We start from the raw sequence: 55,202 nt of genomic DNA on the forward strand, positions 1-55,202 counted from the left end.
AGGGAGTCAGTAAAAAATTACAGCTCCGGCGAGTTGATGCTGAGGCTTTTCATGCGGTGATAAAGAGTGCGCCGGGGAATCCCCAGTTCGCTGATCACCGACTCGATGCTCTTGGGGTGACGCGACAGGCAATCCTGGATAAGCGCCTTTTCAAACTGACGCAAATAACCCTTGAGGTGAATACTGCGCTCCAGGTGCGGGGGCTCGTCGCCACCCAGCGGCGGCATGCCTAGTACGAAGCGCTCCGCCGCACACTTGAGTTCGCGGATGTTGCCGGGCCAACGGTGGCTGAGCAGGCGGTTGAGCAGTGCAGGATCTCGCTGAGGCAACGGCTGATGGTGCTTGCCCGCCGCCTCCATGACGAAACGCTCGAACAGCAAGGGCAGATGATCCAAGCGTGAGCGCAGGGTAGGCAACTGGATCTTGATAACATTCAGGCGAAAAAAAAGGTCGCGGCGAAACTTCCCTTCTTCTACCAGTTTTTCCAGCGGCGTTTGTGTGGCGACTATCACACGCAGGTTCAGCGCAACGAAGCGCGTCGACCCCAAGCGCTCTATTCCGCGCATTTCCAGCACACGCAACAGCTTGGCCTGCAGCAGGAGCGGCATGCTGTCAATTTCATCCAGGTATAAAGTCCCGTTATGGGATGCCTCGATATAACCGGCCCGCGATTTGGATGCGCCGGTATAGGCGCCCGCCATCACCCCAAAAAGCTCACTCTCGGCCAGTTGCTCCGGCACGGCAGCACAGTTGAGTGCAACCAGCGGCCCTTCGCGGCCCGATAACTGATGAATACGCCGCGCCAGTGTATCTTTGCCAGTGCCTGTCTCCCCCTCCAGCACCATGTCAACGTTGAGTGGAGCCGCCTTGCGGATAAAAGACTGCAGTGTGCCAAAAATATCGAGGACCTCATGCTCCATCTGCGAACAGTCATTATTCATAGACCCCTCATCCATCCAATCCCTTTGCGATGATAAACACTTCCGCTGAATATCAGGAATACCCTCATAACCAATGTCATCAACGTAAGAAAGTTATCTATAAATATCATACGATTAGCGCTTATTTAAGCGCATAGGGGCAGCCGCTGTGAGCGCTCCGGGCAGCGCTACTGACAGCACCCTGCAACCCCTGTCTTGAAAGCTTTACAAAATAGCCGACGCCTTCTACAGCCCATCTTCAACAACGTTCGCGGCGCCGATGACTTTACCTGCCAATGCCCGCGAACGCTCAAGAACATCATCTGGCACATCGTCTTATCAGGGCACACTCGCTCTATCGCGGGCTCAATCAGACCGCCGCCGTGACGTGCTGTTCACTGCCGGCCAGCGCACGAATGCTGTCACACCACCCACCCCAACTATCACTCGATACAGTTGCCACCCACGCTCGCCACAACGGGTGCAGGGCGCTTTTATACCGGGCATAAAAAACCGCGACCTGTCGAAAATCTCTCCTCGCCAGGTCGCGGTGTGGGTAAAGCCTGAAAGCTTATGTCAGGTCGAAGCGGTCCAGGTTCATCACCTTGGTCCAGGCCGCGACGAAGTCGTTGACGAACACGGCTTCGGCATCGCTGCTGGCATAGACCTCAGCCAGGGCACGCAGCTGGGAGTTGGAGCCGAACACCAGGTCAACCACGGTGGCAGTCCACTTCACGGCACCGCTGCTGCGGTCGCGGCCTTCCAGTACGCCCGCATCGGTCGCGGACTTCTGCCATTTGGTGCTCATGTCCAGCAGATTGACGAAGAAGTCGTTGCTCAGGGTGCCCGGACGTGTGGTGAACACGCCGTGGGCAGCCTGACCGACGTTGGCGTTCAGGGCGCGCAGGCCACCGACCAGCACGGTCATTTCCGGTGCGGTCAGGGTCAGCAGGTTGGAGCGGTCGACCAGCAATTCCGCCGCTGAACCTTCCAGCCCTTTGCGCAGGTAGTTGCGGAAGCCATCGGCTGCCGGCTCCAGTGGCGCGAAGGAGTCAACATCGGTCTGCTCCTGCGACGCATCGGTACGGCCCGGTGCGAACGGCACGCTGACACTGTGACCAGCTTTGTGCGCAGCAGCTTCGACCGCTGCCGAGCCAGCCAGGACGATCAGGTCAGCCAGGGAGATCTGCTTGCCCGACTGGGCCGCATTGAACTCACGCTGAATGCCTTCGAGTACCTGCAGCACCTTTGCCAATTCAGCCGGCTGATTGGCGTCCCAGTCTTTCTGCGGAGCCAAACGAATTCGCGCACCGTTGGCACCGCCACGCTTGTCACTGCCGCGGAAGGTCGAGGCCGACGCCCAGGCAGTATTGACCAGCTGGCTGATGGACAGCCCGGAAGCCAGGACCTTGGCCTTGAGTGCGGCGATATCTGCTGCATCGACCAGGGCGTGATCGACTGCCGGCACCGGGTCTTGCCAAATCAGCTCTTCCTGGGGCACCAGCGGGCCGAGGTAGCGCGACAGCGGGCCCATGTCACGGTGAGTCAGCTTGTACCAGGCACGGGCGAAGGCATCGGCGAACACCTGCGGATTCTGGTGGTAGAAACGCGAGATCTTCTCGTAGGCCGGGTCCATACGCAGCGACATGTCCGCGGTGGTCATCATCGGCGGGTGGCTGAGCGACGGATCATGAGCGTCGGGGATCATGTGCTCCGGCTTGCAGTTTATCGGCGTCCACTGGTGGGCACCGGCCGGGCTCTTGGTCAGTTGCCACTCGTAACCGAAGAGCATGTCGAAATAGCCCATGTCCCAGGTGGTGGGGTTGGGTTTCCAGGCGCCTTCAATCCCGCTGGTCGTAGTGTGCACGCCCTTACCGCTGCCGAACGAGTTGATCCAACCAAAGCCCTGTTCTTCAATACCAGCGCCCTCAGGCTCTGCACCAACCAGCGTCGGATCACCAGCGCCGTGGGCTTTGCCGAAGGTGTGACCACCGGCCACCAGGGCCACGGTCTCTTCGTCGTTCATGGCCATGCGGGCAAAGGTTTCGCGCACATCGCGGCCCGAGGCGACCGGATCAGGGTTGCCGTCCGGGCCTTCAGGGTTCACGTAGATCAGACCCATCTGCACGGCGGCCAGGGGGTTGGCCAGGTCGCGATCGCCCGAGTAACGGCTGCCGGGCTTGTCGCTGGTGGCCAGCCATTCTTTTTCCGAACCCCAGTAGATGTCTTCTTCCGGCTCCCACACATCGACGCGGCCACCGGCAAAGCCGAAGGTCTTCAAACCCATGGAGTCGAGGGCCACATTACCGGCCAGAACCATCAGGTCGGCCCAGGACAGCTTGTTGCCGTACTTCTGTTTGATCGGCCACAGCAGGCGGCGCGCCTTGTCCAGGTTGCCGTTATCCGGCCAGCTGTTGAGCGGCGCGAAACGCTGGGTGCCAGAGCCGGCGCCACCACGGCCATCGGCGATGCGGTAGGTGCCGGCGCTGTGCCAGGCCATGCGGATAAACAGGCCACCGTAGTGGCCCCAGTCGGCGGGCCACCAGTCCTGGGAATCGGTCATCAGGGCGTGCAGATCCTTGACCACGACATCCAGATCAAGGCTTTTGAAAGCTTCGGCGTAATCGAAGTCGCGGCCCATAGGATTGGGCAGCGGAGAATTCTGGTTGAGGATTTTCAGGTTCAGCTGGTTGGGCCACCAATCAGCGTTGGAGGGTGCGCCGGCAACGGTATGTTTACGCTCACCACCCGAAAATGGGCATTTGGCTTCGGTCGTCATTGTTATCTCCTACGGTTGTTTCTAATTAACTGAGGGCACTGAAATGCTGTGCAATCAGCTTGGCGTTTCACGGTGGGTCCAGCAAATAGCATTTGAATATGGTGGTTATAGTAGCCGCGGAATGTGACGCGGATGGCTCCACGGTTAAATGCCGAAACAGAGTGGTTGGCGCGCAGCAGCAGGCCTGCAGCGACCCCTGCAGGAATTTTCAGGAAATGTGAACGGTTCTTGTGGCCGCAGTTCGCGCAGCGATCCGGGGCCGATACCCCGTGTGTCGCTGCGCTCGACCCAGGCTACAAAGCTTGGACTACTGCAGGGGTGGGAGGGGCTTTAGCCGCGACAAGCGCCACAAACGCTCGCCGCTTCTTGTGGTCTGCGGTATTTGCTAACGCCAATGGCGGCGCTCGGCGGCGCGGGTACGGGTAGCGCTGGCACCGCCGAGCAACCAGGCGATGCCCAGCACCAGAGCCTCCAGCAGCCAGGCCAGCAGCAGCGCACAGGCAATGCCCCAGGCGATGGCGTCGGGGGCCAGCAGCACCTGGTAGCGATAGGCCGCGTAGGTTTCTTCGAGCAGGGCCGGGTCGGCGGCGGTCGTCAGGTGCCAGACCTGACGGTACCAGGGCCCCTGCATGGCGCGGTATTCGTCATCGAGCAGCGCGGCGCGGTCAACGAGAAAAGCGACACTCTGCGCATCGCTCTGCATCACCGCATCGTTGCTGGCGCGGTAATGACTGACCAGAGCATCCAGATCGCCCGAGAAGAAGCGCTTGGCCGTTTCTCGAAAGCCCTGCAAGCCCTGCTCGGACTCGCTGCGGTGCGCGTCGACGCGCTGGCTGTAATCCTCGATAAACCCTGGGACCTGCACCCCGACCAGCAGGCCCAGAGCAAACAGGGCCAAACGCGCATAACTCCTGAACATCCTTCCTCCATGGTCCGGCTTGTGCCGGGTTGCTGTGTCAGTCGAGTTGGCCGTGAGCCACGCACTCACCGGCGCGCCACAGGCGCCATTCGCCTGGTTGGTAGAGCGCCCAACATTCATTGTCGGTCAGCGGTTCAGTGGCCAGCACGGTGACCACATCATTAGGGGTGGTCTCGGCCTGGAAGTCTACCTTGAGATCGGCGTCCTTGAGCTGCGCCGGGCCAAAGGGTGCACGCCGGGTGATATGCGCCAGCTTGGTGGAACAGAAGCTGAATAGCCAGTCACCATCGCTGAGCAGCGCATTGAACACGCCCTGTTTGCGATAGGCCGTACAGGCGTCAACCAGGACAGGCAACAGGGTTTCGATCATCTGTGGCGTGTCGAAGGCCGTGCGGACCCGGTTGAGCAGATCGCAGAACGCCGCCTCGCTGTCGGTATCGCCGACCGGGCAGTAAAACCCTGGCGCCGGGTTGAAGTCGGCCAACTGGCCGTTGTGCGCGAAGCACCAGTTGCGCCCCCAAAGCTCACGTACGAAAGGATGGGTATTGGCCAGGCACACGCGACCGACGTTGGCCTGGCGAATATGCCCAATCACCACTTCGCTCTTGATCGGGTAGCGCTGCACCAGCTGCGCCACCTCCGACTCACTGCTCGCCCGGGGGTCCTGGAACAGGCGCAAGCCACGCCCTTCGTAAAAGCCGATCCCCCAGCCGTCGCGGTGCGGGCCGGTGCGGCCGCCACGCTGCATCAGGCCAGTAAAGCTGAAGACGATATCCGTCGGCACATTGGCGCTCATGCCTAGCAATTCACACATGGGAAAACTCCAGAGGCGCGAGCGAGCGCAAGGCCGAGTTCAGAGCCGCGGTTCCAGACGCTCGCGGCCACTGCGCATCGACGACGGACGAACAGAATCGAAGGCCTCGTCGGGAAAGTCTTCGCTGTCCTCAGCCATGCGCTCGCGCAGCGTCCGGCTGTCGCTGACAGACTCACGCTCCACGCGGCGCTCACGCCAGGCGCGCTCGATGGGCCAGCGAATGGCCACGAATATCAGGTACAGGCCCAGGGCGATCAACCCGTAAAGCGCCAGATCGGCCACCGCCCGCCAGGCGTTGTTGCCGACCTTGAACAACAGGTCCAGAGCCGTCACCGCAATCGCCGGGGCGAACAGCTCCTTGTTCGGATCGACGATGGTCGGGCTGAACAGCAACACCGCAACGATCACTCCCAGCGGCTCCCGCAGGTAGCGCCAGGTCCAACGGGTCATGCGCCACCACACCAACAGGCAGCCGAGGGCCGCGACGGCGTAGGCGCCCCAGGCGAGGAGGTAGTCGTTCTCGGTCATAACGCGCAATCTCTGACAAAACCAGCAAACGGGCCCTGGTATACGAACCCGGAGCAACGGGCCGGCATTGGGCGTTTCCGCCACCGGCAATAGGCGGCTTATGATAACGGCTTTTGCCCGGCCCGGCTTCCCGGTCCGTTGCACTGCCAACTGCCGCCCTGCCAACTGGAGTTTCACCATGCCTCACGCCCCCATCGCCCGCGCCGACGCAGGTGCCGATCCCTACCACTGGCTGGAGCAGCGCGATCAACCTGACGTAATGGCCTACCTGGAGGCGGAAAATGCCTACCTCGAGGCCAGCCTGGCCGACCAGACCGACCTGCGCGAAACCCTGTTCCAGGAGATCAGGGGGCGCATTCGCGAGACCGATCTGTCGCTGCCGTCACCCTGGGGGCCTTACCTGTATTACCAACGCACCACCGCCGGCGACGAATACCCACGCCACTACCGCTGCCCGCGCCCGGCCGATGGCAGCCTTAGCCTCAACCCCGAGGGCGAACAACTGCTGCTCGACCCCAACGAACTGGCGGCGGGCGGCTTCCTCTCCCTAGGAGCAATGAGCATCAGCCCGGACCACCAGCGCCTGGCCTACAGCCTGGATACCCGCGGCGACGAGATCTATGAGTTGTTCGTCAAACACCTGGATGGCACAGGCGCCGTCGATGCCCTGCCCTTCGACGACTGCGACGGCAGCCTGACCTGGGCCAATGACAGCCAGACGCTGTTCTTCGCCACCCTCGACGAGACCCACCGCCCGCACCGCCTGTACCGCCATCGCCTGGGCCAGCTCGGCGCCGAACAGGTATTCGAGGAAAGCGACGGGCGTTTCTTCCTGCATTGCTACCGCAGCAGCTCGGAGCGCCAGTTGATCCTGCAACTGGGCAGCAAAACCACCAGCGAAGTTTGGGTACTGGACGCCGAGAGCCCTTCAGACCCGTTCCAATGCCTGGCCCCGCGCGAAGAGGATCACGAGTACGAGGTTGACCACGGCTGGCTCGATGGCCAGTGGAGCTGGGTCATTCGCAGCAACCAGGCCGGCATCAACTTCGCGCTCTACAGCGCGCCGCAGCGCAGCCCCAGCTGTGCCCTGCCCGGCCGCAGCGACTGGCAACTGCGTCGCCCCCACGATGCCGCGTGCATGCTCGAAAGCGTCACCCTCAACCAGCACGCTCTGCTGCTGGGGCTGCGCGAAGGTGGCTTGCCGATCATCGAAGTGCAGCCCGCCGGCGCGCCCAGCTACCGCGTAGAGCTGCCCGACGCGGCTTACAGCCTCTATGTGCAAGACAGCCTGGAATTCACCAGCGACAGCGTGCGCCTGCGCTACGAGGCACTCAACCGACCGGCGCAGATTCGCCAGTTGCGCCTGCTCGATGGCCAGCAACAAGTGCTCAAGCAAACCCCAGTGGAAGGTCCGTTCGATGCCGATGCCTACGTCAGCCAGCGCTGCTGGGCAACGTCGGCCGATGGCACCCAGGTGCCGATCAGCCTGGTCGCCCGCCGCGAAGTGCTTGGCCAGCCAGCTCCGCTGTACCTGTATGGTTATGGCGCCTACGGCGAAAGCCTCGACCCCTGGTTCTCCCACGCCCGGTTGAGCCTGCTCGATCGCGGTTTCGTCTTCGCCATCGCCCATGTGCGCGGCGGCGGCGAACTGGGCGAAGCCTGGTACCGCGGCGGCAAGCTGGAGCACAAGCGCAATAGCTTCGCCGACTTTATCGCCTGCGCCGAGCACCTGATCGCCGAGGGTTATACCCAGCCGAAGCAACTGGCGATCAGTGGCGGCAGCGCCGGCGGCCTGCTGATCGGCGCGGTACTCAACCAGCGTCCCGAGCTGTTCGCCGCCGCCGTGGCGGAAGTGCCCTTCGTCGACGTGCTCAACACCATGCTCAACCCCGACCTGCCGCTCACCGTCACCGAATACGACGAATGGGGTGATCCGAACCAGGCCGAGGTGTTCGAACGCATCAAGGCCTACGCGCCCTACGAGAATGTCAGCGCCCAGGCCTACCCGGCCATGCTGGTGGTGGCCGGCTACAACGACAGCCGCGTGCAGTACTGGGAAGCCGCGAAATGGGTCGCCAAGCTGCGCCGCGACAAGACCGACGCCAACCTGCTGCTGCTGAAAACCGAACTGGGCGCCGGCCACGGGGGCATGAGCGGCCGCTACCAGGCCCTGCGCGATGTTGCCCTGGAATATGCCTTTCTGCTCAAGGTGCTGACGCCGGCCAGCTGATCAACAGCCCCGTCAACCTGCTCGCGGCCTGCCAACAGGCCGCGAATTGGTCCGCGCATCAAAACAGCGAGCGGAGAAAGCCTAGGGCGACGATCGCATAGAACGCCCCGCAAATCAGGCCGAAGGACTTACGCGTTCGTGCGAAAAACGGCTCCGCCGAATGGGCGGAAAAAGCCAGCGCATAGCTACAGAAAATCAGCAAACCCAATAACGCGCAGCCCGCCACCAGCACAAAACTGGTCCAGACCGGGGCATTGGCACTGAGCCCGACCGTGGTCACGGTGAACCAGGTCAAAGCTGCCTTGGGATTGGTCAGGTGAATGCCCAACCCTTGCAAATAGAACCCCAGGGTGCGGCTCTGCCGCTCACTTGCCCGCGCCACCATAGTGGCGTTGTTGGCCAGCGCCCCACGAATCGACTTCCAGGCCAGGAAGAACAGGTAGCAGGCGCCAAATACCTTCAGCCACACCAGTACCTGGGTGTTGGACATCAGCAATGCCGACACCCCGGCAGCCGTCATCGCCCCCCAGCACAACGACCCGGAAATGACCCCTGCGGCCAAGGCCAGGCCCGGTGTACGTCCGTAGTTCAGGGAGGTGTTGGCAATCGCCAGGTTACCGGGCCCTGGGGTGGCGGTGCCGATCACGTAAACCCCCAGTGCTGCAGCGAAACTCGAAAATTCAAACATAGAACGCTCTCATCCCTGTCACGCCCACGGGCGCCTCTTGGGCATGATCCCAAGACAGCGACGGGTATTGCATATACAGAGCGCAGGTATCTTTTCAATACAGATGCGCCATCTGCCAAGCGCAGGCGTTGTGCGTTCGAAGGACGAAGCAGATACCGATTGAATAATGCGTGCAGAACAAGCCCGCGATGCCCACAACCGAAAATAACCTGCGAAAGCCGCCCTGCTTATGGCTGATCTTGCCGACGTTCCAGCGGCTGGTAGTTGCGTTCGCGCTGCTGCTCGAGCAAAGGCAGGTCCGAGTCAGGCTTTGGCTGGGTCAGTGGACGCGGGTTGCGTGTACTGCCGGGGGCGTTGTCGCGGCCATGATCAAGCAACGGCGGGCTGCCAGGTGCGGGCTTGGGCAGGCTTTGCGGTTGCGGTACCTCGAAGGGTTGCGGGGTGGGTGTGCCGGGCCGCACATCAGTGGCGTGCGCAGTGGCGTGTGCAGTGGCGTGCGCGCCTACGGCCAGCAGTAGACCAGTCAGGACCAGCGTGAGTCTGTTCATTGTCAGTGCCTCGGCGGTGGGTGAACCTACAGGTTTGGCCCCAGGCGCTGCCGAGAGTGCCACCAACGGCAGTTCTCGCCGACCGCCGGCGCCGCTACACTAGGGTCTGTTCCCGTTTCGTTCGCGGCCGCGCCGGAGCCCGTTTTAGCGCGAGGCAAGGCACGAGATGCGAAGTTTAGCGGGCTAAATGAGCCATCGAGAAACGCAGCATCGCGCTAAAACGGGCCCGGCCCTTCGGGTGGGGCCGCCTAGGTTGCGCGCAAAATCTCGCCATGCGTTGTTGGAGGACTTGGCAAGGGAACAACCATTCCCTGCGTCCTCCGCCTAGCGGAACGCCGCCCGGCCTGGCGAGATTTTTCGCGGCAACGCGGCTCGCGACGAAACGGGAACAGACCCTAGCACCCTGCTGACCTATGAGAACGCCGCCATGAGCACGGACACCACGCCCACCGCCAAACTCGACCGCATCCTCGCCGAGGCCCAGCGCTCGCGTGAAGAAGGCTACCGCGCCAAGGCGCTGAAAATGTACCCGCACGTCTGCGGCCGCTGCGCCAGGGAGTTTTCCGGCAAACGCCTGAGCGAGCTGACCGTGCACCACCGCGACCACAACCACGACAACAACCCCCAGGACGGTTCCAACTGGGAGCTGCTGTGCCTGTACTGCCACGATAACGAGCATTCGCGTTACACCGACCAGCAGTACTTCAGCGAAGGTTCGCTGAGCACACCGAAAACCACCCAGGCCACCCACAACCCCTTCGCCGCCCTCGCCGGCTTGATGAAAAAGGGCGATGACGCCTGATCAGCGCCCTACTGCGCAGCTAAGCGAGCTGCGGCCAATCGCCGTATACTCGCGCTTTTGCCGAGGGCGCAGTGAGTCGTGGCCAATAGACGCTTCAGTTGCATAGGTTTGTTCAACCCCAAGTCACCGGAGAATGTCGGCGCGGTGATGCGCGCCGCCGGCTGTTATGGGGTCAACTCAGTGTTCTACACCGGCAAGCGCTACGAATACGCCCGCGAGTTCGTCACCGACACCAAGAAGATCCACCAGAGCATCCCGCTGATTGGCGTGGAAGACCTGCGCCAGATCATCCCCCTGGGCTGTACGCCGGTGGCCGTGGAGCTGGTCGAAGGCGCCCGCCCCCTGCCTGAATACACCCACCCGGACCGGGCAATCTATATCTTCGGCCCCGAAGACGGCTCACTCAACGCCGAGATTCGCGCCTGGTGCGAGGATGTGGTGTACATCCCCACCGAGGGTTGCATGAACCTCGCGGCCACGGTCAATGTGGTGCTTTATGACCGCATGGCCAAAGGCATCAACACCAAATCCGGGCCGCTGTTCAAATAGCCTTCAGCGCTTGAGCAGGTCAGTGTCCAATGCCTTGGGCGAGCGCCCGCCCATCACGTTTTCGACGATCTCGACGAAGTCGCGCGTGGTGACTTTATCCAGGCGCATCAGGCCGCGGGTGACGTCATCCAGCGAACGTTGATGCTCGCCTTTGGTGGTTTGGCGTATCTCGCGGTCCAGTTCCTGCAACAGCAGTACCGCACGGGCAGTCACCGGGCCGCTGGAGCGTTTGGTGCGCAGCGACTTGACCGGCTTGCTCCAACGCACCAGATGCTCGCGGATCTTCTGGTAGCGGTCCTCACTGAGGCCGCCGGCGCGGCGCATCAGCTCAATAGCGTAATACTCGGCCAGACCCTCGGTGATCCAGTCGCTGTCATCGCTGGCGCTGATGCGGGTGAATACGTGTACCAGTTCGTGGACCAGTGAGCTGGTGCCGTTTTCACTGACCAACGGCCGATCACTGTGCATGTAATAGGAGTTGGGTGCCGACAGGCCACCGCGCCACATAGGATCGCCCGCGCCGACGATCAACAGCTTGGCCGGATCACGCGGAAACACCGCCTGCGCCTCCGGCCAGATGAAAGTCAGCAGCGTCAGCACGTCCATGCGGCGCATACCTTCGCCAATAGGCGCGGCGATGGTCACGTCGGTCTCACCCAGCGTGGCACGGCGGGTGCCGATCTTGCCGGCGAGAATCCAGCCGGTCGGGCGATCGAACTTACGCTGCGGGTTGTCGATGCGGAACGTGTTCTTGCCAATGCGCGGCCAACCGGTCTCCACCCCGCCCCAGCCCTTGGGCAGCTCGAACTGCAGGCGGGCGACCAGTTCGGTCTTGTCCTGTTGATCGAGCCGTGCGCTGGGGATCAGGTCATCGCCGCGCATCAGCGCCCAATCCGGCGTCATCCGCGCATCGTAACGCTCGCCCCGGGGGTGGCTGACCTTGACCCGATAGCTGAGCGTCGAGGCGCCCTTGCCAGGCTGCCAGATACCGCGGCTTGCGCCCTCCTGGCGCCATTGGCCATCGGCCTTGAAATCACTGTAGGCGCCCTCGTCACCCAGGTTGAAATCCAGGCTGTTGATCCGCTCGCCCTTGGCCACCGTGACACGCACCTCGGCCTGGTCGCTCTCGGGCAGGAAGGTCACGTGGTAGTCCAGGTCGACCCGAGTGGCCGACCAGGCGGGGGCAGCCAACGACATCAGCACGGCGGATAGCAGGGTATGGCGAATCGACATGCGGCAACTCCTTGGCAAAACAGCTCAAGTTCAGCGCTGGCCGGCACAGCGCCGGGGCGGGTGTGCAGCCTTAGCCGGCACGAAAAATCAGGTGTTCTTCCCAATCGTCTTCGGCCACGCTGTTCTCGCTGAGCATGCGCCCGGACTGGGAAATACGTTCGATATGCACCGCCTGTGGGTCACCACAGACCAGGTGGTGCCACAGCGGCAGGTCCTTGCCTTCACTGACCAGACGATAGCCGCAGGTGGGCGGCAGCCAGCGAAACTGGTCAGCTTGATCCGGGGTGAGCTGGATGCAGTCGGGCACATGCTGCACGCGGTTACTGTAATCGCTGCACTGGCAGCTCTTCAGGTCCAGCAACTTGCAGGCGATGCGCGTGTAATAGACCGCGCCGTCGTCCTCGTCTTCAAGTTTTTGCAGGCAGCACAGGCCGCAGCCGTCACACAACGACTCCCACTCCTCCTGATCAAGCTGAGCGAGGGTTTTGCGTTTCCAGAAGGGTTCGACTTTGGCGGCCATGGCGGGGTACGGATCAGGTGCGTAAAGGCCGGCAGTCTAGCGGCTGGCCGGGTGACGGCCAAGGCCCGGACGTCTTATTGACGGCCAATATTGAACCGTAGGGCGCGCCGTGCGCACCGGGCATCGGCATAAGACGCCGGTGCGCACAGCGCACCCTACTGGCTTCAGGGAATCAGCCTCGCAGCGCGCAGGTGTTCAAACACGGCGAAGAAGGCGTCGTCGCTGGCCTGGTAGTCGAGGAAACCCAGCTTGCGGCTTTTCGACATGTCGGTGACCACCTCGATGGGGCGCCCCAGGTCGGCGTCGGTGTGCCAGGGCGAGATCAGGCGCGTGATATCCGCTTCGGCAAGGCCATGCTCGGCGGCCAGCTTGAGCCAGACCTCGGCGTCATCGGCCATCTGCTGTTCCAGCGGTGCAGGCTGGCCGTCGAAATCAGCGGCTTCGAGGCCAAACCAGTTGGCGATGCGCTGCCACATCCAGCTCCAGCGGAATACATCGCCGTTGACCACGTTAAAGGCCTGATTGGCAGCAGCCGGCGTGGTCGAGGCCCAGAGCAGTTGCTTGGCCAACTGACAGGCGTCGGTCATGTCGGTGAGGCTGTTCCACTGCACGGCCGAGCCGGGGAAGCGGAACGGACGACCGGTTTCGCGACAGACCGAGGCGTAGACGGCGAGCGTGGTCGCCATGTTCATGGCATTGCCGACGGCAACACCGGTAATGGTGTGCGGGCGGTGTACGCTCCAGGTAAAGCCATCGCGCTTGGCGGCGGCAAACACTTCGTCTTCCTGGGCGTAGTAGAAGTTTTCCACGTCCAGACGGCCCTGTTCCTCACGGAACGGAGTCTGCGGCAGGCTGCCTTTACCGTAGGCCTCGAACGGGCCAAGGTAGTGCTTGAGCCCGGTGACCAGGGCGACATGCTTGACGCTGCCGGCGGCGCGCAGGGCGTCGAGCAGGTTACGGATCATCGCCGCGTTGACGCGAATATTTTCCGTTTCAGTGGCCTGGCGTGCCCAGGTGGTCAGGTAGACATGGCTGGGCTTCAGCCCTTCGAGGGCGCTTGCCAAGGAGGCAGGGTCGAGCAGATCGGCGGCCAGCGGCGTAATATTTTCGCCGGCCTTGGGGTTACGGGCTAGGCCTGTGACCTGCCAACCCTGATCAGCCAGCAGACGGGAAGTCGCGCTGCCGACGATACCGCTCGCGCCAACGACCAGTGCGTGATGTGTCATTAGATATTCCTTCAGAGATAGAGCGTTGGCACCATAGCGATGCCGCGACCTCAAACCAAGACGGCACCAAAAGGTAACCACCCCGATGCAAACCGGAACATCCGAGGAACAATGGCGCGAAGACTGCGCGCCGCGACGTGTGCTGGAGCTGTTTGCCACCAAGTGGACCAGCATGATCCTGCACACCTTGCACGCACGCCACGGCGGTTGCGCCCGCGCAGGTGTGCTGCACCGCAGCCTGCCGGGCATCTCGAAGAAAATGCTGGTGCAGACCCTGCGTGAGCTGGAGACCAGCGGGCTGGTGAAACGGCAGGTGTACGACAGCGTGCCACCGGCTGTCGATTACTCGCTGACCGAACTGGGACAGCGGCTGGTGGAGCCCATCGAGCTGATCTACGACTGGGCCCGCCTGAACGCCCCGGCGCTCGATGCCTTGCAACCGCGACAGACATCGCGCAGGCGTTAACGCTGGGTGTAGGAGCGAATTTATTCGCGATAAGTTTTGAATGCGCTGGAGGCATCGCGAATAAAGGCTAGGCGCCCCCTTCGCGCCTACAGAAAGCAACAGATGATTCGTGTTGCGACACTAGGGTCTGTTCCCGTTTCGTCGTGAGCCGCGTTGCGAACGAAACGGGAACAGACCCTAGTAACCACGGGCGAAATCGACCTCACCACGCAGTGGTTTGTCTGCTTGCCACGCCGCCAGGTTTTCCAGAAACACCGCCACCAACCGCCGCGGATCCGTCGGCGCGGCGGTGTGCCCGGTCAGCAATAAACGCGGCGCCTGCCAGAAGGGATGATCAGGCGCTGGCGGTTCCTCGCGGCAGACATCGATGACCGCGCCGCCAAGCCGACCGGCCTCAAGCGCCTGCACCAGGTCGGCATCGACCACCGCACTGCCCCGCCCGGCGTTGATAAACAGCGCGCCAGGCTTGCAGCAAGCGAACAGCTGGGCATCGTAAAGATCGCGGGTGGCCGGTGTATCAGGCAACAGATTGATCAGGTAGTCAGCCTTACTAGCCAACTGTGGCAGCGCATCCAGGCCACCGACCTCAACGAACGGCGCCTGGCTGCGCGCTGAACTGGCCACGCCGAGCACCCGCATGCCCAGGCTATTGAGCACAGCTGCCAGGTGCTGGCCGATATCGCCGGTGCCGACGATCAAGGCGCACTGGCCATTCAGGCTGGTAACCGCTGGGCCTTGCCAATGGCCGCGCTGATGGGCCAACTGGCGCGCCTGCAACTGCTGGGTGTGGGCCAACAGGTGGCAGAGCACGAATTCACTCATCACCGGACCGAAGATGCCGACCGCCCGACTAAGCCGGTAATCGCGCGGCAAGTCAGCCGCCAGCAAGGGCGTGATGCCGGCCCAGGTCGATTGCAGCCAGCGTGGCGCGATGCCACGGCGCAGCAGCGTGGCGACATGATCAGGCTGGCCCAGCCACACCGGGCAGGCTACGGCGTCGGCAGCCAAGGTGTCGGCACAGTTGCCAGGCAACACACGCAAGTCGGGTGCCTGCTCGGCGAGCAGGGCCTGGTAACGCGCGTGGTCGGCGTCAATCACCAGCACCTGCAACGGTGCGGCCGCCTGCGCCGTCATACCGGATCGTTACGCCGTAGCAGTTCTTCGGGCAGGTGCTCGATGTAGTCGTCTTCCGGCGGCGGCATCTGCAGGTGGTAGCCCTGGCTGTCGAGATTGGCCAAGACTTTGTGAATGTCTTCGCGGGCCAGGCTGCGCTCGGGCGTCAGGACCATGCTAAAGGCCAGAGCCGGTGGGCCGAAGGCCGCCAGCAATTGTTCAGGCACGCGGCTGAGTTCCTCGCCCTTGAGCACGTAGAGGTACATCTCGTTCTTGCGCGGGCTATTGTAGATCGAACAGATGCGTTTCACGCCGTGTCTCCATCGGTGGCCAGGCAGTCCAGCAGCGCCTGGCCCATGCGCTCACGGCGCCAGCCGCGCAGCGAGTCGGGCAGTTGGTAAGGACCATCGGGATAGCCACTCTTGAGCAGCGCCTCAAGAGTCTTCTTGCGCAGCATTAGTTCGGGCGCGATTTCCAGCTTCTGCCCTTCTTGCTGGCCCACGGCGCGCAGCTTCTTCAACAGGCTGGCGGCCTCCAGCGGCAGCGGCTCGGGCAGAGCCTCGGGCCATTCAGCTGGCGGCGTAGCAGCAGCCTGGCGGATCAGTTCAAGCAGGAACTCACCATCCTGACGCACCGTCTTGGGGTGCATGTCCTCGATCCGCGCCAGGCTCACCAGATTATCTGGCTGAGTACGCGCCAGGGGCCATAACGAGTGCTCACGCAGAATGCGGTTGCGCGGCTGGTTACGCGCGCGGGCCTCGCGCTCGCGCCAGGCACAGAGCGCACGCAGCACGGCGAGCTGGGCGCGGGAGAGTTTCCAGGCCAGCTTGGCATCGCGGTAGGCGTCTTCCGGCGCCACTTCACGGCCCAGCCCGGCGACCAGCTCGGCACCGTCCTCCAGAATCCAGGCGGTTTTCTCTTCGCTCAGGCGTGCCTGCAAAGCCCGGTAGACGGCTGCCAGATGCACCACATCTTCGGCAGCGTAGCTGACCTGGGTGGGCGACAAGGGCCGCTGCAGCCAGTCCGAGCGCGTTTCGCCCTTGGGCAGCTCAATCCCCAGCACGGCCTGCACCAGGCGCGAATAACCCATGGAGAAACCCAGGTTGAGGTAGCCGGCAGCCAGTTGCGTGTCGAACAACGGCGCCGGCAGGCTGCCGGTCAGGCGCAGCAGCACTTCCAGGTCCTCGCTACAGGCGTGCACCACCTTGACCACGGCGCTGTCCTGCAACAGCGCGGCGAAGGGTTGCCAATCGCCAATCTGCAACGGGTCGATCAGGTAGGCACGCTCGCCCTCGCTGACCTGCAACAACCCGGCAATCGGGTAAAAGGTGTCGACCCGCATAAACTCGGTATCCAACGCCACGAACGGCCGGCTGCGCCATTGCGCGCACTGCTCGGCCAGGTCGGCGTCATCTACGATCAACTGAATATCGATAGCCACACGGCTCTCCCTTGAACACTGCCGCGCAGTATATACCGATGCGCCGGGCATCCTCGCCTTGCCGAACAGGCCTGTGTAATCTGGCGCCGCTCGTTCGCACTGCCATTAGGACTCAGCATAATGAAAATCGTCTTCGGCCTGTTCGCCGCCCTCCTCGCTGTATTGGCGCTGTATCTGGTCATCACGCCCAGCCCAATCGACCCACTGGCCTGGGAGGCGCCCAAGGCTCCAGCCATGACCGGCGTGCTGGAACCCAACGACACCCTGATGAAGGCCGAGCTGTTGGGCCGTGGCCAGGTGCATGGCCCCGAAGACACCGCCGTCGATGCCCAGGGCCGGGTCTACGCAGGCCTGCATGACGGGCGCATCGTGCGCATCAGTGCCGATGGCGCAGTCGACACCTTCGCCAACACCGGCGGCCGACCGCTGGGCATGGACTTCGACGCCAGCGGCAACCTGATCGTCGCCGACGCCTACAAGGGCCTGTTGAGCCTGGACCCGCAGGGCGCGATCAAGGTGCTGACTACTGAGGCCGACGGTTTGCCGTTTGCCTTCACCGATGACCTGGACATCGCCCGCGACGGCACCATCTATTTCAGCGACGCCTCCTCGCGCTTCCAGCAGCCCGACTACCTGCTCGACCTGCTCGAAGCCCGCCCCCACGGCCGCTTGCTGGCCTACGACCCAGCCACTGGGCAGACCCGCGTACTGCTCAAGGACCTGTACTTCGCCAACGGCGTGGCCCTGTCGGCCAAGCAGGATTTCGTGCTGGTCAACGAAACCTACCGCTACCGCATCACCCGCTACTGGCTCACGGGCGACAAGGCCGGCAGCCATGACGTGTTTATCGACAACCTGCCGGGCCTGCCGGACAACCTGCAGGGCGATGGCAAAGGTACCTTCTGGGTCGCGTTGCCGACCCCGCGCAAGGCTGATGCCGACTTCCTCCATCGCCACCCCTGGCTCAAGACTCAACTGGCCAAGCTGCCGCGTGCACTCTGGCCGAAAGCCGTGCCCTACGGCTTTGCCATCGCCCTCAACGAGCAGGGGCAGATCGTACGCAGCCTGCATGACACCAGCGGCACCCACCTGCGCATGATCACCTCGGTCAAACCCGTCGGCGACATGCTGTATTTCGGCAGCCTGGACAACGATCGCATCGGTCGCCTGCCACAGCCCTAAGGTGTTCATGGAGATGGGCCGGCGCCTCTGCACAGGCGCCTGGCGGTGTCCAGGCGAATGCCATGAGCGAAACCTTGAAGGTCAGAAATAGCTGCTATGTTTGCTTAAGTGTCTTGGCATTTTGCGGTCGCTGACGCACCCATACCGGCTTACCTTCAAGGACCACTCGATGGATATCAGCACCCTGTTCAACCAGGTCCACAGCCTGCCCAGCATCCCCAAGATCGCCCAGGACCTGATTCGCCAGTTCGACAATCCGCACACCAGCCTCGACGCCGTGGCACGCAACATCGCCATGGACCCAGTGATTGCCGCCAAAGTCCTGCGCCTGGCCAACTCGGCGCGCTTTCGCGGTAATCGCGAGTCAGCCAGCGTGGAAGACGCGGCCATGCGCCTGGGCTTCAACACGCTGCGTACCCTGGTGCTGGCTTCGGCGGTCACAGGCGCGTTCAAGGCACCAGCCGGTTTCGACCTCAAGGGGTTCTGGACCCACAGCTTTCAGGTCGCCAGCATCAGCCGTGTGCTGGCCAAACAGCGTGGCGTGGCGATGGAGACCGCCTTTACCTGCGGCATGATGCACAACATCGGCGAACTGCTGATCCAGACCGGCGCGCCGGAACTGGCCGAGCGCCTGAACGCCTGCAACCAGGGCAATGCGGCGCAGCGTACAGCCCTGGAAACCCTGCAGTTAGGCTTCGGCTTCCCGGAAGTAGGTGCCGAATTGGCCAAACGCTGGCAACTGCCCGAGCTGATTCAACAGGCCATTGCCTACCAGGCCCGCCCCCTGCAGGCTCCGGCCGATTTGCCGCTGCCACGCCTGCTCGCCCAGGCGGTGTTGATCGCCGAGGCCTTGCGCCTGCACGGCGGAGCGAATGCCGCCGCGTTCGATAGCCTGCAAGGGCCGCTGTTCGATGGCCTGGATGTGGGTGCATTGCAGGATGAACTGCTCACCAATCTGGAGGCGGACAAAGCCTTCGCCGCGCTTCTCGACTAGACCTCAGGCGCCTCAGGGTTTCGCGGCACCCACCCAGATGGTATGCCGCGTACCCCGGTTGCCATGGGCATAAACCTGGTGCTGCTCGACGCTGAAACCAGCCTTGCCCATGCGCTCGGCAAAGCGTGCATCGGCGCTCGCCGACCACACAGCCAGTAATCCCTTGGGGCGCAACGCGCGGCGGCAGTTCTGCAAACCACCCGCGCTATACAGCCAATTGTTACCCCGCTGGGTCAGGCCCTCGGGGCCGTTATCCACATCCAGCATGATGGCGTCATAGTCACCCCGCGCGGCCTTTAACAGGTTGGCCACATCATCCTGAACGATGCGCGTGCGCGGGTCGCTCAGCGGGTTGCCAGCCTTGGCACCCAGCGCGCCCTGGTTCCAGGCGATCACCCCAGGCACCAGCTCAGCCACTGTGACCTCGGCATCTCGCCCCAGATGCTGCAGCGCTGCCGCCAGGGTGAAGCCCATGCCCAGGCCGCCGATCAGCACCCGTGCTTCGCGGCGCCCGGCAACCTTCTGGCAAGGCAGCGCCGCCAGGGCGTCCTCAGAGCCGTGCATGCGCGTGTTCATCAACTGGCCACCGTCGCCCCCAGCGATCTTGATGACAAAATCCTCGCCGTACTCGAACAGGCACAAAGCGCTGTCCGTACCGGGAATGGGGGCGGTATCGAGCAGAACGAAGCGTTTCATCAGGACCTCGGGCAATGGCCATCAACGGCGGGCGGCGCATGGTGGCGCAAGCCGCGCCGAATGCAAAGCCTGCATGTTGGCGCCACTGTAGGCCGCGCTATGATGCGTCATCACGCCCAACAGGATGCCCACATGCCTCTCGCCCAGCTGATGACCGCCCCGGAACTGCACGCACGCCTGGGCAGCGCCGATCTGGTGCTGCTCGATTGCCGCTTCGCCCTCGACGACCCCGCCTACGGCCAGCGGGTCTACAGCGCAGGCCATATCCCCGGCGCCTGCTTTGCCGATCTTGAGCAGGACCTCTCCGGCCCCATTCACAGCGGCATCACCGGGCGCCACCCGCTGCCCGACCCAGCCGCGCTGAATCAGCGCCTGCGCCATTGGGGCATCAATGCTGACAGCCAGGTGGTGCTGTATGACGACGGCCCCGGTGCCTTCGCCGCCCGTGCCTGGTGGTTGCTGGCCTGGCTTGGCAAGCGCGAAGGGGTTTACCTGCTCGACGGCGGTCTACGCGCCTGGCAGGCCGCAGGGCTTTCCCTGGATGGGCAACCCACGCAACCGGCACCCGGCACCTTCAACGGCCAACCGGACGCACAGCTGCTGCTCAGTGCAGAACAGCTGCAGCAACGCCTGCAGGACCCACAGCTGACCCTGCTCGATGCCCGCGCATTGCCGCGTTTTCGTGGCGAGGTCGAGCCTCTCGATCCGATAGCCGGGCATATCCCCGGCGCACAGTGCGCGGTGTTCACCGACAACCTGGACGCTGACGGCTGCTTCCTGCCCGCCGCTCAATTGCGCGAACGCTTCGACGCCCTCCGCGGCGCTCGCCCCGCCAATGCCCTGGTCGCCTACTGCGGCTCAGGAGTGACCGCCTGCCACAACCTGTTTGCCTTGAGCCTCGCCGGCTATCCTTTGTCGCCGCTGTATGCCGGTTCCTGGAGCGAGTGGATCACCGACCCTGAGCGGCCGGTTGCCACAGGCGACTAACAGGCCATTGAACAAGGCCATGTCCCAATTGAGTGTTGCACGGCGTCACTGCTTCTCGTAGGAGCCGCGCCTCGCGGCGAATAGCGGCCTTTGAGCGGTATATCAGATGGTCCAAAAGCTTCGCGCCGGGGCGGCGCTCCTACGGGAGTTGCGTTATGGCCTGCATACGGCTGTAACAGCCAATTGGGACATAGCCCTGAAAAAGGCTATGTCCCACATAGGTACGAGTCGCCGAGTAGGCTGCGCCGGTGCGCACGGCGTACCCGGCTCTAGCGTTAAGCCCCAGCACCTACCTTGAAAAACCTATGATCTCGGCTCACTGGCCACGCTCTGGTGTCGAGTGTTCTCCCCCAAAGGTCGGCCCGACGAGTTCATCGAGGCCTGGCAGCGCTGTATTGGCCATCTCGAAAAAGCAGCTTGAAACCAGAGCACGATCAGCGGCTTTGCCAGCATAAAGCCATCTTTTGTAGGACAATCCATAATTTTTCGTGAACTTTAAGTGTTTGGCAGGCGTCAGGAAACTTGCTAGTTTCCGCCCCCCGTCCACTCCCCAGGAGTTCATCGTGAGCACAAGAGTCCTCAAGACCAGCCTCGCCATCGCCATTGCCACTGCCTCCAGCCAGCTAATGGCCAGCGGCTTCGCCATCAACGAACAAAGCGTCAGCAACATGGGCACCGCCTTCGCCGGTCGCTCATCGTCTGCCGACGATGCCACCACCGTATTCGGCAACCCGGCCGGCATGGCACGCCTCAAGCGCGAACAAGTCAGCCTCGGCGCAGCAGCCATTTACGCGCGCACCGATATCGACGATGCCAGCAGCACCTTCGGCGGCAGCAACGACGGCGACATGGTGCCGTTCATCGCCGCGCCCATGGGCTACTACGTCAAACCGCTGGACGACAACTGGGCCGTCGGCTTTGGCATGTACGTGCCCTTCGGTCTGGTTACCGACTACGAGAACGGTTTTGCCGGGCGTTACTACGGCGACCGCAGCGAAGTACGGGTGATCACCCTGCAGCCGACCATCAGTTACCGCTTCAACGACCAGTGGTCGATTGGTTTCGGGCCGACCATCAACCGTATCGATGGCGAACTCACCTCGTCCACCCTGAATGCTGGCTCCCTTGGCAGCAACGATGGCAAGGTGAAGATCAAGGGCGATGATATGGCCCTGGGTTACAACGTAGGTGTGCTCTTCGAGCTCACTCCGCAAACCCGCTTCGGCCTGACCTATCACTCCATGGTCGACTACAAGCTTGAGGGCGACACCAAGATCGAAGGCGCCGGTTTCGGCCCGTTCTCGGGCAGCTCTTACGATGCTTCGCTGGCGTTGAAGACCCCTGAGTCGGTGGACTTCTCCGTCACCCACGCGCTGAACGAAGACTGGACGGTATACGCCGGCAGCACCTGGACCCGCTGGAGCCGCCTGGAAGAAATCCGCGTCGACAACAGCGGCGTACCTGGCCCACTGGCCCCGAGCCTGGGCGCTATCGTCGAAGAGCAGAACTGGCACGACACCTGGGCCCATGCCGTGGGTGCGGCCTACCAGTTGAACAAACAGTGGGTGCTGCGCGCCGGTCTGGCGGTGGATCAGTCACCGACCAACAACGTCGACCGCTCGCCGCGCATCCCCACCGGCGACCGCACCATCGTCAGCTTCGGCGCGGCCTGGAGCCCGGATGACGACATGACCATCGACCTCGCTTACTCCTACCTGATGGAAGAAGACACCGAGATCACTAAAGACGCCTACAGCTCGACCTACAAAAACTCGGCCCATGGCCTGGGTGCGCAAGTGACCTACCGCTTCTAAGCTTTGCGCTACACTCGCGCGGCACAACAATAAGAAATAGCCGCGTGAGACCGCCATGAACGCACTCTGCACTGCCTTACCCGAACAGCTGCGTCTGTTACTGGTAGATGACCACCGCATCTTCCTCGATGGCCTCAGCCTGGCCCTCGCCCCGCTCTGCCCCGACCTGCACATCAGCACCGCGCACAACGCCGCTACGGCTGAAGCCTGTCTGCGTCAAACCGCCTTCGACCTGATTCTTCTGGACCTGAACCTGCCCGACATGCCAGGCCTTGACCTGCTGCAACGCTGGCAACAGCAGGGCCACCTGACACCTGTGGCCATCCTTAGCGCCAGCGACTCGCCGCTCGACGCCCAGGCCGCACTGCACGCCGGCGCCCTGGGGTTTATTCCCAAGAGTGCTGATGGCGATGCTCTGCGCGCGGCGGTGACCCGCGTTCTACTTGGCGAAGTGCTGCCTGGGCCAGCAGCCGCACGTCTGCCTCTGACCCCGCGCCAGCAACAGATCCTCCGCCTGCTGGCCGAAGGGCTGCCAAACAAGTTGATCAGCCGCGAGCTGAGCCTGTCCGAAGACACCATCAAGACCCATCTCAAAACGCTTTATCAGGAACTTGACGTGCATACCCGCACGGCCTGTGTGCAAGTCGCCCGCCAACGCGGCTGGCTTTAGCCTGCCGGCAGCATCACTGCCAGGGCCTGGCGCAGGCGTGCCGGCAGCAGCGGTTTACCCAGCAGGGTGACGTGGGCCGGCATACAGCGCTCCTGCAGTTCCGGCGTTACCTCGGCCGTGATCAACAAAGCCGGCAGCATGCGCCCGGCCTCCTCACGCAGGCGCTCCAGGGCGCGCAGGCCATCTTCTTCGGTGCCCAGGCGATAATCGCTGATCAGCAAGTGGGGCGGCGCCTCAGCTACAGCCAGCAGCGCCTCGCCGAGGGTTGCACAGGCCGCCACGTCACAGCCCCAACGCTCGAGCAGGCCGCGCAGTGCCTCACGGCTGGCTGCATCGTCTTCGAGCAGCAGAAGGCGCCCGTGCATCCGAGCAGCAATGGTCGGGCTGGATGCCACCTCGGCCACAGCCGCCGGCAACAGCAGGCTGAAACAGGCGCCCTGCCCGCGCTGCGACCTGAGCTGCAGCGGATGTGCCAGACGCGCTGCCAGTTGCCGCACGATGGCCAGCCCCAAGCCCAGGCCGCGCTCGGCATTGCGCCCGGGGTTGTGCAACTGACGAAACTCCTCGAACACCTGCGCCTGTTCGGCGGCGTCCAGGCCCCGGCCGTCATCTTCGACAGCTAACAGCACCTGGTCGTCCTGGCGCCGCACGCTGACCCGTATCGCTTGCGCGTCGGCGTGACGCAGGGCGTTGCTCAGCAGGTTGCGCACCATGCGCTCAAGCAACAGCGGATCGCTGCAGACCCAGACATCTGCGTCACTGTGCAGGCTAATAAGCGGCCCCTCAGCCTGCACCTCGCCGTGTGTTTCAGCGACCAGGCGCTCGAGCAGCGGTCGCAAGGCGAAGGCCTGAGGCTTGACCGGCACACCGCCCGGCAATGTCAGACGGGTGTAGTCGAGCAATGACTGCAGTAACCGGCTGAGCTGCTCCACCGATACCGCCAAGCGGCTGCTGACTTGCCTAACCTCGGGTGTCTCACTGCGCTCAACCAGGTGCTGGGCGTACAGGCCCATGGCATTGAGCGGCTGCCGCAGGTCGTGGCTGGCCGCCGCCAGCAACTGCAGCTTGCGTGCGTCATCGCGCTCGGCACGCTGGCGCGCCAGGTCGAGCAAGCGCAAGTTGAGCCAGGCACCACGCTGACCGTGCTCCTGCAGGTAGGCGCCACCGCTGCCGATCAGGTTGGCGCACAGCAGGAACAGCCCCTGGTACGAGAGAATCGCGCGGGCATCGCCGAACCACACCCCGATGCCGAGAAACAGCGCGCAAAAGCCCCAACACACCAGGCTCACCGCGCGAAAGGAGATACCAAGCAGCACATAGCCAAACAGCAAAATCAGAAACAGCCCGTCGTAGGGCATGGCCAGGCCCTGGGCCCAGGACAGGTGAATAATCAGCACCACACAGATGCCATTCAATGCGAAAGCACCGCTGTACACGCGCAACACGGCGCGTGGTGGGCGATCCGGCAGTCTGCAGTAGAGCACCGCCAGAATCACCCCGAGGATCGCCAGGCTGCGCAGCGGCAGGCTCATCAGGCTGACAGCCAGGGGCAGCAGCATCAGGTCGAGGCCGACATAGATCAGTTGGAACAGGATCGCCGTGCCGCCGATCAGCAGCAGGCGCCGCTGGATACGCTGGCGGCGATGCTCGACAAAGCCCTCTTCGAGTTCCCCGGCAAAGCGCAGCCACGCGTAGCCACGGCGCTGTTGAGTCAGCAGTTGCTGCTCCTCCTGCTCCAGGGTCAGGCTGGCGCGGGTCACCCGTTCACCTGCTGGCGGTCAGGGGTTTGGCTGTTGCAGATGGCTGGCAATGGCATCGTAAGTCTCGACCCGGTGGTAATCCTCGGCGGCAAACAGACGCTGGCGCAAACGCACCTGCTCGCGCTGCTGGTCGAGCGCACTCAGCCCCGCACTGCGCTGCTCCGCCAGCGCCTCGCGGTAGGCGCTGTAACGCTGCTGCCAGAGGCGTTCGCGACGCTGCTCGGCGAGCAGGCGTTCGACCGTCGGCGGATCATAGGTCAAGGCGAGGAACGCACGCACCTGCTGTTCATCCGCACCCTCACGCCACAGACGCGCCTGTTCGGCCTGCTGTACCAGAGCCTGCTGCTGACGCAACTCACTGGCCTGCAGGGCCGCGGGTAGTTGCTCGCGGGCCTGCGCCAGGGCGAGTGCCTTGTCAGCCTCGCTCAGGTCGGTGCGCGCATTCAGGCCAAGGGTCTCGAGGGTGTAGCGTGCATAGGCCTCTTCAGCGCCAAACAAACCCTCCACGGCTGCAGCGGAAAAGTGACTGCGACGCAGCTGCGCCAGGCGCTCGAAAGCGTCCTGCAGCGCCGCCAGCTGCCCTTGCGGCTGTTGCTGCGAAGGCGCCAAGGGTTGCTGCATCAGAGCCAGGCTAGCGCGCTTGTACTCCAGGTAGTCACCCAACAGGTCGACCAATTGGCTGCGTGCTGGCTCGGCCAGGCGGCCGCGAACATCCGCTAGCAAGGCGCCCAGGCTGGCATCGAGCCCCGCCTGATCGACGGCACTGAGGAAGTAATCGAAATAGTCGCGTACACCCAGGTCGACTAGCAGGTTACCCGCCGCATTGGTGCTCAACCGACCATCCACCTCGGTGCCTACCAGCGGCGCCAGCGCTGCGGCTGCAGAGGACGGCGCCACCACGTGTGGCGCTGCGCCTGGCACGACTGCAGGCGCAGATTGCACAACCGGGCGCGCCTGCGCCACGGGAGGCGAAACCACAGCCGCAGGGCTTGGCCAGTTAAGCAGCAGCGTGCCCCCGGCGGCCAGCAGTGCCAGGGTGACGATCAGCAGTCGAGGCATCCCTCAGACACCTTTGTTTTTCAGGCGGTTGGCATGCTGGCGGTACAACGACACTGGCTCGGTCCAGCCACGCATGCCAAACAGGTGGTTGATCGCATCGACGTGGTTCATGTTGTAACCGTCGCCGAGCACCTGCCCCAGGTAGGTCGAGCAGACCCCGACCAGGCCATCGTTTTTCTCGCTGCCGAATGCCAGGCCGGTGATCGCCAGGAACGGATCGACTGCATCGAAGACGTTGGTGTAAGCCACATTGCCGGTCCAGGAGAAGTAGCGAATGCTGTGGCCGCGAACGTTGTGCACCTCCGTGGACTTGGCGCAGTAGCTGCTGCTGTTGACGCCCCAGGGGTGGCGGCTATTGAGCGCGGCAGTACCGGAGCTGGTCAGGGTCTGCAGCGCTGCCAGGCCGTTTTGCGGATTGTTGCTGCCCGACAGCAGATTGATCACCGAACCCAAGGCATTGGCCAGCGCATTGGCACCGCCTTCGATGGCGCCGTTGGCCGGGATCGCCCCACGTAGCACATCGGCCACCTTGGAGCCTTTGTTGACGCCGTTGATCGAGGTCACCGAGGCCACCAGGTCGGGCCGTAAAGATGCGGCGACCCGCGAAGTCGGCGAACCCTGACTATGACCAATAAGGTTGACCTTGCCGCCGTTGGCGCCGGCCCAAGGCACGATCTGCCGCGCCAGTTCTGCACCGCGCTGCTCGCTGTCGTTAAATGCCGCGACACTGGCAACGAAGACCTTGGCGCCATCGCGCTCGAGGTTCCAGGGGATGGTGTGGAAGTAGTTGATCAACCCGCCGATGGTGTTGAAACCAGTCACACCGTGCACCAGCACAATCGGATAGCGGGTCTGGGTGTAGTTGGCGTGGGCCTCGACGGCACCAAGCAGGGCTGCTGCAGCCAGGGCAGTGGTAATGACGCGACGCATGGGTGCCTCCTTGTTTTTATTGTGGGCACGCCGGGAGACTGCGTCCGGCGTAGCACCACTCTAAAGGAGGCCTGGCGACCCTCCCATCGCCCAGATGGGTGAAGGTCGCGACGGCATCAGGGTTGGCTGGCGATGGCCTGCTCCACCGCAGCCAGCAGCTTGGGATCATCCGGTGCGGTACGGCTGGAGAACGCCGCGACCACCTGACCTTTGCGGTCCACCACATACTTGGAGAAGTTCCAGCCCGGCGCCTCGCTCTGCACGGCCAGGCCTTTGAACAACGCAATGGCGTTGGCCCCGGTGACGTGCTGGGGCTCGGTCATGGCGAAGGTCACGCCGTAATTGACGTAGCACACCGTAGCGGTCTCGGCGGCATCATTGGACTCCTGCTTGAAGTCGTCCGAGGGCACCCCGAGAATTTCCAGCCCCTCGCCCTTGTAGCGCTGGTACAGCGCCTCCAGCCCTTTGAACTGCGGGGTAAATCCGCAAAAGCTCGCCGTATTGACCACCACCATGGGCTTGCCGGCGAACTGCTCGCACAGGTCGATAGAGGTTTTCGCGCGCAGCTTGGGCAATTCGCCTTCAAGCAGCGCCGGGCACTCGGCAGCCAGCGTGGTACTGCTCAACGCACCAAGCAGCAGGGGGACAGCCAGAAGACGCGAAAACATGATCGAAACCTCGCTCACAGAGACAGAGACAGAGACAGAGACAGAGACAGAGATACGCTACGCCCAGGCCAACGGCTCAGCAATCGGCAACGGTAACCCGATGCGTCAGCACAGGCTCATCCCCAGTTGCAGCAAAGCCAAACCGCCCTGGCGCCAACCCCACCAGGCCAGCGCCAGGAGTGCGCAGGCAGCGACGCCCAACAACAATCCCCCAACAAACCGAACACTCATATGCCGGCCGTGCGCAAACGCGCGACCGGCTGCTCGCGCACCGGCCAGTTAAGGGCCGCGGCCAGCAGGCTGAGCAGGATCGAGATCTGCCATACCAGGTCGTAGTTGCCGGTGTGGTCATAAACATAACCACCCAACCAGCCACCGAGAAACGCCCCGAGCTGGTGAAACAGAAAGACGATGCCGCCCAGCATCGACAGGTTGCGCACGCCAAACAGCGTCGCCACCGTGCCATTGGTCAGCGGTACCGTCGACAACCATAGCAGCCCCATGCTGATGCCGAATGCATAGGCGCTCCAGACCGTTAGCGGCGCCATGATAAACACCGTGATCACCACCGCCCGTGCCAGGTACAGCGCTGTGAGCAGGCGCGGCTTGGACATGCGCCCGCCCAGCCAGCCGGCGATGTAGGTGCCGAAAATATTGAATAGCCCAACCAGCGCCAAGACCGTGGTCCCAACCAGCGCCGGCAGGTGTTGGTCGACCAGGTAGGCCGGCAGGTGCACACCGATAAACACCACCTGAAAGCCACAGACGAAAAAGCCCAGGGCCAGCAACCAGAAACCGCGATGCGCACAGGCCTCGCGCAGCGCCTCAGCCAGGGTCTGCTCGCCTGCCAGGACCGGCAACGGCACATCTTTGATCATGCTTGCCAACGGCACGATCAGCGCCACCAAAAGCCCCAGGGCCAACAGCGCAGCCGACCAACCCAGCCAGGCAATCAGGCCAAGAGACCCAGGTAGCATGATGAACTGGCCAAATGAGCCTGCAGCAGCGGCAATGCCCATGGCCATGCTGCGGTTCTGCGCGGGGACGGCGCGACCTACCACGCCGAGAATCACCGAGAACGAGGTGCCGGACAAACCGATGCCAATCAGCAGCCCCGCACTCAGCGACAACGACCAGGGCGAGTCAGCCAGGGCCATGCACAGCAGGCCGAGGGCATAGAGCACACCGCCGACGATCACCGTGCGGCGCGCGCCGAAGCGGTCGGCAACGGCGCCGGCAAAGGGCTGTGCCAAACCCCAGATCAGATTTTGCAGGGCGATGGCAAAGGCGAATACCTCACGCCCCCAGCCAAAGTCGGCGCTCATCGGCGCCAAAAACAGGCCGAAGCCGTGCCGGATACCCAGCGACAGGGCCAGGATCAGCGATGCCCCCAGCAGAATCCATATGCTCTTGCGCCACACCGAATGCATTACCGGTCCTTAGGGGCGCCAGCGCCCGTTCAGCCAAATAAAATCGTCACGGCCTGGGCCGCGCTCCACACAATAACGGCAGTACACCTTCACGCGCCATCCACACAATGCCGTACCGCCGAGCAATTTCTCTGAACACTACTGCCCCCCTGCAGGTCCACCACGGACAGCCACCGCAAGAGGACATCAGCATGAGCACCACTGCCTATACCGACTGCATCCAAGCCTGCAGCGCCTGCGCCATCGCCTGTGAAAGCTGCGCGGCCGCATGCCTGCGCGAACCCCATGTCGAGCAGATGCGCACCTGCATCCAGCTCGACCTCGACTGCGTCGACCTGTGCCGTCTGGCCGAACGCCTGATGCTGCGCGAAAGCGCCCTGGTGGATGAAATATGCCGGCTCTGCGCCCTCGCCTGCCAAGCCTGCGCCGAGGAATGCGCCAAGCATGCCCACGACCATTGCCAGCAGTGCGCTCAGGCCTGCCAGCGTTGTGTCGAGGCGTGTGAGGCAATTGGCCTGGCCGCTTGATATTCGGCGCTGTGCAACAGAATACGAGGCCCTCTTGACGGGTATTCCATGATAAGAGGGCCGTCAGAGCGGGCATACTGGTGTCGCGCCGCGATGGCAACGCAGGCTAGACGATAGCCAGCACCACCAGCACCGCGCACTCGGCTATTTCCAGCAACGCCCCCGCCGTGTCGCCGGTGGTACCCCCCAGGCGCTGGCGCATCAGATGCCGGAGCCAGAGGAATACCAAAGCCGCAACCGGCAAGGCCAATACAGCGGCGGCGCCGCCAATCAACAGCAGTAGCCCGCCATGCAGCGCCAGCACCCAGGGCAGCTGCCGGCGCGGCAGGTGCTCGGCCAATGCCTGGCCCAGGCCGCCGGCGCGCACATAGGGCGTGCAGAGAAACAGCAGCGGCAGCAGACCACGAGCCAGCCAGGGCACAAGCAGCAGTAATCCACCCTCGCCCGTCTGCAATAAGGCAACGAGGGCGGCGAACTTGAGCAGCAGCACCACCACCAACACCACCACGGCGATCGGCCCGCTGCGTGGATCCTTCATGATCATCAGGGTGCGCTCTTTGTCGCCAAAGCCGCCCACCCAGGCATCGGCGCTGTCTGCCAGGCCATCCAGGTGCAAGCCGCCACTGAGGGCCACCCACAGGGCCAGCAACAGCGCCGCCTGCAACAACGCCGGCGTACCCGCCAGCAGCAGGTGCGCGGCCACCAGCAGCAGGCCGATCAGCGCGCCCACCAGCGGGTACCAGAGCAATGAGCGACCCACCTGCTCTGCCGCTGGCATGCCGGGCAGGCGCACCGGCAAACGGGTAAGAAACTGCACGGCGATCAGCAGCGGCAAGGGCATCACGGCAGCACCGCCAAGGTCCCCTCTGCTGTCCGCTGCAGGCGCACCCGCTCGGCATGGGCCACGCTGACCTGCAGCAGGTCCTGGCGCGGCAAGCCGCGAGCCTGGGCCAGCAGCAGGCGCATCACCCCACCGTGGGTGACGATCAGCAGGCGCTCGCCGGGATAATCACGCTGCAGGCGCTGCAGTGCGGCATGGATGCGTGCTTCGAACTGCAACAGCGGCTCGCCCTCGGGTGGGGTAAAGCTGTACGGGTCAGCCCAGAAGCGGCCCAGGGCGTCGGCGTCAGTTTCCATCAGCTCAGCGGCGCTGCGCCCCTCCCAGGCGCCGAAGTGCAACTCCTGTAGATCAGCTTCCAAAGTAAGCGGCAAGGCGTGGGCAGCGGCCAACTCTTCGGCAAAGCGGGCGCAGCGCTGCAAGGGCGAGCTGATGATCCGATCCCAAGGTCCGGCGCCCTGCATCGCGCCGCGCAATTGCGCCCAGCCGGTCGCCGTGAGGGCATCGTCCAGGCTGCCGCGCAGGCCGCCACCCGATTCGGTTTCGCCGTGGCGCAGCAACTCCAGGTACAGGCTCACGAACGGCGCTCGGCAACGGCAGCTTCGGCAAACGTGGCCATGTCGTTGTGCAGGCTGCAGGCCAGGCGCAGCAAGGGTACGGCCAGCGCGGCGCCACTGCCCTCGCCCAGACGCATGCCGAGCTTGAGCAAGGGTTCAGCCTGCAATGCTCGCAGCACATGGTCATGACCTGGCTCGGCACCACGGTGAGCGAACAGCAGCCAGTCGCGGCAGTCGGGATTGAGGCACACCGCAAACAGGGCGGCGACGCTGCAGATAAAACCGTCGACCAGGGCAATCACACCCTGTTGTGCGCAGGCGATATAGGCACCGGCCAGGGCAGCGATCTCGAACCCGCCCAGCCGCTGCAGTGCATCCAGCGGGCCGTCTATCAGCGGTGTATGCAGTTGCAGAGCCACGTCGATCACCGCTGCCTTGTGCGCCACCCCGGCATCGTCCAGTCCCGTGCCGGGGCCGACCAGTTCATGGGACGGTTCACGCAGCGCCCAACAGGCCAGGGCGGTGGCGGCGGTGGTGTTGCCGATGCCCATTTCCCCGCCGATGAATAGCGCCGCCCCGCTCTGCTGCGCGCGCAGCACGGCCTCGCGACCGACCTGCAGCGCTGCGGCGAGCTGCGCCGGGGTCATCGCCGCCGTGCGCATCAGGTTGGCGGTACCAGGGCCAAGGGGCTGATGGCGGACACCGGGATGCGGCGCCTGCGGCACGGCAAGGCCAAGATCGATGACTTCCAGCTCGGCGCCCAACTGCCGTGCCAGCACACTGATCGCCGCGCCACCATTGAGGAAATTGCTGAGCATCTGCCCGGTAACGGCCTGGGGGTAGGCTGAAACACCTTCGGCCACCACGCCATGGTCAGCAGCAAACAAGCTGATCCACAGCTTATCCAGGCTCGGCCGTTCACACCCCAGCAAAGCCGCCAGTTGCACGGCCAGCGTCTCCAACTGGCCCAGGGCGCCGGCCGGTTTGGTCAGTTCACGCTGACGCGCCAGCGCCTTGTGCCGCGCCACATGATCGAGCGGCTGGCGTGGTCCCTGCCACCAGGCCAGGTTCATAGCGCGGCTCCCTTGAGCACCATCGGCAACCCGGCCACGCAGAACACCACCCGTGCACAGCGCGCTGCCACGGCCTGGTGCAGCTCGCCGGCCGCGTCGACATAACGGCGGCTCAACTCACCCAGTGGCACCACGCCCAAACCGGTTTCATTGCTGACCAGAATGACTCGTCCAGGCAGCTCTGCCAGGCTATCGAGCAGCGCATCGCACTCGGCCTGCAGCCGGGCCGGGTCGTCGAGCATCAGCAGGTTGGTCAGCCACAGCGTCAGGCAATCGACCAACAGGCAGCGCTCGGCAGATGCCTGCTCGCGCAACACGCGGGCCAGGGCCAGCGGCTCCTCGACCAACGCCCAGGCCGAGGGTCGGCGCTCGCGGTGCTGGCGAATACGCGCGCTCATCTCGCCGTCCAACGCCTGGCTGGTAGCCAGATAAGTCACCGCCAGACCGGACTCGCTCGCCAGCCGCTCGGCCAGCCGGCTCTTGCCGGAGCGGGCGCCTCCCAGAATCAGTTCATGCATCATGTTCACTCGCTCCGTTACTGCGCGGGGGCAAACCGCAAAGAGCCTCAAGGACCTGAGTATCGAGGTGCTGTTCGACCAGATCGGCCAGACGCTCGATATCACGCTCACGCAATCCATGGTAGTCCACCACCTGCACCGCCTGCAGTCCGGCCCAGCGCAGCAGCGCAGAGCAGGCCTCAGCCGACTCGAATAACCCGTGCAGGTAGGTGCCCAGTACTTGGCCATCGGCGCTCAGCGCGCCGTCACAGCGGCCATCATCCAGTTGCACCGCGGCCTGAGCCAGGGCCGGCCCCTGACTGACCCCGGCGTGAATTTCATAGCCGCTGACAACGGCGTCTTCCAGACACAGCCGGCCCTGCACGGTACGCAGTTGCTTGTCGTGTTCCAGCACGGTGTCGAAGGCCAATAGCCCCAGGCCCTGACTCTCGCCCGGCGCACCTTCCAGGCCATGGGGGTCGGCGATACGTTCACCGAGCATCTGCAGGCCGCCACAAATGCCCAGCAGCTTGCCGCCATAGCGCAGGTGACGGCTGATGGCCGCCTCCCAGCCCTGGCTACGCAGGTAAGCCAGGTCGGCGCGCACGCTTTTCGAACCGGGCAGGATGATCAGGTCTGCCGACGGAATCGCCTGACCGGGGCCGACGAATGTCAGCTGTACCTGCGGGTGCAGGCGCAACGGGTCGAAATCGGTGTGGTTGCTGATACGCGGCAACACCGGCACCACCACCCGCAGCGGCGTATCGAGTTTGACGGCCTGGCGCCTGTCGATGGCGTCTTCGGCCTCAAGGTGAAAATCCATCAGGTACGGCAACACGCCCAACACCGGCTTGCCAGTGTGCTGTTCGAGCCAGTCCAGGCCTGGCTGCAGCAGCGCGATATCGCCACGAAAACGGTTGATCACAAAACCTTTGACCCGCGCCTGCTCACTGGGGCTGAGCAGCGCCAGGGTGCCGACCAGATGCGCAAAGACCCCGCCCTTGTCGATATCGGCGATCAGAATCACCGGGCAATCCACCGCCTCGGCAAAGCCCATATTGGCGATGTCGCCGGCACGCAGGTTGATCTCTGCCGGCGAGCCAGCGCCTTCGACCATCACCACCGCATAGGCGGCGCTCAGGCGTTGGTGGGATTCCAGCACCGCCTGCATCGCCACCCGCTTGTAGTCGTGGTAGGCCAACGCATCCATGCTGCGCAGGGCACGCCCGTGGATGATCACCTGGGCGCCGATATCACTGTTGGGCTTGAGCAGCACCGGGTTCATGTCGGTGTGCGGCGCCAACCGTGATGCCTGAGCCTGCACCGCCTGGGCACGGCCGATCTCACCGCCGTCGGCGGTCACCGCGCTGTTGAGCGCCATGTTCTGCGGTTTGAACGGCACCACGGCAACGCCCTGGCGCACCAGCCAGCGGCACAGAGCCGTCACCAGGGTGCTTTTGCCGGCATCGGAGGTGGTGCCCTGGACCATCAGCGTACTCATGGGCACTCCCTGGCGAACACAGCCAAAGCCTGATCCAGCCGCTGCCAGCCGGACTCATCCGCGGGCAGACCAAAACGCAGGCTGGGCGGTTGAGCAAACAATCGGGTCAATATGCCGTTGCAGGCCAGAAATTCATGCAGCAGCTTCGCCCGTTCACTGGCGATCCACTGGAACAGCGCGCAGCCGCCGGTAGGTGGTAAGCCGTGGCCACGCAGCAGGGCTGCCAGACGCTCGCCATCGACCCGCAAACGCTCGCGCTGACGTACCTGTGCTGGTTGGTCCTGCAACAATCGGCTGGCAACGAAGCGCGCCGGCCCGCTGATCGTCCAGGGACCCAGCAGGCCATCGAGCCGGTCGAGCAGTGCCTGCTCCGCCAACACGAAGCCCAGGCGTATGCCGGCCATGCCGAAGAATTTGCCGAACGAGCGCAACACGATCAGCCCAGGCTCGCCGCTGTGCGCGGCCAGGCTCTGCGCCGGGGTGGTGTCGATAAAAGCCTCGTCGACGATCAGCCAGCCGCCGCGCTCAGCCAGGCGCGCATGCCAGGCCAACAACTGGGCCGGCGAGAAGTGTCGCCCAGTGGGGTTGTTGGGATTGATCAACAGCAGCACATCGAGGCGTTCCAGAGCGCGGTTAACACTCGACTCACTGATCTCCAGCACCCGATGTCCCTCGCGCTGCCAGGCTGCGGCGTGCTCGGCATAGGCCGGTGACACAATGCCGACACTGGCATTGCGCCGCAGGCGAGGCAGGGCCTGGATCGCCGCCTGGGAGCCGGCCACAGGCAGCAGTGTGGCCACGCCGTAATAATCGCGGGCGGCGATTTCCAGACCATCGTGCAACTCAGGCAGACGTGTCCAGGCAGCGGCCGGCACCTCGGGTATCGCCCAGCCGTAGGGGGCGATGCCGGTGGACAAGTCCAGCCAGTCAGTCAGGGCAATACCATATTCCAGCGCGGCCGCGCGTAAACGGCCTCCATGTTCAAGCACTGACAAGCCCCCAGATGATCAGAATCGCCAACCACAGCAGCACGCCGCCGTTGACCAGGTTCAGCGCCCGCTCGATATCCCGCGCCCGCGGCTGCGGCCCCTCTCCCAGGTCAGGGCGCTCGTGGCGCTCGCCGTGATAATCGGCGCTACCGCCCAGTGACACGCCCAAGGCACCAGCACCTGCGGCCATCACCGGGCCGGCATTGGGGCTGTCCCACAAGGGCGCCTGCTGCCGCCAGCAACGCAGCGCCAGGGCGGTCTTGCCGAGCAGCGCGTAGGTCAACGCAACCAGGCGCGCCGGCAGGTAATTGAGTCCATCGTCGATTTTCGCCGCGGCCCAGCCAAAGCGCTCGAAACGCTCGGTGCGGTAGCCCCACATGGCGTCCAGGGTGTTGCTCAGGCGATACAGCACCACCGCCGGCGCGCCGCCGATGATGAACCAGAACAGCGCCGCGAAGACTGCGTCGGAGCCGTTTTCCAGGACCGACTCGGTGCCGGCCCGCGCCACGCCAGAAGCATCGAGCCCTGCGGTATTGCGGCTGACCATATAGCCGACACGCTCGCGGGCCAGGGCCAGGTCGCCCAGACGCAGGGCCTCGGCCACCGGTCGTGCATGCTGGCCGAGGCTGTTCAGGCCCAAGGCGAAATACAACGCCAGCACCTCGACAGCCCAGCCGAATGCCTCCACCTGCGCCAGCAGCGCGACCAGCACAGTCAGCGGCAATACCGCCAGGCACCAGGCACTCACGCCATGGCTGCGCCAACCAGCGCCGCCCGGATTGAAGCGCTGTTCAAGGCGCTCAGCCAAGCGACCGAATGCTACCAAGGGGTGCCAGCCGCGCGGCTCACCGATCAAGGCATCCAGGGTGACACCTGCCAGGGTGCTGAGGACCAGGCTCAAGGCGCGACCTCACGAGCACGGGCGGGACAACAGGCAAGCAAAAACGGGCCTTTGCGCATGGGCGATCCAGTTATCAGAAAAAACCAACAGTGCGAAACGTTCAGCGGCTGCCCCACTCGTCCTGGAACAGCAGCTCGGCCAGCGGGCGCGGCGTCGCCCAGCCCTCGGCCTGCAGCATCGGCTGCGGGTAAAACTCATTCACCGGCCCCAGGCACAGCACCGCAATAGGCTCGCTGCCGCTCGGCATGGCCAACAGCTCGGCCAGCGCCGCAGGCTCGAACAATGACACCCAGCCCATCCCCAGTCCCTCGGCGCGGGCGGCGAGCCAAAGATTCTGGATCGCGCAGGAGGCCGAGGCCAGGTCCATGTGCGGGAGTGTACGACGTCCGAACAGGTGTGGCTCGCGTCCGTCCATCAAGGCCACGACCAGTAATTCGGCACAATCCAGAACGCCCTCGACCTTCAGGCGCATAAACTCATCTTCACGCTCACCCAGGGCCTGCGCCGTGCGCACCCGCTCGGCCTCAACCAAGCCGTGGATCGCCGTACGCAACGCCGGCCGGGTGATGCGCACGAAGCGCCAGGGCTGCATCAGACCGACACTGGGCGCCTGGTGCGCCGCCTCGAGCAGCCGCGCGAGCACCTCGGGGGCGACCGTACCGCCGCTGAAATGGCGCATATCGCGTCGCTCGGCGATGGCCCGATAGACTGCGGCGCGTTCGGCCGTGCTGAATGCCTGTTCGTTCATCCTGAACCCTCCGGGTGAAACAGCGCCGCCGCCGCCTCTGGCGCCGACGGGAAGTAAAAGTGGATATAGGAGGCCGTCAGCCGGCCCTGGCGGTAGACCGCCTCAGCCGTGCGTTTGTAGTTCGGGCACTCGCCGCGGGTCAGTGGCTGCAGGTCGCTGGTCAGCGCCGAGTAGTGAAAACTGTGCCCACGCAGCTGGCCTTCCGGCAACTCGGCCTTTTGCAAGGCCATGGCGGTCATGCGCGGCTGCAAGGTGGCTTCACCTGACAGCAGTCCGAGCATTCGCCCGCTGACACCCTGTTTGTCCGTCAGCCGGTCGAGCAGGTACAACATGCCGCCGCATTCGGCATGGATGGGTTTACCGGCGGCGTGGTGGGCACGAATCGCGTGGGCCATGGCTTGATTCGCCTCCAGTTGCGGCAAATGCAACTCGGGGTAGCCGCCCGGCAGGTAGAGGCTGTCAACCGGCGGCAACTGGGCATCGGTCAGGGGCGAGAAGAACACCAACTCGGCGCCTAACGCCCGCAGCAGGTCCAGGTTGGCCTGGTAGAGAAAGGCAAAGGCGCTGTCGCGGGCCACGCCAATGCGTACACCTTTGAGCAAGGGCACAGGCACCGGCTGCTCGGGGGCGGCAAAGCTGACCCGCGGCGGCAAGGTGGTGTCGGCGCTGGCCGCCAAGGCATCGGCGGCCGCATCCAGGCGCGCGTCCAGATCAACCAGTTCGCCGGCCTGCACCAGGCCCAGATGGCGGCTCGGCAGGCCGACTTCAGCGCTGCGTGGCAGCGCGCCGTACCAGCGAATCCCAGACGGCAGCGCGTCTCGCAGAATCTCGCCATGCCGGGCGCTACCGACGCGGTTACCCAACACCCCGGAGAACGGTAGATCCGCCTGGAAGGTCGCCAGGCCATGGGCCACGGCGCCGAAAGTCTGCGCCATGGCCGAGCCGTCGATGACCGCCAGTACCGGTACATTGAAACGCCGCGCCAGGTCAGCTGCCGAAGGCGTGCCATCGAACAGTCCCATCACCCCTTCGATCAGAATCAGATCGGCCTCAGCGGCGGCCTCCCACAGCAGACGACGGCTCTCGGCCTCGCCGACCATCCACAGGTCGAGCTGATAGACCGGTGCGCCACTGGCGCGCGCCAGGATCATCGGATCGAGAAAGTCAGGCCCACACTTGAACACGCGCACGCGCTTGCCCTGGCGCACATGCAGGCGCGCCAGAGCAGCAGTCACCGTGGTCTTGCCCTGGCCAGACGCCGGGGCCGCGATCAACAGCGCGGGGCAGTGGCGCGCTGGCATCAGTACTCCACCCCTTTTTGCGCCTTCACCCCGGCCTTGAAGGCATGCTTGACCAGGCCCATTTCGGTGACGGTGTCGGCAGCTTCGAGCATCCCCGGCAGCGCACCGCGCCCGGTCACCACCACATGCTGCAGCAACGGTCGGGCTTCGATGTCGGCGAGTACCGCGTCGAGTTCCAGGTAGCCGTACTTCAGCGCGATATTCAGCTCGTCGAGCACCACCAGACCAATCGCCGGATCGTTCAGCAGCCCGCGTGCCACCTCCCAGGCTTGCTGCGCCTTGTCGATATCACGCTGACGATCCTGGGTTTCCCAGGTAAAGCCCTCGCCCATCACGTGGTAGCTGACCTCATCGGGAAAGCGCCGGAAGAACGCCTCCTCACCCGTGGTCGCAGCGCCCTTGATAAATTGCACCACGCCGGCCTTGATGCCGTGCCCCAGCGCCCGGGCAAGCATGCCGAAAGCGGCGCTGCTCTTGCCCTTGCCGTTACCGCTGTGCACCAGCAGCAAACCGTACTCGTCCTGGGCCTGGGCGATTTTTTCGTCGATCAGCGCCTTCTTGCGGGCCATACGCGCCTTGTGACGGGCGTCGCGCTCAATCGATTCGGTCATCCGCACTGCTCCATCGCCTCGGGGCGATCTGCCTGAAAAAATGCGGAGATAGAAAGAACGCGGAACTCGCGCACAGCACGACCCACACGCCAGACAACGCCCTCCGCGATGCTGTGGACTGCGACAGGCCGGTCTCCGGGCTTGTGAGCGAACCTAGCAATAGGTTCTTAGAGCCTGTCCACGATCTCGCGAGCTAGAGCGATACAAGGCAAAAATAAGCGAGGAAGCGGAGTTTACGAGCTGTAAATGAGCATTCCGAGCTTGTTTTTAACGCAGTAGCGCCGACGCGCAGCAGATCGTGAACAGGTTCCAAGCCGCGCCTTCCCATGCATACAGCACAGTGGCAGTTGCGGCGTTTGACTCACTTACCGTTGCGGGGGCAGCGTCGGAATGGTTGGCGTACACACGCACAACGCACCGACTTCCCTGTTTCACCCCGCACGCGCATAGCGCTGGGGGCACCTGTTGCAAGCCGCGCAGAGTAGTGCGCAGCGCCGCAGGCGTCAATGACGCGGGGTGAAGCCAGGCGGCTTACTGGCCAACCACTCGACAAAGGTACGCAGACGCTCATCAGCCAACAGGGCATCGCGGCTGTTGTAGGCCAGGGCTAGGGTCTGCTCCCGTTTCGTCGCAAACCGCGTTGCTGCGAAAAATCTCGCCAGGCCGGGCGGCGTTCCGCTAGGCGGAGGACGCAGGGAATGGTTACTCCCTTGCCAAGTCCTCCAACACCGCATGGCGAGATTTTGCGCGCAACCCGTAGGGCCGGGCCAGTTTTAGCGCGATGCTGCGTTTCTCGATAGCTCATTTAGCCGGCTAAACTTCGCATCTCGTGCCTTGCCTCGCGCTAAAACTGGCTCCGGCGCGGCCGCGAACGAAACGGGAACAGACCCTAAGTCTTTTTCGCTGAACAGCCGGTGGATCTGGTTATGACAGGCGCGGCAGACCCACAAAGTCGCGGTAATGCGCTGCTCGCGGGAATAGTGTTTCTGCACATAGGGTTTGTCGTGCAGGGTCTTGGGAATCAGATGGTGACGCGTCAGCGGTGCGGCGCGCGCGCACAACTCACAAGCACTCGGCTGCGGCGGAAGGCGAATCGACGCGGGCATTGCTCAGGCAACCGCCGACGCTCAGGGGTTGCGTGCCAGTTCCGGGGTAAACACTCGCTTGGCATCCAGGTAGGTACGCTGCCAATAGCTGTTGCTCAGGCTGTCCAGGCGCACAGTGCCGCCGCTGGAGGGTGCATGAACGAAACGCCCCTCACCGACATAAATGCCGGCATGGCTGACCTGGCGACCACCATTGGTGGCGAAGAACACCAGGTCACCGCTCTGCAGGCGATCACGCCCCACATTCGGCGCGCGCATGCTGATCAGTTCGCGGGTCGAGCGCGGCAGGCTGATACCGGCGGCATCGCGGTAGACATAACCGATCAGACCGCTGCAATCGAAGCCACCGGCCGGGGTATTTCCGCCGTATCGATAAGGCGTACCAACCAGACCAAGGGCTCTGAACAGCACATCTTCGGGGGAACCGCTGAGCGGGCTGGCGATCACCGGCCGCTCGGCTACCGGAGCGGTTGCAGGCGCAGGCGCATGGCTGGCACAGGCACCGAGCAAGGCAAGCACAAACAGCAAGGACAGGCGGGCGAGAGCATTCATCAGCAGCGATATCCTGAGCCGGAACGCGCCTACTCTGCCGGCTCGCACTATTCAGTGCAAGCATTAGCTTTGGCTAGCAGCCTGTTGAAATATATGAGAAACGACCAGAACGGTCAGAAATGACAGGCGACCCGCGCATTGCAGGCCGCCTGTTTCACCCTCAAGGGTGCCGGGCCAGGGTCTCGCTCGGTGCGAGAGCCAGGACGCGCTTGGCTTCGATAAAGGTACGTTTCCAGTAGCGATCATCCAGGCTGTCGACGCGCACGCCGCCGCTACGGCTGCTGCTGGAATGGATGAACTGATCATCACCCAGGTAGATGCCTGCGTGGCTCACCCGGCCACGGCCGGCGGTGCTGAAGAACACCAGATCACCCGGCTCCAGCTCGGCGCGATCAACCAGCGGCGCATCGATATTGATCATGTCGCGGGTGGAGCGTGGCAGTTGCATGCCGAGCTCTTCACGGAACAGATAGCCAATGAAACCACTGCAATCGAAGCCGGACTTCACCGAGCTACCGCCAAAACGGTAGCGCGTACCGACCAGGGACAGCCCATGGTTGAGAATACTGTCGGCCAGTTGTGGCAGTGCGTAGCTTTTGTCGTCACTGAAAGCGCCGATCTCGGTGCTTTCTTCGTCCTGCTCATCCACCGATGGCATGACCATCGAAACCGGACGACCAGGAAGCTCAACCGCGGACGGCGGTTGTGGCGCGGTGCTGGCACAGGCGGCAAGCATCAGCGTAAGTGCGAGGGGCACGAGGGGCACGAGGGGTGCTAAGCGTTTGGGCATGGGCACGACCGTGTCGAGAAACTGAATAAGGACGCGACTATGCCCGCTATAGCGTCCATTTGCAAATTCTATGGCACTTAATGTGACCCAGTGGTTCTACCGCGCCATCTAAGCCGCCTTTTTGCAAATTCAGTGGTTCACCGTATGGGCCAGCATCACCGACAGTTGGCACAGCGGCCGGCCGCTTTGCGCCTGCCACTGGTTGAAGGCGGCTTGCACTGCCGCCCGGTCCCGCTGGCTGGTGGGCAGTTTATCGACAATGCCCTGAGCCTTGAGGGCCGCGACCATATCGTCGCTGGGCACGAAGGTGTCCTTGCCAACCATGCGCAAGAACCGCGGCGCTGACAATCCGCCAAGCTGGTTGCCGTGCTTGGCCAGGTATTTCCACAAACCGACGATATCGCTCACCGGCCAGTCGGCAATCATTGCCCCGAAGCTGCCCTTCTCCTGGCCGACATCAAGAATGAACTGAGCATTGCGCGGTACGCTTTTGAGCTTGCCCAGATGACGGATCAGACGGGCATCCTGCATCAGGCGCTCCAGGTGCTCGGCGCCCATCAGCACGACTTTCTCCGGGTCAAAGCCAAAGAACGCCTGCTCGAAGGCCGGCCATTTGGCGTCCACCAGGCTGTGCTTGAGCCCCGCGCGGAAGATCCGCAGGCTCATGATCGACAAGTAACGGTCGTCACTGATCGCCCGCAACTGCGCCGACGTAAGCGGCTGCGGTAATTGCGCCTCAAGCGCGGCAGCCGAGCCGAAGCGGTTCAGGCAGAACTCATTAAGCCATTGGTAATCGCGCATGTTCGCTCGCTTACAGGTTCATCACGTCGAGGAAGCGCGGCGTGGCGCTGTCGTCGATCTTCAGGCTCTTGAAGTCAAACAGGTTGCGGTCGGCCAGTTGCGACGGCACCACGTTCTGCAGCGCGCGGAACATGATCTCGGTGCGCCCCGGGGTCTTGCGCTCCCACTCCTGCAGCATCTCCTTGACCACCTGACGCTGCAGGTTTTCCTGGGAACCGCAAAGGTTGCAAGGGATGATCGGGAATTCCTTGAGCACACTGTAGGCCTCGATGTCGCTCTCGCTGCAATAGGCCAGCGGGCGGATCACCACGTTACGCCCGTCGTCGGCGCGCAGCTTGGGCGGCATGGCCTTGAGCGTGCCGCCGTAGAACATATTGAGGAAGAAGGTTTCCAGAATGTCGTCGCGGTGATGCCCCAGGGCCATCTTGGTCGCGCCGATTTCATCGGCGAAAGTGTAGAGCGTGCCCCGGCGCAGGCGTGAACACAGCGAGCAGGTGGTCTTGCCCTCCGGGATCTTCTCCTTGACCACCGAATAGGTGTCCTTCTCGACGATGTGGTACGGCACACCGATGGACTCCAGATAAGCCGGCAGCACATGCTCGGGGAAGCCGGGCTGCTTCTGGTCCATATTCACGGCAACGATCTCGAACTGGATCGGCGCGACCTTCTGCAGGTGCAGCAACACGTCGAGCATGGTGTAGCTGTCCTTGCCGCCGGACAGGCAGACCATGACCTTGTCGCCGTCCTCGATCATATTGAAGTCGGCAACGGCTTCGCCGGCCTGGCGACGCAGACGCTTTTGCAGTTTGTTCTGATTGACCGAGAGGGTGCCCATGATGCGCAGGAATCCGGATACTGACGAAAGTGCGGCATTTTACGCAGAAACCAGGCCGCACCCCACCCTGTCATCAAGGAAAATGCCGCGCACGACAGCCGGTTAAGCAACCATGACTGAAGCAACTGACGATCTGCTTGACCCCATAATGGCCGCGCTGCATGCGCACCCTGCCGGTATCGGCGAGTATGCCCTGCTCCAACACCTGCGCCAGCAAGGCTGCAGCGCCCTGCCCAGCGCGCCGTTGAGCGACACCCTGAACCTGTTCCGCTGCCATTTCTTGCTGTTCAACGCCCTCTATCGACTGCGCGAGCGCTTGTGCGAGCAGCGCGCCGGCTGGCTCGAGATCCACACCTTGAACATTCGCCTGCTGCCCTACCAGGCCGGCACAGTCGCACTGTGCGCGCACGACCCGTTGCGCGCTTATTACCTGGATATGGGTCAGTTGCAGGCAACCGGTACGGCTGAGGTCGATGCGCTGCTGCAGAGTTTCTGGCGAGGCCTGCAGGGCGGCGAAGAACGCCAGGCGGCCCTGGCCCTGTTCGAACTGGCGGACGCAGCGGAGCCCCTCACCGCCCAGCGCATCAAGCACCGTTACCGGCAACTGGTCAGCCAGCACCACCCGGACCGCGGCGGTAGCACCAGCAGGTTGCAAGCGATCAATCAGGCCATGGACATACTGGAACGCTATTACCGTTGAGCTCCAGAGAGCCATTTGCTCTAAGCAGCGCCCGCCGGACGATAAAGCCCCACCTATACTGCGACATAGGGTCGCAGAGGTTCGACCTGCCACCTGCTTGTGCAGCACACGCGCAGCAGACGCAGGGACGGGGGGCGGCTCATCATAATAACGAGGAGGTGCTTGATATGATCCACCACGTTTGGGGGCTCTTCACCCATCCCGACCAAGAATGGCAAGAGATTCGTGGCGAGGAAGAAACCATCAGCCACATGTACCTGACCCATGTCCTAGTGCTGGCGGCGGTACCAGCGGTCTCGGCTTATATCGGCACCACCCAGGTTGGCTGGGCCATCGGCTCACGAGCGCCGGTGATGCTCACCGAAAGCAGTGCCTTGCAACTCACCCTGATGGCCTACCTGGCGATGATTGCCGGGGTGGCGGTCATGGGCGCTTTCATTCACTGGATGGCGCGCACCTACGACGCCAGCCCCAACCTCACCCAATGCGTGGTCTTCGCGGCCTACACCGCTACGCCACTGTTTATCGGCGGGCTAGCGGCGCTCTACCCACACCTGTGGCTGGCGATGATCATTGGCACTGTGGCCATCTGTTACACGGTCTATCTGCTGTATGTCGGCATTCCGGCATTTATGAACATCCCGGAGGACGAAGGCTTTATGTTTTCCAGCTCGGTGCTCGCCGTTGGCCTGGTGGTGCTGGTGGCAATGATCGCCAGCTCGGTCATTATGTGGGGCATCGGGGTCGGCCCGGTGTACACCAGCTAACCGAGTTGAATACTTACTCGGGCCGCCTACTCGGGCGGCCTTGTTGTTTCTGCTACTCCCGCAAACAGGTTGAACCCCCGGCCAAGAGCACCGTTCCAAACTGTCACGATGCCCGCGGAAAAACCGCGTGCCACTGGCCGACGGAGCGCTCGCGATGCATGCGCACTTCTATACCCTGCTCACCCGCCCTGATCGCGCCTGGACAGCCATCCGCGACGACGAGGAACGCAACAGCGCCAATTACCTGATGCACCTGCTGCTGTTTGCCCTGCTGCCGGCCATGTGCATGTTTATCGGCACCCGCTGGGTCGGCTGGAGCCTGGTCGACCAGGAGCGTATTCGCCTGGATACCCTCAGCGCCCTGCAACTGAGCGTACTGCTTTACCTGACGATCCTGCTCGGCACAGTGATCATGGGCTTTTTCATGCGCTGGATGTCGCGCACCTTCGAGGCACGGCCCACGTTCAACCAATGCGTGGGCTTCATTGCCTATACCTGCACACCGTTCTTTATCGCCGGGCTGGGGGCGCTGTACCCGACTCGCTGGATGGCCATCAGCGTGCTGCTGATCGCCGGGATTTACGCCAGTTACCTGTTGGTTATCGGCCTGCCGCGCTTTATGCGCATCGACCATCACCAGAGTTTTCTCTACGCCGCCTCGACCTGGGCTGTGGCCCTGCTTGTACTGGTCAATATCAAGGTCGGCATGATCCTGCTGTGGACCCAGGGGCTGGAGCCAAACTACCTGCGCAGCGTGCAGCAGGACCAAAGCTACAGCACTCAGGAAGAACGCCCACAGGATGAACCTGGCGAGCGGTGACTGTACGCCGGCGCTGCTTGCGGCATAATCGCGGCCTCCCCACCAGCTGCCTGCCGCCATGCCCGAAACGCTTCATGCCCGCGTCGAAGCCTGCTATCAACAGGCTGAGGCCTTCTTCAAACGCACTTTCGCCCGGCCTACCGTGAGCTTCCGACTGCGAGGGCAGAAAGCCGGCGTGGCGCACCTGACCGAGAACCTGCTGCGCTTCAATGCCCAGCTGTATCAGGAAAACCGCGAAGACTTCCTGCGCCAGACCGTACCCCATGAAGTCGCCCACCTGGTGGCCCACCAGTTGTTCGGCCTGCGCATCCAGCCCCATGGCGAGGAATGGCAACTGATCATGCGCGGCGTCTATGAGCTGCCGCCCAGCCGCTGCCACACCTATGCGGTCAAACGTCGCCAGGTCAGCCGTTTTATCTACCGCTGCACGTGCGCCGACGGCGAATTCCCGTTTTCCGCCCAGCGTCATGCCCTGGTCGGCAAAGGCCGGCGTTACCTGTGTCGGCGCTGCAAAGCGACCCTGACATTCAGCGGCGAGCAGCGCAGCGAATAGCCCAGCCCGTTATAAATCCCTGCCAACCTGCGACATACGCCATCATGACCGCTCCCGGCGTTGCCTCGACAAGGACATCTGATGATCGAACCCCTTCTGCTCAGCGCCGCGCGCGTCTCGACCTTCGATGGCACGCGCCTGCTGACCAATGCCAGCGGCTTCTTCTTCGAGCGTGATCAGCGCCTGTTCCTGGTCACCAGCCGCCATGTGATGATCGACGAACCCAGCGACCACTGCCCCAATCGCCTGGAAATCGAATTGCACATCGATGCCGACAACCTCACCCGCTCCATCGGCTTTTCCATCCCGCTGTACCAGGGTGGCAAGTCCCAGTGGCGCCAGGGGATCGATGGTAGCGGCGAAATCGATGTCGCCCTGATCGAGCTGAAACGCGAGGCGCTGCCGCCCAGCATGGTCTACCGCGCCTTTACCCCGGCGCACCTGCAACACAGCCTGGAGGAAGTAGAAGTCGGCACCTCGCTGCTGATAGTCGGCTTTCCATTGGGCTTTCACGACAGCCTGCATCACATGCCAGTGGTTCGTCAGGCGGCGATTGCCTCCTCGTTCGGCCTGCGCTTCCAGGGTGAGGGATACTTTCTCAGCGACGCCCGCACCCACCGCGGCACCAGCGGCGCGCCAGTGGTGATGCGCGCCCCTGGGACCCGCAACCGGGTGACCGGCGACCTGCCTTGGGTGCTCTTGGGCGTGCATTCGGCGCGGCTCGATGTGGGTAACCGCGACCTGGATATCGACGAGGCCCTTGGCCTGAACTGCACCTGGTACGCCGACATTCTGATGACCCTGAGCGCCAGCTAAACCACCACGTTCTGCGCCCTGAGCATAGCGATCTGCTCAGCCGAGTAACCCAGCTCGGCCAACACTGCCTCGGTATCGGCCCCCAGAGCCGTGCCTATGTGTCGCGGCTCGGGCAAGCCCTCGGAGAACTTGATCGGACAGCCGATCTGCGCCTGGGGAGCAGCACCTGCCCGCGGCACCTCGGTGACCAGCCCACGCGCCTTGATCTGCGGGTGCTCGACCGCCTCGCTGAGGCTGAGCATCGGCTCCACGCAGGCATCCAGACCAGCGAACACCTGGCTCCACTCGGCGAAATCGCGCGTCTCGAACGCGATTGCAATCTCGCGCTTGAGCGCCTGCTGGACCTCAGGTTTCTGGGAAAGGCCATTCGCCGCCAAGTCTGGACGGCCGAGAGCGGCGCAGAACGCCTGCATAAACTGCGGTTCCAGGCTGCCGACGGCAAACCAGCGACCATCGCGGGTGCGGTAATAGTCGTAGAAGCTGCCACCGTTGAGCGCCTGGCTCTCCATCGCCGGCTCCACCCCGGCCGCCAGGTAAGCGGCACCGGCCATGCCGTGCAGGCTGAAGGCGCAGTCAGTCATGCTGATATCCACCTGCTGGCCCTGCCCTGTCGCCTGGCGCTGAATCACCGCGGCCAGCAAGCCAATCACCCCATGCAGTGAACCGCCGGCGATATCCGCCACCTGAATGCCCAGGGGCAGCGGGCCGCTGTCGCGCCGACCGGTGTAACTGGCGATGCCGGCCAGGGCCAGGTAATTGATGTCATGCCCGGCGCGGTCACAGTAGGGACCGGTTTGCCCATAGCCGGTGATGGACACGTAAATCAACTTGGGGTTGATCGCCTTGAGCGCCGCGTAGCCGACGCCGAGTTTATCCATCACGCCAGGGCGAAACTGCTCCAGCACAATGTCGTACTCAGCCACCAGCTGCTTGACCACCTCCACCGCCTCGGGCTTTTTCAGGTCAAGGGCAATGCTGCGCTTGTTGCGGTTCAGGTAGGCGTGGCTGGCAGACACGCCCGCATCATGGGGCGGCAGCAAACGCACCAGGTCCATGCGACTCGGCGACTCGACCCGCAGCACCTCAGCGCCCATATCGGCCAACAACAAGGAGGCGAACGGGCCTGGCAGCAAGGTGGAAAAATCCAGCACCTTTAACGTGGACAACGGAGCGGACATGGGGCCTCCAGGCAACAGCGGGATCAAGGCGCAGTGCGGCGATACACCGAGGCTTGCGAGCAGCCACAGTAGGCGCAGCCGTGCCGCACCTCAATGACCCAAGCGCTCAGCCGTTATGACCCATCCGCTCGCCCCGATACACCAGCACGTAGTCTGGGTCGAGCGCAGCGACACCCGGGAGCACCTTCCCGGGTATCGCGATGCTCAACCCAGGCTACCGACCGGCGCTCTCAGGAATAAACAGAGAAACCTAGAGCACGTTCGGCTCGATCTCCAGGCTGACACCAAAGCGCGCCTGGATACGCGTTGCCAGCACGTAGCCTGGGTCGAGCGCAGCGACACCCGGGAGTACCTTCCCGGGTATCGCGATGCTCAACCCAGGCTACCGACCGACGCTCTCAGGAATAAACAGAGAAACCTAGAGCACGTTCGGCTCGATCTCCAGGCTGACGCCAAAGCGCGCCTGGATATCGGCCTGGATACGCGTTGCCAGGTCGAGAATCTGCGCGCCGCTGGCCTGGCCATAGTTGACCAGCACCAGCGCCTGCAGACCATGGACCCCGGCGTCACCCTCGCGGTAACCCTTCCAGCCGGCCCGCTCGATCAGCCAACCGGCAGCCAATTTGACCTGGCCATCGGCTTGCGGGTAACCCACCAGATCAGGGTGCACCGCACGCAGCTCTGCAGCGAGTTCCGCAGGCACCACCGGGTTTTTGAAAAAGCTGCCGGCATTACCGAGCTGCGCCGGATCGGGCAGTTTTTCCTGACGAATCGCACAGACCGCCTGACTGACCGCCTGTGCCGTCGGCTCGCTAATGCCCATCTGCTCCAGGCGCTGACGCACCGGCCCGTAATCCAAGCGCAGGGGCGCGGCGCGGCGCAGGGCAAAGCGCACGCGTAGGATCACCCAACGCCCAGGCTCACGCTTGAACAGGCTGTCACGGTAAGCGAAGGCACAGTCAGCCAGGCTAAAGTCACACCGCTCGCCCGTGGTGCGATCGAGGGCGGTCAGCCCGGCGAACACATCCTTGAGCTCGACGCCATAGGCGCCAATATTCTGCACTGGCGCGGCGCCCACGGTGCCGGGGATCAAGCTGAGGTTTTCCAGCCCGCTGGCGCCCAGGGTCAGGGTCTGCTGAACGAATGGGTGCCAGGGCTCGCCGGCCTCGGCCTCTATCAGCAGGGTCTGGCCATCGTCTTCGAGAATACGCACGCCACGAGCGGCCATGCGCAGCACCAGCGCTTCAACATCACCGGTCAGCAGCAGGTTGCTGCCGCCGCCCAGCAGCAGCACGGGCAGCGCATGCGCCGCGGCGAAGGCCAGCGCCTCGCATACATCCTGCTCGTCCTCGGCCTCGGCGTACCAGCGCGCTGCCACCGCAAAACCGAAGCTGTTGTAGGCCTGGAGCGAGACATGCTCGCGTATCTGCAGGCTCACAGGCGCCTCCGCAGCTCATGCACCAGCGCATCACAGGCGTGCTCGACCAGGTCAAGCACCTCATCGAACCCGGCCGGGCCGCCGTAGTAAGGGTCGGGCACCTCGTCGCGCGCGCTCTGGTAGCGGCGCAGGAACAGGTCCACCTCGGCGGTTGAGGCCGCCGGGCGCATGCGTTGCAGGTGCTGCAGGTTTTGCTTGTCCATCGCCAGAATCAGGTCGAAACGGGCGAAATCAGCAAGTGCGACCTGGCGCCCGCGCAGCGCCGACAGGTCATAGCCGCGCTGCAGCGCCGCCTCTGCGGTGCGTGGATCGACGCCTTTGCCGACATGCCAATCGCCGGTCCCCACAGAGTCGACCTCCACCAGATTATCGAGCCCGGCCAGGCGCAACTTGTGCCGCAACACCCCTTCGGCGGTCGGCGAGCGGCAGATATTGCCCAGGCAGACGAACAGAACGCGCATCAGGCCCCCAGCAAGCGGCGTACCCGCTCCAGGTCCTCGACGGTGTCCACACCGGCCGGCGGCGCTTGCAGGGCATCGGCGACATGAATACGCACGCCGTGCCAGAGCGCGCGCAGCTGCTCCAGGCACTCGGTGTCTTCCAGCCAGCACGGGCCCCAGGCGACGAAATCCGCCAGGAAGCCGGCGCGGTAGGCATAGATGCCGATATGTCGGCGGTACGGCACGCCGGCCGGCAGCACATCACGGCTGACCGCAAAGGCATCGCGTGCCCAGGCCAGCGGCGCACGGCTAAAGGTCAGGGCCAGACCGCTTTTATCCGCCACCACCTTGACCACATTGGGATTGAACAGCGCAGCCACATCGTCGATCGGTTCGGCCAGGGTAGCGATGCCCGCCTGGGGATTGCTCGCCAGATTGGCCGCCACCTGGTCGATGATCGCGGGCGGAATCAACGGCTCGTCGCCCTGCACGTTGACCACGATGGCATCAGGCGCAAGGCCCAGGGCCGCGGCGACTTCGGCCAGGCGATCGGTACCGGAGTTATGCTCGGCGCGGGTCAACAGCACCTCGGCACCGAAGGCCTGGCAGGCCTCGACGATGCGCGCATCGTCCGTGGCCACTACGACCTGCTGGGCACTGCTTTTACGCGCCTGCTCCCAGACATGCTGGATCATCGGCTTGCCGGCAATCATCTGCAGCGGCTTACCGGGCAGCCGGGTGGAGGCAAAACGGGCGGGAATCACAACGGTGAAGGCAGGGCTCATTTACTTGTCCAGGCGCTCGTCGACGGTCAGGGTACGGGCTTCGCTTTCCAGCATCACCGGGATTCCATCGCGCACGGGAAAGGCCAGCGCATCGGCCCTGCAGGTCAGCTCGGACTTGTCGGCAGCCAACTTCAACGGCCCCTTACACAGCGGGCAGGCAAGGATGTCGAGTAATTTCGGGTCCATGGGCAATCCTTGAGAAAAAAGCGCGATACGGGGCATCGCGGGCAAAGGTTCAGGCGCTGGGCAGCAGCCTGTCGAGCTGGGTATCGAACCAGGCCGCGAAGGCGGCACCAGGCTGAGCATCGACAGTTAGATACCACCAGTCGGCTGCGGCAAAGGCACGGCACTTGACCGCATCTTTTTCCGTCATCACCAACGGCAGTGCCGGGCTGAACTGCAACAGCTCGGCGCTGTAGGCAGCATGGTCGGCGAACGCGTGGGCCACAGGGCGCCAGTGTAGCGCCTCGAGCGTGGTGAAGAAACGCTGCGGATTGCCGATACCGGCCACGGCATGCAGGGCCTGGCCGGCTGGAAAATACGTCAGAGGCTGGCGCTCGCCCGTGCGCAGGTTGACCAGCGCGCTGGGCTGCAGGGTGAATTGAAACGCGCCCGGCGCCCCCGCGGCGGCGCCGTTATACAGCACGGCATCGACCGACTGCAGGCGCTCGACAGGCTCGCGCAGCGGTCCGGCCGGCAAACAACGATGATTACCCAGGCCGCGAGAGGCGTCGATCAGCACCAGTTCGAGGTCGCGGGCCAGTCGATAATGCTGCAGGCCGTCGTCGCTGAGGATCAGGTCCAGCGGTTCACTGGCCAGCAAGGCGCGGGCCGCACGGCCACGATCAGGGTCGATCATCAGCGGTACAGCACTGCGCTGGACGATCAGCAATGGCTCATCCCCTGCCTGGGCCGCACTCTGCTCGGCCTGCACCCGCCAGGGCAGGCTCGGCGGCGTAGCGCCGTAGCCTCGGCTGACCACGCCCACGCGCAAGCCACGGGCACGACAGTGCTCGATCAGCCAGAGAATCATCGGGGTTTTGCCGGTGCCACCCACGGTAATATTCCCCACCACCACCACAGGTACCGGCGCGCGGTAACTCGGCGACAGGCCGGCAAGAAAGCGCGCGCGCTTGCGCTGCACCACGCGCCGGTAGAGCGCCTCAAGCGGGCGCAACAGCGCAAGGGCAGGATGGCCGCGGTACCAGGCTGCGACCAGGCGCTCAGTCAAACGGCTCACGGCGTAGGCTGCGCCTCGACGGTGGTGATGCGCAGATGGGCGAAGCCGAGCTTGCCGGCGGCATCCATAGCAGTAATCACCGCCTGGTGCGGCGTCATGGCGTCGGCGCTGATGGTCAGCGGCAGGCTGTTATCACCCTCAGACTCCTTCTGCAGGGCGGCCATCAGGGTGTCCAGGTCGCTCTTGAGCAAGGCCTTGGCATTCAGGGAAAAACTGCCGTCGGCGGCGATCAGGATTTCCAGCTGCTTGAGTTCGGTCTGCTCGGGCGGCGTGCCGCTGGCCGCTTCCGGCAGGTCGACCTTGAGCTGGGTCTCGCGGGTGAAGGTGGTGGTGACCACAAAGAACAGCAGCAGGATAAACACCACGTCGATCAGCGAGGCCAGGTTGATCTCGACGTTCTCCCGCGGTTTGCGCCGGAATTTCACGCCTTGTCCTCACCCAGTTCGACGTCACGATCGCCCTGCACCACCTCGACCAGTTTGATCGCTTCCTGCTCCATGCCCACTACCAGCTCATCGATGCGACGCTGCAGGTAGCGGTGGAAGAACAGCGCAGGGATGGCAACCATCAAGCCCGCGGCAGTGGTGATCAGCGCCTTGGAGATACCGCCGGCAAGCACCGGGGCATTGGCCATACCGGCGCCCATGAACGAGCTGAAAATCTCGATCATGCCCAGCACTGTACCGAGCAGGCCGAGCAAGGGGGCGATGCCAGCAATGGTGCCGAGGGCATTGAGGTAGCGCTCCAGGTCGTGAATCACCCGCGCGGCCGCCTCTTGAATGCACTCCTTCATGATCTCGCGACCATGCTTGGAGTTGGCCAGGCCGGCGGCGAGGATCTGCCCCAGCGGCGAGCCGGCGCGCAGTTCCTTGAGCGTCTGGTTAGTGAGCTTCTTATCCTTGACCTGACGCCAGACCTGCCCCAGCAGGTTGGCGGGCGTGACCCGGGCAGGACGCAGGGTCCACAGGCGCTCGGCGACGATGCCGAGAGCGGCGATGGAGCACAACATGATCGGCAGCATCATCCAGCCGCCAGCTTTGACCAGTTCCCACACGGTGGCACATCCCCTCTGCGAAAGTGGCGCCACTCTAGCATAGGGTCGAGGCCTCGCCGACCGTCGCGGTTCTCATTTTTCCCGCCAGAAGCGTCGTTGTTCACGCCAGCCCTGTGCAGCGCCGAAGGTGCCGAGGTCGACGCGAATGGCACCTTGCAGCGCCGTATCCTGCACGCTGATGTCGCGCACGCGAAAACGCTCGAGCACCTCCGGGTGCGGATGGCCAAAGGCGTTGTGCCGCCCGCGCGAAACGAGCACCGCCTGGGGTTGCACGGCATCGAGCAGCGCTGCCGACGACGAGGTGCGGCTGCCATGGTGCGGCGCCAGCAGCCAGCGCGCCGCCAGCGGCAAGCCGCTGTCGAGCAAGGCCTGCTCGGCTACCACGTCGATATCGCCAGTCAGCCAGATGCGCTCACCGCCCGCCTCCACCAGTACGACGCAGGAGGCCTGGTTGCCGTCGCGGGCGCCATCCCAGCGCCAGGTGCGAAAAACTACCTGGTCCCAGCTCCAGGCATTAGCTTCGCAGGGCTGTGCCGCCAGCTCGGCGGACAGCTTCTGCGGCTCACCGCTGACCACATCCCCCACGCGCAAGCCATGGGCCACGGCTACCGCGCCGCCGGCATGGTCATTGTCGGCATGGCTGATCACCAGCCGATCAAGATGACGCACGCCCAATTGGCGCAACGACGGCAGCACGATGCGCTCACCGGTATCGAACTCGCCAAATCGCGGGCCGGCGTCATACAGCAGCGCGTGTTCACGGGTGCGCACCAGCACCGCGAGGCCCTGCCCCACATCCAGCACCCATACCTCGGCCTGGCCCACCGGAGGCCTGGACACTGGCCAGAATGCCAAAGGCAAGATCAGCGCCAGGCCAAGCCCGCGCAGTGGCACCCCGCCCGGCAGCAATAGCATGAAGACGCCAAGAGCCAGCGCCAGCCAAGCCATCACAGGCAGGTCGACCGAGAGCCAGGCAGGCACGGCAGCGGCCAGTAACGTGAGGCCATGAAACAGTAGCGCGAGCAATCCTCCCGCCAGCCACAAGATGCTCTCGCCGACGCCTGGTATCGGCAGCAACAGGGTGCCAAGCAACGCCAGCGGCACAACCAGCAATCCGACCCAGGGCACGGCCAACAGATTGGCCAGCGGCCCGCTGAAGCTGACCGGCAAGCCCAGCGCCACCATCAGCGGCAACAGCCCCAGGGTCATCGCCCATTGTGCACGTCCCAGGCTCTGCCACCAGCGCCAGACGCCCAGGCGCCCGGAAAAAATCAGTACCAGCAAGGCCACCGCGCCAAACGACAGCCAGAACCCGGGCTGCAACACCGCCAGCGGTTCGAGCGAGAGCACCACCAGTAAAGCCAGCAGCAAAGGCAAGGTGACGCCCAGATGGCGAAAGCGCCAGCGCCACAACAGCGCCAAAGCGACCATCACGCAAGCGCGCTGCACCGGCACCTCGAAACCGGCCAACGCGCCGTAGGTCAGCGCCCCAGTCAGTGCCAGCAGACAGGCGCAGGGCAACCAGGGCAACGCGCGGGGCCAGAGCCCCCAACGCGCAAGCCCGGCGACCAAGCCGTACAGCAGCCCTGCCAGCAAACCAATGTGTTGCCCAGAGATGACCAGCAGATGCACGGTGCCGGTGTCCTGCAGCACGCGCCAATCGGCCGTTGAAAGACCCGAGCCGTCGCCCAGCACCAAAGCCGCCAGCGCACCTTCGCGGCCGAAAGCGTCCACGGCCAGCAGCCGGGCACGCAACTGATCACGCCAGGTACTCGCCCCGTCGGCTGCGGCCAGGCGCTGGCCACTCTTGACCGTGCCGGTGGCGCCAATGCGCTGCGCCAGCAGCCAGGCTTCGTAATCGAAGGATTGCGGATTGACCCCGCCCTGGGGTTGGCGCAGGCGTACGGCCAGGCGCCAGGTCTCGCCGGCACGCACCAGCGGAGCGTCGTACCAGGCCACGCGGATCAGGCTGGGCAGCATGGCACGACGCGACTCGGCATCCGCCACCTCAAAGCGCACCACGCCTTCACGGGCATCGGGCAGCCCGACCACCCGCCCTTGCAGCCAGAGGGTGCGCCCGTCCAGGTCCGCACTCAGGCGATCATCCAGCGCCATCTGCGCGGACAGACATGCCCAGGTAAACCCCAGCAGCAAGCAGCCCAGCGGATACAGGCGCAACGGCAGCAGAACCAGGCCACCCAGCCCCAATCCCCACAGCCATGGACTGGTGGGCAGCGCGGGCAACCAGCGGATCAGCAACATCCCTATAACCAGCGCCAGTATTGCTGTGCGCATCGCTCGACTCCCTGTCGTAAACACCTGCCATCCTGCAGACTTACTGAAACAAAGACGCACCGCAATGCCCTGTCAATGCAGGCATACTATTCGCGCGCTTAGGGTCTGTTCCCATTTCGTCGCGAGCCGCGTTGCCGCGAAAAATCTCGCCAGGCTAGGCGGAGGACGCAGGTAATGGTTATTCCCTTGCCAAGTCCTCCAACACTGTATGGCGAGATTTTTCGCACAACCCGAAGGGCCGGGCCCGTTTTAGCGCGATGCGGCGTTTCTCGATGCCTCATTTAGCCCGCTAAACTTCGCATTTCGTGCCTTGCCTCGCGCTAAAACAGGCTCCGGCGCGGCCGCGAACGAAACGGGAACAGACCCTAGCCTGCCAGAGATTTTTCATGCCGCGTCGCCTATTCAAACGCTACATGCCCAGCCCGGAACGGATCAAGGAAAGCAAATCCCTGCGCTTTCTCGGCGTGCTGATTCATGACCCCAACCTCTGGCACCTCAACCGCCATTCCGTATCACGCGCCAT

The 55,202-nt window shown here is 63.8% G+C and carries 58 protein-coding genes, 1 pseudogene and 1 riboswitch (1 of these 60 only partly in view); of the genes and pseudogenes, 16 read left to right on the forward strand and 43 right to left on the reverse strand.

The window, feature by feature from the left end:
- Positions 1–17: 17 nt before the first annotated feature.
- The 5 genes from BMW49_RS09270 to BMW49_RS09290 form a co-directional block, all read right to left on the reverse strand.
- Positions 18–941 (reverse strand): sigma 54-interacting transcriptional regulator, encoded by a 924-nt coding sequence (locus BMW49_RS09270; protein ID WP_083251859.1) that lies wholly within the window; start codon positions 939–941, stop codon positions 18–20.
- A 550-nt stretch (positions 942–1,491) separates the two neighbouring features.
- Positions 1,492–3,699 (reverse strand): catalase/peroxidase HPI, encoded by a 2,208-nt coding sequence (gene katG / locus BMW49_RS09275; protein WP_069522364.1) that lies wholly within the window; start codon positions 3,697–3,699, stop codon positions 1,492–1,494.
- Positions 3,700–4,084: 385 nt separating this feature from the next.
- On the reverse strand, positions 4,085–4,618 hold the full coding sequence (locus BMW49_RS09280; protein WP_069522362.1) for a DUF2937 family protein: 534 nt from the start codon (positions 4,616–4,618) through the stop codon (positions 4,085–4,087).
- A 37-nt stretch (positions 4,619–4,655) separates the two neighbouring features.
- Positions 4,656–5,432, reverse strand: a complete 777-nt coding sequence (locus tag BMW49_RS09285) for a class II glutamine amidotransferase (RefSeq protein ID WP_069522360.1) — start codon at positions 5,430–5,432, stop codon at positions 4,656–4,658.
- A gap of 39 nt (positions 5,433–5,471) precedes the next feature.
- Positions 5,472–5,960, reverse strand: a complete 489-nt coding sequence (locus BMW49_RS09290; RefSeq protein ID WP_069522358.1) for an MFS transporter — start codon at positions 5,958–5,960, stop codon at positions 5,472–5,474.
- 178 nt (positions 5,961–6,138) lie between these two features.
- On the opposite strand from BMW49_RS09290, the gene BMW49_RS09295 reads away from it, so the two are divergent.
- Positions 6,139–8,190, forward strand: a complete 2,052-nt coding sequence (locus BMW49_RS09295) for a S9 family peptidase (protein ID WP_069522356.1) — start codon at positions 6,139–6,141, stop codon at positions 8,188–8,190.
- 58 nt (positions 8,191–8,248) lie between these two features.
- On the opposite strand, the gene BMW49_RS09300 is transcribed toward BMW49_RS09295, so the two are convergent.
- On the reverse strand, positions 8,249–8,878 hold the full coding sequence (locus tag BMW49_RS09300) for a LysE family translocator (protein WP_069522354.1): 630 nt from the start codon (positions 8,876–8,878) through the stop codon (positions 8,249–8,251).
- 227 nt (positions 8,879–9,105) lie between these two features.
- Positions 9,106–9,426, reverse strand: a complete 321-nt coding sequence (locus tag BMW49_RS09305) for a hypothetical protein (RefSeq protein WP_069522352.1) — start codon at positions 9,424–9,426, stop codon at positions 9,106–9,108.
- A 427-nt stretch (positions 9,427–9,853) separates the two neighbouring features.
- Here BMW49_RS09305 and BMW49_RS09310 point away from each other — a divergent pair, with 427 nt between their 5' ends.
- Positions 9,854–10,228 (forward strand): YajD family HNH nuclease, encoded by a 375-nt coding sequence (locus tag BMW49_RS09310; protein WP_069519063.1) that lies wholly within the window; start codon positions 9,854–9,856, stop codon positions 10,226–10,228.
- 78 nt (positions 10,229–10,306) lie between these two features.
- Positions 10,307–10,777 carry an RNA methyltransferase gene (locus BMW49_RS09315; RefSeq protein WP_069519062.1) on the forward strand — a complete coding sequence of 157 codons (471 nt, stop codon included), beginning with the start codon at positions 10,307–10,309 and terminating at the stop codon, positions 10,775–10,777.
- Positions 10,778–10,780: 3 nt separating this feature from the next.
- On the opposite strand, the gene BMW49_RS09320 is transcribed toward BMW49_RS09315, so the two are convergent.
- The 3 genes from BMW49_RS09320 to BMW49_RS09330 form a co-directional block, all read right to left on the reverse strand.
- Positions 10,781–12,010 carry a hypothetical protein gene (locus BMW49_RS09320; RefSeq protein ID WP_069519061.1) on the reverse strand — a complete coding sequence of 410 codons (1,230 nt, stop codon included), beginning with the start codon at positions 12,008–12,010 and terminating at the stop codon, positions 10,781–10,783.
- Positions 12,011–12,080: 70 nt separating this feature from the next.
- Positions 12,081–12,530, reverse strand: coding sequence for a YcgN family cysteine cluster protein (locus BMW49_RS09325; protein ID WP_069519060.1), 450 nt, complete (start codon positions 12,528–12,530; stop codon positions 12,081–12,083).
- Positions 12,531–12,694: 164 nt separating this feature from the next.
- Positions 12,695–13,756 (reverse strand): SDR family oxidoreductase, encoded by a 1,062-nt coding sequence (locus BMW49_RS09330; RefSeq protein ID WP_069519059.1) that lies wholly within the window; start codon positions 13,754–13,756, stop codon positions 12,695–12,697.
- A gap of 85 nt (positions 13,757–13,841) precedes the next feature.
- Between BMW49_RS09330 and BMW49_RS09335 the strand changes: the two genes are divergently transcribed.
- Positions 13,842–14,222 carry a winged helix-turn-helix transcriptional regulator gene (locus BMW49_RS09335; protein ID WP_069519058.1) on the forward strand — a complete coding sequence of 127 codons (381 nt, stop codon included), beginning with the start codon at positions 13,842–13,844 and terminating at the stop codon, positions 14,220–14,222.
- A gap of 177 nt (positions 14,223–14,399) precedes the next feature.
- On the opposite strand, the gene BMW49_RS09340 is transcribed toward BMW49_RS09335, so the two are convergent.
- From BMW49_RS09340 to rnd, 3 genes are read right to left on the reverse strand one after another with little or no spacing between them, the layout of a single operon-like run.
- Positions 14,400–15,332, reverse strand: a complete 933-nt coding sequence (locus tag BMW49_RS09340) for a D-2-hydroxyacid dehydrogenase (protein WP_069519072.1) — start codon at positions 15,330–15,332, stop codon at positions 14,400–14,402.
- Positions 15,333–15,352: 20 nt separating this feature from the next.
- Positions 15,353–15,646, reverse strand: coding sequence for a YcgL domain-containing protein (locus BMW49_RS09345; RefSeq protein ID WP_069519057.1), 294 nt, complete (start codon positions 15,644–15,646; stop codon positions 15,353–15,355).
- Positions 15,643–16,776: a ribonuclease D gene (gene rnd / locus BMW49_RS09350; RefSeq protein WP_069519056.1), complete on the reverse strand. Its 1,134-nt coding sequence runs from the start codon at positions 16,774–16,776 to the stop codon at positions 15,643–15,645. Before rnd ends, BMW49_RS09345 begins: the two co-directional genes overlap by 4 nt.
- Positions 16,777–16,896: 120 nt before the next feature.
- On the opposite strand from rnd, the gene BMW49_RS09355 reads away from it, so the two are divergent.
- Both BMW49_RS09355 and BMW49_RS09360 read left to right on the forward strand, forming a co-directional pair.
- Positions 16,897–17,958, forward strand: a complete 1,062-nt coding sequence (locus tag BMW49_RS09355; protein ID WP_069519055.1) for an SMP-30/gluconolactonase/LRE family protein — start codon at positions 16,897–16,899, stop codon at positions 17,956–17,958.
- A gap of 169 nt (positions 17,959–18,127) precedes the next feature.
- The gene (locus BMW49_RS09360; protein ID WP_069519054.1) at positions 18,128–18,952 is read left to right on the forward strand and encodes an HDOD domain-containing protein; all 825 of its coding nucleotides are present in this window, start codon (positions 18,128–18,130) and stop codon (positions 18,950–18,952) included.
- 12 nt (positions 18,953–18,964) lie between these two features.
- On the opposite strand, the gene BMW49_RS09365 is transcribed toward BMW49_RS09360, so the two are convergent.
- Positions 18,965–19,648, reverse strand: a complete 684-nt coding sequence (locus tag BMW49_RS09365) for a spermidine synthase (protein WP_069519053.1) — start codon at positions 19,646–19,648, stop codon at positions 18,965–18,967.
- A gap of 132 nt (positions 19,649–19,780) precedes the next feature.
- Between BMW49_RS09365 and BMW49_RS09370 the strand changes: the two genes are divergently transcribed.
- The 3 genes from BMW49_RS09370 to BMW49_RS09380 all read left to right on the forward strand — a co-directional run bounded on the left by BMW49_RS09370 (position 19,781) and on the right by BMW49_RS09380 (position 23,119).
- Positions 19,781–20,635: a sulfurtransferase gene (locus BMW49_RS09370; protein ID WP_069519052.1), complete on the forward strand. Its 855-nt coding sequence runs from the start codon at positions 19,781–19,783 to the stop codon at positions 20,633–20,635.
- Between the two features lie 563 nt (positions 20,636–21,198).
- Positions 21,199–22,449 (forward strand): OmpP1/FadL family transporter, encoded by a 1,251-nt coding sequence (locus BMW49_RS09375; RefSeq protein WP_069519051.1) that lies wholly within the window; start codon positions 21,199–21,201, stop codon positions 22,447–22,449.
- A gap of 55 nt (positions 22,450–22,504) precedes the next feature.
- A complete protein-coding gene (locus tag BMW49_RS09380) occupies positions 22,505–23,119 on the forward strand; it encodes a response regulator (RefSeq protein WP_069519050.1) in 615 nt (204 codons plus the stop codon).
- Here BMW49_RS09380 and BMW49_RS09385 read toward each other — a convergent pair.
- The 5 genes from BMW49_RS09385 to BMW49_RS09405 all read right to left on the reverse strand — a co-directional run bounded on the left by BMW49_RS09385 (position 23,116) and on the right by BMW49_RS09405 (position 28,966).
- Positions 23,116–24,879, reverse strand: coding sequence for a hybrid sensor histidine kinase/response regulator (locus tag BMW49_RS09385; protein WP_244168326.1), 1,764 nt, complete (start codon positions 24,877–24,879; stop codon positions 23,116–23,118). The two genes, BMW49_RS09380 and BMW49_RS09385, sit on opposite strands and share 4 nt — an antisense overlap.
- An 18-nt stretch (positions 24,880–24,897) precedes the next feature.
- Positions 24,898–25,938 carry a lipase secretion chaperone gene (locus BMW49_RS09390; protein ID WP_069519049.1) on the reverse strand — a complete coding sequence of 347 codons (1,041 nt, stop codon included), beginning with the start codon at positions 25,936–25,938 and terminating at the stop codon, positions 24,898–24,900.
- A 3-nt stretch (positions 25,939–25,941) separates the two neighbouring features.
- Positions 25,942–26,868, reverse strand: a complete 927-nt coding sequence (locus tag BMW49_RS09395; RefSeq protein WP_069519048.1) for an esterase/lipase family protein — start codon at positions 26,866–26,868, stop codon at positions 25,942–25,944.
- A gap of 116 nt (positions 26,869–26,984) precedes the next feature.
- Complete coding sequence (locus tag BMW49_RS09400) at positions 26,985–27,536, reverse strand: glutathione peroxidase (protein WP_069519047.1); 552 nt, start codon at positions 27,534–27,536, stop codon at positions 26,985–26,987.
- A 227-nt stretch (positions 27,537–27,763) separates the two neighbouring features.
- Positions 27,764–28,966: an MFS transporter gene (locus tag BMW49_RS09405; protein ID WP_069519046.1), complete on the reverse strand. Its 1,203-nt coding sequence runs from the start codon at positions 28,964–28,966 to the stop codon at positions 27,764–27,766.
- Between the two features lie 191 nt (positions 28,967–29,157).
- Here BMW49_RS09405 and BMW49_RS09410 point away from each other — a divergent pair, with 191 nt between their 5' ends.
- Entirely contained in the window at positions 29,158–29,493 is a 336-nt protein-coding gene (locus BMW49_RS09410) for a four-helix bundle copper-binding protein (protein WP_069519045.1), read from the forward strand.
- A gap of 106 nt (positions 29,494–29,599) precedes the next feature.
- Here the strand turns inward: BMW49_RS09410 and BMW49_RS09415 are convergent, their stop codons facing one another.
- The 15 genes and pseudogenes from BMW49_RS09415 to ttcA all read right to left on the reverse strand — a co-directional run bounded on the left by BMW49_RS09415 (position 29,600) and on the right by ttcA (position 42,593).
- Positions 29,600–30,334 carry an adenosylcobinamide-GDP ribazoletransferase gene (locus tag BMW49_RS09415; RefSeq protein ID WP_069519044.1) on the reverse strand — a complete coding sequence of 245 codons (735 nt, stop codon included), beginning with the start codon at positions 30,332–30,334 and terminating at the stop codon, positions 29,600–29,602.
- Positions 30,334–30,909, reverse strand: a complete 576-nt coding sequence (gene cobC, locus BMW49_RS09420; RefSeq protein WP_069519043.1) for an alpha-ribazole phosphatase family protein — start codon at positions 30,907–30,909, stop codon at positions 30,334–30,336. Before cobC ends, BMW49_RS09415 begins: the two co-directional genes overlap by 1 nt.
- Positions 30,906–31,961, reverse strand: a complete 1,056-nt coding sequence (gene cobT, locus BMW49_RS09425; RefSeq protein WP_069519042.1) for a nicotinate-nucleotide--dimethylbenzimidazole phosphoribosyltransferase — start codon at positions 31,959–31,961, stop codon at positions 30,906–30,908. Before cobT ends, cobC begins: the two co-directional genes overlap by 4 nt.
- Positions 31,958–32,479 carry a bifunctional adenosylcobinamide kinase/adenosylcobinamide-phosphate guanylyltransferase gene (gene cobU / locus BMW49_RS09430; protein WP_069519070.1) on the reverse strand — a complete coding sequence of 174 codons (522 nt, stop codon included), beginning with the start codon at positions 32,477–32,479 and terminating at the stop codon, positions 31,958–31,960. Before cobU ends, cobT begins: the two co-directional genes overlap by 4 nt.
- On the reverse strand, positions 32,472–33,959 hold the full coding sequence (locus BMW49_RS09435; protein ID WP_069519041.1) for a cobyric acid synthase: 1,488 nt from the start codon (positions 33,957–33,959) through the stop codon (positions 32,472–32,474). Before BMW49_RS09435 ends, cobU begins: the two co-directional genes overlap by 8 nt.
- On the reverse strand, positions 33,956–34,948 hold the full coding sequence (gene cobD / locus BMW49_RS09440; protein ID WP_069519040.1) for a threonine-phosphate decarboxylase CobD: 993 nt from the start codon (positions 34,946–34,948) through the stop codon (positions 33,956–33,958). The genes BMW49_RS09435 and cobD overlap by 4 nt, the downstream gene beginning before the upstream one ends.
- Positions 34,941–35,849, reverse strand: coding sequence for an adenosylcobinamide-phosphate synthase CbiB (gene cbiB, locus BMW49_RS09445; RefSeq protein ID WP_069519039.1), 909 nt, complete (start codon positions 35,847–35,849; stop codon positions 34,941–34,943). Before cbiB ends, cobD begins: the two co-directional genes overlap by 8 nt.
- A gap of 100 nt (positions 35,850–35,949) precedes the next feature.
- A complete protein-coding gene (bluB, locus tag BMW49_RS09450) occupies positions 35,950–36,597 on the reverse strand; it encodes a 5,6-dimethylbenzimidazole synthase (protein ID WP_069519038.1) in 648 nt (215 codons plus the stop codon).
- Positions 36,594–37,898: a cobyrinic acid a,c-diamide synthase CobB gene (locus BMW49_RS09455; RefSeq protein ID WP_069519037.1), complete on the reverse strand. Its 1,305-nt coding sequence runs from the start codon at positions 37,896–37,898 to the stop codon at positions 36,594–36,596. Before BMW49_RS09455 ends, bluB begins: the two co-directional genes overlap by 4 nt.
- Entirely contained in the window at positions 37,898–38,509 is a 612-nt protein-coding gene (gene cobO / locus BMW49_RS09460; protein WP_069519036.1) for a cob(I)yrinic acid a,c-diamide adenosyltransferase, read from the reverse strand. The genes BMW49_RS09455 and cobO overlap by 1 nt, the downstream gene beginning before the upstream one ends.
- A 109-nt stretch (positions 38,510–38,618) precedes the next feature.
- A riboswitch (cobalamin riboswitch) is annotated at positions 38,619–38,990 on the reverse strand.
- Between the two features lie 409 nt (positions 38,991–39,399).
- Positions 39,400–39,615, reverse strand: a pseudogene (locus tag BMW49_RS25095) (hypothetical protein); the annotation flags it as partial.
- A gap of 21 nt (positions 39,616–39,636) precedes the next feature.
- Positions 39,637–40,167 (reverse strand): C40 family peptidase, encoded by a 531-nt coding sequence (locus BMW49_RS09475; RefSeq protein WP_069519035.1) that lies wholly within the window; start codon positions 40,165–40,167, stop codon positions 39,637–39,639.
- Positions 40,168–40,327: 160 nt separating this feature from the next.
- On the reverse strand, positions 40,328–40,957 hold the full coding sequence (locus BMW49_RS09480; protein ID WP_069519034.1) for a C40 family peptidase: 630 nt from the start codon (positions 40,955–40,957) through the stop codon (positions 40,328–40,330).
- Positions 40,958–41,086: 129 nt separating this feature from the next.
- On the reverse strand, positions 41,087–41,758 hold the full coding sequence (locus BMW49_RS09485; RefSeq protein ID WP_069519033.1) for a DNA-3-methyladenine glycosylase I: 672 nt from the start codon (positions 41,756–41,758) through the stop codon (positions 41,087–41,089).
- A 10-nt stretch (positions 41,759–41,768) separates the two neighbouring features.
- Positions 41,769–42,593, reverse strand: a complete 825-nt coding sequence (ttcA, locus tag BMW49_RS09490) for a tRNA 2-thiocytidine(32) synthetase TtcA (RefSeq protein ID WP_069519032.1) — start codon at positions 42,591–42,593, stop codon at positions 41,769–41,771.
- Positions 42,594–42,705: 112 nt separating this feature from the next.
- On the opposite strand from ttcA, the gene BMW49_RS09495 reads away from it, so the two are divergent.
- The 5 genes from BMW49_RS09495 to BMW49_RS09515 all read left to right on the forward strand — a co-directional run bounded on the left by BMW49_RS09495 (position 42,706) and on the right by BMW49_RS09515 (position 46,249).
- The gene (locus tag BMW49_RS09495; protein WP_069519031.1) at positions 42,706–43,293 is read left to right on the forward strand and encodes a DNA-J related domain-containing protein; all 588 of its coding nucleotides are present in this window, start codon (positions 42,706–42,708) and stop codon (positions 43,291–43,293) included.
- A gap of 167 nt (positions 43,294–43,460) precedes the next feature.
- A complete protein-coding gene (locus tag BMW49_RS09500; protein WP_069519030.1) occupies positions 43,461–44,060 on the forward strand; it encodes a Yip1 family protein in 600 nt (199 codons plus the stop codon).
- A 154-nt stretch (positions 44,061–44,214) separates the two neighbouring features.
- Positions 44,215–44,880 carry a Yip1 family protein gene (locus BMW49_RS09505; protein ID WP_069519029.1) on the forward strand — a complete coding sequence of 222 codons (666 nt, stop codon included), beginning with the start codon at positions 44,215–44,217 and terminating at the stop codon, positions 44,878–44,880.
- A gap of 46 nt (positions 44,881–44,926) precedes the next feature.
- Complete coding sequence (locus BMW49_RS09510; protein ID WP_256540415.1) at positions 44,927–45,433, forward strand: SprT family zinc-dependent metalloprotease; 507 nt, start codon at positions 44,927–44,929, stop codon at positions 45,431–45,433.
- Between the two features lie 81 nt (positions 45,434–45,514).
- Complete coding sequence (locus BMW49_RS09515) at positions 45,515–46,249, forward strand: S1 family peptidase (protein WP_069519027.1); 735 nt, start codon at positions 45,515–45,517, stop codon at positions 46,247–46,249.
- On the opposite strand, the gene BMW49_RS09520 is transcribed toward BMW49_RS09515, so the two are convergent.
- The 9 genes from BMW49_RS09520 to BMW49_RS09560 form a co-directional block, all read right to left on the reverse strand.
- Complete coding sequence (locus tag BMW49_RS09520) at positions 46,246–47,427, reverse strand: CaiB/BaiF CoA transferase family protein (RefSeq protein ID WP_069519026.1); 1,182 nt, start codon at positions 47,425–47,427, stop codon at positions 46,246–46,248. The two genes, BMW49_RS09515 and BMW49_RS09520, sit on opposite strands and share 4 nt — an antisense overlap.
- A gap of 418 nt (positions 47,428–47,845) precedes the next feature.
- Positions 47,846–48,865: a UDP-N-acetylmuramate dehydrogenase gene (gene murB, locus BMW49_RS09525; protein ID WP_069519025.1), complete on the reverse strand. Its 1,020-nt coding sequence runs from the start codon at positions 48,863–48,865 to the stop codon at positions 47,846–47,848.
- Positions 48,862–49,326 carry a low molecular weight protein-tyrosine-phosphatase gene (locus BMW49_RS09530; RefSeq protein WP_069519024.1) on the reverse strand — a complete coding sequence of 155 codons (465 nt, stop codon included), beginning with the start codon at positions 49,324–49,326 and terminating at the stop codon, positions 48,862–48,864. The genes murB and BMW49_RS09530 overlap by 4 nt, the downstream gene beginning before the upstream one ends.
- Entirely contained in the window at positions 49,326–50,090 is a 765-nt protein-coding gene (gene kdsB, locus BMW49_RS09535; protein ID WP_069519023.1) for a 3-deoxy-manno-octulosonate cytidylyltransferase, read from the reverse strand. The genes BMW49_RS09530 and kdsB overlap by 1 nt, the downstream gene beginning before the upstream one ends.
- The gene (locus BMW49_RS09540) at positions 50,091–50,276 is read right to left on the reverse strand and encodes a Trm112 family protein (RefSeq protein WP_069519022.1); all 186 of its coding nucleotides are present in this window, start codon (positions 50,274–50,276) and stop codon (positions 50,091–50,093) included.
- Positions 50,277–50,325: 49 nt separating this feature from the next.
- The gene (lpxK, locus tag BMW49_RS09545; protein WP_069519069.1) at positions 50,326–51,321 is read right to left on the reverse strand and encodes a tetraacyldisaccharide 4'-kinase; all 996 of its coding nucleotides are present in this window, start codon (positions 51,319–51,321) and stop codon (positions 50,326–50,328) included.
- Between the two features lie 5 nt (positions 51,322–51,326).
- Positions 51,327–51,755 carry an ExbD/TolR family protein gene (locus BMW49_RS09550; protein WP_069519021.1) on the reverse strand — a complete coding sequence of 143 codons (429 nt, stop codon included), beginning with the start codon at positions 51,753–51,755 and terminating at the stop codon, positions 51,327–51,329.
- On the reverse strand, positions 51,752–52,384 hold the full coding sequence (locus BMW49_RS09555; RefSeq protein ID WP_069519020.1) for a MotA/TolQ/ExbB proton channel family protein: 633 nt from the start codon (positions 52,382–52,384) through the stop codon (positions 51,752–51,754). The genes BMW49_RS09550 and BMW49_RS09555 overlap by 4 nt, the downstream gene beginning before the upstream one ends.
- A gap of 72 nt (positions 52,385–52,456) precedes the next feature.
- On the reverse strand, positions 52,457–54,679 hold the full coding sequence (locus BMW49_RS09560) for a DNA internalization-related competence protein ComEC/Rec2 (protein ID WP_083251740.1): 2,223 nt from the start codon (positions 54,677–54,679) through the stop codon (positions 52,457–52,459).
- Between the two features lie 386 nt (positions 54,680–55,065).
- On the opposite strand from BMW49_RS09560, the gene BMW49_RS09565 reads away from it, so the two are divergent.
- On the forward strand, positions 55,066–55,202 hold the start of the coding sequence (locus tag BMW49_RS09565) for a DUF2062 domain-containing protein (RefSeq protein ID WP_069519019.1). It continues 400 nt past the right edge of the window; 137 of the gene's 537 nt are visible here — the first part of the coding sequence; the start codon lies at positions 55,066–55,068; the stop codon falls past the right edge of the window.

It is taken from the genome of Pseudomonas cuatrocienegasensis, from assembly GCF_900110925.1.
Taxonomy (GTDB): Bacteria; Pseudomonadota; Gammaproteobacteria; order Pseudomonadales; family Pseudomonadaceae; genus Aquipseudomonas; species Aquipseudomonas cuatrocienegasensis.

Bases quoted from the DNA above. Each gene is read 5' to 3' on its own strand.
- BMW49_RS09530 (WP_069519024.1), bottom strand. From the start codon at position 49,326: ATGCGCGTTCTGTTCGTCTGCCTGGGCAATATCTGCCGCTCGCCGACC.
- BMW49_RS09310 (WP_069519063.1), top strand. From the start codon at position 9,854: ATGAGCACGGACACCACGCCCACCGCCAAACTCGACCGCATCCTCGCC.
- cobT (WP_069519042.1), bottom strand. From the start codon at position 31,961: ATGAACCTGGCCTGGTGGCAGGGACCACGCCAGCCGCTCGATCATGTG.
- BMW49_RS09485 (WP_069519033.1), bottom strand. From the start codon at position 41,758: ATGCGCGATTACCAATGGCTTAATGAGTTCTGCCTGAACCGCTTCGGC.
- BMW49_RS09305 (WP_069522352.1), bottom strand. From the start codon at position 9,426: ATGAACAGACTCACGCTGGTCCTGACTGGTCTACTGCTGGCCGTAGGC.
- BMW49_RS09390 (WP_069519049.1), bottom strand. From the start codon at position 25,938: ATGCCTCGACTGCTGATCGTCACCCTGGCACTGCTGGCCGCCGGGGGC.
- BMW49_RS09325 (WP_069519060.1), bottom strand. From the start codon at position 12,530: ATGGCCGCCAAAGTCGAACCCTTCTGGAAACGCAAAACCCTCGCTCAG.
- BMW49_RS09335 (WP_069519058.1), top strand. From the start codon at position 13,842: ATGCAAACCGGAACATCCGAGGAACAATGGCGCGAAGACTGCGCGCCG.
- katG (WP_069522364.1), bottom strand. From the start codon at position 3,699: ATGACGACCGAAGCCAAATGCCCATTTTCGGGTGGTGAGCGTAAACAT.
- ttcA (WP_069519032.1), bottom strand. From the start codon at position 42,593: ATGGGCACCCTCTCGGTCAATCAGAACAAACTGCAAAAGCGTCTGCGT.
- BMW49_RS09400 (WP_069519047.1), bottom strand. From the start codon at position 27,536: ATGTTTTCGCGTCTTCTGGCTGTCCCCCTGCTGCTTGGTGCGTTGAGC.
- BMW49_RS09380 (WP_069519050.1), top strand. From the start codon at position 22,505: ATGAACGCACTCTGCACTGCCTTACCCGAACAGCTGCGTCTGTTACTG.
- BMW49_RS09520 (WP_069519026.1), bottom strand. From the start codon at position 47,427: ATGTCCGCTCCGTTGTCCACGTTAAAGGTGCTGGATTTTTCCACCTTG.
- BMW49_RS09435 (WP_069519041.1), bottom strand. From the start codon at position 33,959: ATGAGTACGCTGATGGTCCAGGGCACCACCTCCGATGCCGGCAAAAGC.
- BMW49_RS09300 (WP_069522354.1), bottom strand. From the start codon at position 8,878: ATGTTTGAATTTTCGAGTTTCGCTGCAGCACTGGGGGTTTACGTGATC.
- BMW49_RS09475 (WP_069519035.1), bottom strand. From the start codon at position 40,167: ATGAATGCTCTCGCCCGCCTGTCCTTGCTGTTTGTGCTTGCCTTGCTC.
- BMW49_RS09360 (WP_069519054.1), top strand. From the start codon at position 18,128: ATGGATATCAGCACCCTGTTCAACCAGGTCCACAGCCTGCCCAGCATC.
- BMW49_RS09270 (WP_083251859.1), bottom strand. From the start codon at position 941: ATGAATAATGACTGTTCGCAGATGGAGCATGAGGTCCTCGATATTTTT.
- BMW49_RS09280 (WP_069522362.1), bottom strand. From the start codon at position 4,618: ATGTTCAGGAGTTATGCGCGTTTGGCCCTGTTTGCTCTGGGCCTGCTG.
- BMW49_RS09505 (WP_069519029.1), top strand. From the start codon at position 44,215: ATGCATGCGCACTTCTATACCCTGCTCACCCGCCCTGATCGCGCCTGG.
- BMW49_RS09330 (WP_069519059.1), bottom strand. From the start codon at position 13,756: ATGACACATCACGCACTGGTCGTTGGCGCGAGCGGTATCGTCGGCAGC.
- BMW49_RS09395 (WP_069519048.1), bottom strand. From the start codon at position 26,868: ATGCGTCGCGTCATTACCACTGCCCTGGCTGCAGCAGCCCTGCTTGGT.
- BMW49_RS09365 (WP_069519053.1), bottom strand. From the start codon at position 19,648: ATGAAACGCTTCGTTCTGCTCGATACCGCCCCCATTCCCGGTACGGAC.
- BMW49_RS09495 (WP_069519031.1), top strand. From the start codon at position 42,706: ATGACTGAAGCAACTGACGATCTGCTTGACCCCATAATGGCCGCGCTG.
- BMW49_RS09515 (WP_069519027.1), top strand. From the start codon at position 45,515: ATGATCGAACCCCTTCTGCTCAGCGCCGCGCGCGTCTCGACCTTCGAT.
- cobO (WP_069519036.1), bottom strand. From the start codon at position 38,509: ATGACCGAATCGATTGAGCGCGACGCCCGTCACAAGGCGCGTATGGCC.
- BMW49_RS09285 (WP_069522360.1), bottom strand. From the start codon at position 5,432: ATGTGTGAATTGCTAGGCATGAGCGCCAATGTGCCGACGGATATCGTC.
- BMW49_RS09405 (WP_069519046.1), bottom strand. From the start codon at position 28,966: ATGCATTCGGTGTGGCGCAAGAGCATATGGATTCTGCTGGGGGCATCG.
- BMW49_RS09560 (WP_083251740.1), bottom strand. From the start codon at position 54,679: ATGCGCACAGCAATACTGGCGCTGGTTATAGGGATGTTGCTGATCCGC.
- BMW49_RS09415 (WP_069519044.1), bottom strand. From the start codon at position 30,334: ATGCCCTTGCCGCTGCTGATCGCCGTGCAGTTTCTTACCCGTTTGCCG.
- BMW49_RS09480 (WP_069519034.1), bottom strand. From the start codon at position 40,957: ATGCCCAAACGCTTAGCACCCCTCGTGCCCCTCGTGCCCCTCGCACTT.
- BMW49_RS09290 (WP_069522358.1), bottom strand. From the start codon at position 5,960: ATGACCGAGAACGACTACCTCCTCGCCTGGGGCGCCTACGCCGTCGCG.
- BMW49_RS09455 (WP_069519037.1), bottom strand. From the start codon at position 37,898: ATGCCAGCGCGCCACTGCCCCGCGCTGTTGATCGCGGCCCCGGCGTCT.
- BMW49_RS09295 (WP_069522356.1), top strand. From the start codon at position 6,139: ATGCCTCACGCCCCCATCGCCCGCGCCGACGCAGGTGCCGATCCCTAC.
- BMW49_RS09540 (WP_069519022.1), bottom strand. From the start codon at position 50,276: ATGGACCCGAAATTACTCGACATCCTTGCCTGCCCGCTGTGTAAGGGG.
- cobU (WP_069519070.1), bottom strand. From the start codon at position 32,479: ATGCATGAACTGATTCTGGGAGGCGCCCGCTCCGGCAAGAGCCGGCTG.
- BMW49_RS09320 (WP_069519061.1), bottom strand. From the start codon at position 12,010: ATGTCGATTCGCCATACCCTGCTATCCGCCGTGCTGATGTCGTTGGCT.
- BMW49_RS09410 (WP_069519045.1), top strand. From the start codon at position 29,158: ATGAGCACCACTGCCTATACCGACTGCATCCAAGCCTGCAGCGCCTGC.
- BMW49_RS09500 (WP_069519030.1), top strand. From the start codon at position 43,461: ATGATCCACCACGTTTGGGGGCTCTTCACCCATCCCGACCAAGAATGG.
- bluB (WP_069519038.1), bottom strand. From the start codon at position 36,597: ATGAACGAACAGGCATTCAGCACGGCCGAACGCGCCGCAGTCTATCGG.
- kdsB (WP_069519023.1), bottom strand. From the start codon at position 50,090: ATGAGCCCTGCCTTCACCGTTGTGATTCCCGCCCGTTTTGCCTCCACC.
- BMW49_RS09355 (WP_069519055.1), top strand. From the start codon at position 16,897: ATGAAAATCGTCTTCGGCCTGTTCGCCGCCCTCCTCGCTGTATTGGCG.
- BMW49_RS09370 (WP_069519052.1), top strand. From the start codon at position 19,781: ATGCCTCTCGCCCAGCTGATGACCGCCCCGGAACTGCACGCACGCCTG.